Raw genomic sequence first — 43146 nt, 5'->3', positions numbered from 1 at the left:
GTGGGCTCGGAGGAGATCTACCCCAAGATCGGTGACCTGACGACGCTCGCGCGCGTGCTCGGGATGCCGTACTTCCCGGTCACCCCGCTGTTCCCGCACTTCGGTCCGCTGGGTCTGATCCCGCTGCCGTCGAAGTGGTACATCGAGTTCGGGGAGCCTATCGAGACGACCTCCTACGATCCGAGTGCCGCGGACGATCCGATGGAACTGTTCGAGGTCACCGACCGGGTGCGCGAAACCATCCAGCAGACGCTGTACAAGTTGCTCACGCGGCGTCGCAACGTCTTCCTGGGCTGAGAACTACTGCCCGATCAGCTGGTCGACTATCTGCGCCGACAGGGTGACCAGCGGTAGTCCGCCGCCCGGATGCGAGGAACCGCCCACGAGGTAGAGACCGGGGACGGGTGAGCGGTTCGCCGGTCGCAGGAAGGCTGCTCCCACCCCGTTCGACGAGGTGCCGTAGATCGATCCACCGGGCGTCATGGTGCGTCGCATCAGATCCGCGGGCGAGATGACGGTCTGCCGCAGCACGCGGTCGCGGACGTCGACTCCGCGTTCCGCCATGACGTCGAGGATGCGGGAGGCGTACCTCTCGCGGAGCCCGGGTTCGTCCCAGTCGACCAACGACCGCGAACCGGTGCCGTGTCGTGCGGCGTTGACCAGCACGAACCACGCTTCGGAGTCGTCGTCGGGCCGCAGCGCGGGATCGTCCGGCGCGCTGACGTAGACGGTCGGCGACGGCGCCGGATGCGCCGGACGAGCCCGTGTCCCGAACACCGCGTCGAACTCGGCGTCGTAGTCGTTGGGGAACAGCACACGGTGGTGCGGAGTGTCCGCGTCGCGTCCGCGCAGTGCCAGCAACACGACGAAGCCAGACAGGCTGGGGGTGGTCGCCGCGAGGCGTCGCCGCGCCACGGCGGTGCGCGGCGCCCGCGGCACCAATGAGCGGTACACCTGCTCCGCGTCGGCGTTCGCGACGACGATGTCCGCGGCGATCCGACCGTCGGTGGTCTCGACTCCGCGGACCCGGCCGTCCTCCACGACGACGGAGGTGACGGTGACTCCGGTGCGGATGTCGGCGCCGAGCGACGACGCCCTCTCTGCGACGGCGTCGGCGATGCGGTGCAGACCGCCGGGCACGTGCCACGATCCCCAACGCTGCTCGACGTGGGGGACGGTGGCCAGGGCAGCGGGCGCCCGGCGCGGATCGGACCCGGTGTACGTCGCGTAGCGGTCCAGCATCATCCGCAGTCGAGGGTCGGTCAGGTACTGCCGACCGAGGCTCCGCAGGCTCGACCACGGCGCGATGGTTCGGAGGTCACCGACGCGGCGCGACAGGGTCGCGAGCTCACGTGGCCCGATCGGCGACTCGAGGAAGGCCTCGTGGGTCGCGTCCCAGATCTGCTCGGCACGTGCCGAGAACCGCGACCACTGCGCACCGGCATCACCGCCGAGCGCTGCGTCGAGGGCGGCGGGAATCTCCTCCGCCCGCCCCGGCATGTCCAGCACCGTGCCGTCGGGAAAGCGGTAACGGCACGCGACGGGGAGTCGCTCGAACGTCAGGTCGGCGGGTCCGCCGGTCTGCTCGAAGAGGTCGTCGAAGACGTACGGCATCGTGACCAGGGACGGACCGGTGTCGAAGAGGAAGCCGTCGTGTTCCTCGAGGCCGAGTTTGCCGCCGAGCTGGTCCGACTGCTCGAGGACGGTGACGTCGAAGCCCCGATAGCTCAGGCGCGCGGCTGTGGCCAGACCGCCGATCCCGGCGCCGACGACGACCACCCGCGTCCCGGCCGCCTCGCTGTCGGGGGATGCGGTCACGGGTGGCGGCGGCCCAGCACGGCGGCGACGCCGCCGCCGACCGCGCCCAACGCCAACGCTGTGGGGACGCCGATCTTGGCGGCCTTGCGGCCGGTGCGGAAGTCGCGGATCTCCCATCCGCGGTTCTTGGCCAGCTCGCGGAGGTCGGCGTCGGGATTGACCGCGACGGCCGTACCGACGAGGGACAGCATCGGAACGTCGTTGTGGCTGTCCGAGTACGCGGTGCACCTGCGCAGGTCGAGGCCTTCGCGGACGGCCAGAGTTCGAACGGCGTGAGCCTTGCCACGTCCGTGCAGGATGTCGCCGACGAGCCGACCGGTGAAGACACCGTCCTTGCTCTCCGCGACGGTGCCGAGGGCTCCGGTCAGACCGAGCCGCTTGGCGATGATCGACGCGAGTTCCACCGGAGTCGCCGTCACCAGCCACACCTGCTGACCGGCGTCGAGGTGCATCTGTGCGAGTGAACGGGTGCCGGCCCAGATGCGGTCGGCGATGATCTCGTCGAAGATCTCCTCGCCCAGCCGGACGATCTCGGCGGTCGAGCGGCCCTCGACGAAGGACAGAGCCTTCTCGCGGCCGGTGCTGACGTCGCCCAGGTTCTCCTTGCCGCTCACGCGGAACTTGATCTGCTGCCAGGCGAACTCGGAGACGTCCTTGGTGGTGAAGTACTTGCGGGCGGCGAGGCCGCGGGCGAAGTGAATGATCGACGCGCCCTGCACCATCGTGTTGTCGACGTCGAAGAACGCGGCCGCCGTGAGGTCGCGGGGGACGGTGCCGACGTGGTCGTCCTCGGAGAGGGCACTCTCGGCCTGCAGCGCGATGGCGGCGTCGGCGCTCGCTTCGCCGGCCAGCTTCGCGCGGATCTGCGCGGCGGTGGGTCCGAGCGGGTTACGGATGCGGCGTCGGACCTGCTTCTCGGCCTGCTCGGGCTCCACGTCGCGCCGGGCACGGGAGGCGTCCATCACCTCGGGGGAGTCGCTGATCGTCGAGTCGGGTGTGTTCGCGCCCCGTACGACGTCGTCCGGATCCTGTCGATCGGGCACGTGCACCTCCCCCACCTCGAACGGCGAACCCGCGGGCGCGGGCCGAACGGTCCTGCGGCAGCCAGCCTAACCGCGTGCCCGAGGGCGCGGGGCACCCGTGCCGCCGGTGAGATACTGGACTCATGACGACCCCCGGCAGGACCGTGACGTTGCTGACCCGAGCCGGGTGCGGGGCGTGCGACGGGGCATGGCGGATCCTGGTCCCGCTGTGCGCGGAGTACGGGGTGACATGCGAGGCGATCGACGTCGACGTCGCCGCCGCGCAGGACCCTGACCTGCGCGCGGAGTACGGCGACAGGCTTCCGGTGGTGCTTCTGGACGGACGCGAACACAGCTACTGGGATGTGGACGAGCCCCGGCTGAGACGTGATCTGAGCGCCTGACGCGCTGCCGTCAAGCGACGGGGTCGCGGGATCCTACTACACGGTTCGGCGACTTTGTTCATACCTCCACGAGAGGTTACCGTGGAGACAAGATATGGGGCCGGTGACGAACCCACCTGCCGCGCATGCCGGGTAACCGACGTGCGCCTCACGGAGCTGTGATCCGCCGTCGGCCCTGACGATGATCGTGGAGATCGCGTGCCCTGTCACGGGCGCCGGTCGGACGAGGAGCCTTGGACGTGACCTCTCAACGTCGCCTGCCCGGCGTCGGCGGCGCGCGCTCAGGCGCGGTGGCCGACTCGGGTCGCGACGGCGATGTCGCGTCTCGTGTCGTCCCTCAGGCTACGGTCACTCGTTTCGCCGGGTATCTCCGGGTACTGGGTTCGCTGTCCGACAGCCGAGTGATGATCGTCTCGAGCGAGGACTTGGCCACCGCGGCCGGGGTCGGTTCTGCCACGTTGCGCAAGGACCTGTCGTTCCTCGGACCCATGGGAGTCCGGGGAGTCGGATACGACGTCGCCCGCCTGCGCGCCCGCATCGAACTGGCTCTCGGCCTCGACCGCGGCCATCGCGTCGTCCTGGTCGGCATGGGACATCTCGGAACGGCTCTGGTCGGCTATCACGGCTTCAGTCGTCGCGGCTTCACCATGGTCGCTCTGTTCGACAACGACCCGGCCGTCGTGGGTCGCGAGGTCACGGTGGGCAACGACGAGGACGGTTTCTCGCAGCTCGTCGTCCGACACGTCGACGCGTTGGTCGACGTCGCGACGACCGTCGGTGCCACCGTCGGTGTTGTCGCCACTCCCGATGCAGCGGCCCAGGAGGCCGTGGACGCGTTGGTTGAGGCCGACATCGACTGCATCCTCAGCTTCGCGTCCACCGATCCGGTCACGCCGGCGCACGTCGATCTGCGCCGCGTGGACCTCGCGGTCGAGCTCCAGGTTCTCTCGTTCGCCAACGCCCACAAGGCGCCGCGCAACCGTCCCAACCGCCAGGTCTGCCGGGACACCCGGCAATCCGGTGCGAAGAATTTCGCAGGACCCGGTAATCGGGCCGCAGCCGCTAGCAGAAACGGATCGGTGACAGCACCGTGAGTGTCCTTCTCCTCGGGATTTCGCATCGAAGCGCTCCCGTCTCGGTACTCGAACGTGTCGCCGTCAGCGACACCGAACGCCCCAAGCTGACCGACGAGATCATGACGTCCCCGCACGTGTCGGAGGTCATGATCGTCTCGACGTGCAATCGCGTCGAGGTCTACGCCGTCGTCGACGCGTTCCACGGTGCCCTGACCGACCTCGGTGCGCTGCTCTCCGAGCACTCCGGGCTCGATCTCGCGGAACTGACGAAGTACGCCTACGTCCGCTACAGCGAGGCCGCCGCCGAGCACCTGTTCGCCGTGGCCGGTGGACTGGACTCGATGGTGATCGGCGAGCAGCAGATCCTCGGCCAGATCCGCGCCGCGTACGCCGCGTCGGACGCCCAGCAGGCGTCGGGACGTGCGCTGCACGAACTCGCGCAGCAGGCTCTGCGCGTCGGCAAGAAGGTCCACTCCGAGACGAACATCGACAAGGCCGGGGCGTCCGTCGTCTCCGTCGCACTCGACCGTGCCGGGGACATCCTCGGTGGACTGCAGGGCCGCAAGGCCGTCGTGCTCGGCGCCGGCGCCATGGGCGGACTGTCCGTCGCGCACCTCACCCGCACCGGGATCGGCAGCATCGCCGTCGCGAACCGCACCCAGTCGCGTGCCCAGCACCTGTCCGAGACGGCCGCTGCCGGCGGAGTCACCTCGTTCGCGATCACGCTGGACCAGCTGTCCGCGACCGTCGCCGATGCCGACATCCTGGTCACCTGTACCGGCGCGGTGGGTGCCGTCGTCACCATCGCCGACGCCCATCGCGCACTCGCGCAACGCGACGCCGCCGCTCGTCCCCTCGTCATCTGCGACCTCGGGCTCCCGCGCGACGTCGAGAGCGCCGTCGCCGGACTTCCGGGCGTCACCGTGCTGGACATGGAGTCGCTGCAGCACGACCCCGCCGCCGGCGCCGCAGCGTCCGACGAGCGCGCAGCGCGCGACATCGTCGCCGCGGAACTGGCGTCCTACCTCTCCGGGCAGCGTCTCGCCGAGGTCACCCCCACCGTGACGGCTCTGCGTCAGCGCGCCGCGGAGGTCGTCGAGGCGGAGCTCATGCGGCTCGACTCGCGTCTTCCCGACCTGGCCGATCCCCAGCGCGACGAGGTGGCCCGCACGGTCCGCCGCGTCGTCGACAAGCTTCTTCATGCGCCCACCGTGCGCGTGAAGCAACTGGCCACCACACCCGGTGGCGATTCCTACGCCGAAGCGCTCCGCGAGCTCTTCGAGCTGTCGCCGGCAACGGTGCAAGCCGTCGCGTCTCCGATGGAGGTCGCGTCGGCCTTCGACACCGACAGCCCGACAGCTGCTCTCGCCGACGACTTCACGGCATTTCACGATCGGAGTGACGAATGAGCGCGAACGCAGGCGCCCTCGGCGATCGAGTCGTGCGCATCGGAACGCGCGGTAGCCTCCTCGCGACGACGCAGGCCGAGACGGTCCGTGCCGCCATCACGGCCACGGGCGTGCGCACCGAACTGGTCGTCGTCGCCACCGCGGGTGACAAGTCCGCCGCACCGGTCCAGGAGATCGGTGTCGGAGTGTTCACGGCAGCACTGCGGGAAGCGTTGGCGGACAAGACCATCGACGTCGCCGTGCACTCGTACAAGGATCTGCCCACGGCCGAGGACCCGCGGTTCCGCATCGCCGCTATCCCGGAGCGCGAGGATTCTCGCGACGCCCTGGTGGCTCGCGACGGACTGGTGCTCGGTGAGTTGCCCGCCGGATCGACGGTCGGTACCTCCGCGCCCCGACGCATCGCGCAGTTGCGCGCTCTGGGCCTCGGACTTGACGTGCAACCGCTGCGCGGCAACCTCGACACCCGCATCGGCAAGGTCACCAAGGGCGAGCTCGACGCCGTCGTCGTGGCCCGCGCCGGCCTCGCCCGCATCGGCCGGCTCGACGTCGTCACCGAAGCGCTCGAACCGGTGCAGTTCCTGCCCGCTCCGGCGCAGGGCGCTCTCGCGGTCGAGTGCCGGTCCGACGACCACGACCTCGCCGGCGTGCTCGGCACACTCGACGACGTCGCCTCCCGTGCATCGGTCACGGCCGAGCGCGCGCTGCTCGCCGAACTGGAAGCCGGATGCACCGCGCCGGTCGGCGCCATCGCGGAGGTGGTCGAGTCGATCGACGAGGACGGACGGATCTTCGAGGAACTGTCGGTCCGCGGGTGCGCCGCGGCCGTCGACGGTTCCGACGTCATCCGTGCCTCGACCGTCGGGTCGGTGGACGACGCCGACGAACTCGGTCGCCGCGTCGCCCGTGAACTTCTCGACCTCGGTGCCCGCGAACTGGTCGCCATCACCGAACCTTCTTCATCCTCCACCGCCGCCTCCACAACCCAGCGGACGAGCGGCACTCAGAAAGGCGAATCGATCGATGCGTGAGCAGAGGGCACTGGACCTCGTGGGCGGGCACAGACACGGCCGCGCCAGACGCGGCGCGGCGCCACGCCCCGGGCGATACGAACGCATTGCCACCTCCCGGCTGATCCCCAAGCGGGGTCCCGCCACCGAGATCGAGATCCGCTTCCGCGACAAGCACGCGGACCAGACTGCACTGGAGAACGAATCATGAGCCGAGTCCGCAAGAACACTCCGGGACGGATCCTGTTCGTGGGATCGGGCCCGGGCGATCCGGCCCTGCTCACCGTCCGGGCACGTGACGCGCTGGCTGTCGCCGAGATGGCCTTCACCGATCCCGACGTCGACAAGGGCGTCATCGCCCTGGTCGGCACGGCGGTACCCGCCGACGCCGAGACCGGCGAGAACGGTGTCGACGTGCGTCCCGCGCTCGGCGAGCCCGCCGAGGTCGCGAAGACACTGGTCGCCGAGGCGAAGAACGGGCACGACGTGGTCCGCCTCGTCTCCGGTGACCCGCTGACCACCGACTCGGTCATCGCGGAGGTCACCGCCGTGGCCCGCACCCAGGTGCAGTTCGAGGTCGTCCCCGGCCTGCCCGCCGGATCGGCCGTTCCCAGCTACGCCGGTATGGCGCTGGGTTCCGAGCACACCGAGGCCGACGTGCGCGGCGACGTCAACTGGGCGTCACTCGCCGCGGCACCCGGACCGCTGGTCCTGCACGCGACGTCCGGGCACCTCGCCGAGACGGCCAGCGCGCTGGTCGAGCACGGCCTGGCTCCGCAGACGCCCGTCGCGATCACCGTCCGCGGCACGACGCGTCAGCAGCGCACCGTCGAGGCCACCCTCGCCACACTCAACGACGCCGGATCCGAACTGGTCGGCTCGCTGATCGTCACCGTCGGCAAGGTCGTCGCGCAGCGCTCCAAGATGTCCTGGTGGGAGAGCCGCGCTCTGTACGGCTGGACCGTCCTGGTGCCGCGCACCAAGGACCAGGCCGGCGAGATGAGCGAGCGCCTGGTCACCCACGGTGCCATCCCCATCGAGGTCCCCACCATCGCCGTCGAGCCGCCGCGCAGCCCCGCGCAGATGGAACGGTCGGTCAAGGGACTCGTCGACGGGCGCTACCAGTGGGTCGTGTTCACCTCGACCAACGCGGTGCGCGCCGTCTGGGAGAAGTTCGAGGAGTTCGGCCTGGACGCTCGCGCGTTCTCCGGCGTGAAGATCGCCTGTGTCGGCGAAGCGACGGCGGACAAGGTGCGCTCGTTCGGCATCAACCCCGAGCTGGTGCCGTCCGGTGAGCAGTCCTCCACCGGTCTGCTCGACGACTTCCCGCCGTACGACGAGGTGTTCGACCCCGTCAACCGGGTGCTGCTGCCGCGCGCCGACATCGCGACCGAGACCCTCGCCGAGGGCCTCCGCGAGCGCGGCTGGGAGATCGACGACGTCACCGCGTACCGCACGGTGCGCGCTGCGCCGCCGGCCGCCGAGACCCGCGAGATGATCAAGACCGGCGGATTCGACGCCGTGTGCTTCACGTCGAGTTCGACCGTGCGCAACCTGGTCGGCATCGCCGGGAAGCCGCACGCGCGCACCCTGGTCGCATGCATCGGACCGAAGACCGCCGAGACGGCCGTCGAATTCGGTCTGCGCGTCGACGTGCAGCCCGAGACGGCCCAGGTCGGACCGCTGGTCGAGGCGCTGGCCGAGCATGCCGCTCGTCTGCGCGCCGAAGGTGCACTCCCGCCTCCGCGCAAGAAGTCGCGCAGGCGCTGACCGAAGTGAGGGTTTCTTGTTCCCCGTAGACCGTCCCCGGCGACTGCGTCGTACCCCCGCGATCCGCCGGTTGGTGGCGGAGACGTCGCTCGAACCGCGGCATCTCGTGCTGCCGATGTTCGTGGCCGACGGCCTCGACTCCCCGCGGGAGATCAGCTCCATGCCCGGCGTCGTCCAACACACGCTGGACTCGCTGTCCGCCGCGGCGGACGAGGCCGTGCGTGCGGGCGTCGGCGGGCTGATGCTCTTCGGCGTTCCGCGTCCGGAGGTCAAGGACGGGCAGGGGTCGATGGCCTCGGATCCCGACGGCATCCTGAACAAGGGGCTACGTCGACTCCGGGACGACCTCGGCGACACGACCGTGCTGATGGCCGACACGTGTCTCGACGAGTTCACCGACCACGGTCACTGCGGGGTGTTGGCGAGCGACGGCAGCGTCGACAACGACGCGACCCTGGTGCGCTACGTGGACATGGCTGTGGCGCAAGCGGAATCGGGTGCTCACCTCCTCGGCCCCAGCGGCATGATGGACGGGCAGATCGGCGCGATCCGCGAGGGACTGGACACCGCCGGATTCGCCGACGTGGGTCAGCTGGCCTACACGGCGAAGTACGCGTCGGCTTTCTACGGCCCGTTCCGTGAGGCCGTCGGATCGACCCTGCGCGGTGATCGCCGTACCTATCAACAGGATTCGGCCAATCGGCGCGAGTCGATGCGCGAACTCGACCTCGACATCGCCGAGGGCGCGGACATGGTGATGGTCAAACCCGCGATGAGTTATCTAGACATCCTGCGCGAGGTCGCCGACGCGTCGCCCGTGCCCGTCGCCGCCTATCAGATCTCGGGGGAGTACGCGATGATCACCGCCGCCGCGCAGAACGGATGGATCGATCGCGACGCGGCGATCATGGAGTCCGTCACCAGCATTCGCCGAGCGGGTGCCGACATCGTGTTGACCTACTGGGCCACCGAGATCGCGACGCGGCTGTGAACGACAGCGCACCGGGCGGAAACCCGGAAGATCCCCGCTACGACAGTCCACAGGGAAACTGGCAACAGCCGCAGGGAAACTGGCAGCAGCCGCAGGGCAATTGGCATCCGGAAGGTCTGCCGCCCAGTGCGATGAAGCCCGTCCTGCCCCCGGAGGGCGGAGACGCGCCGGTCGACATCGAGACCTCGAGGCACCTCTGGTTCGCCGTGATCGCCCTCGGCGTCGTGTCGATGCTGATCGGCTTGTCGGCGCTGTACTCGGATCGGGACGCATTCCTCGACTCGTTCCTCGCCGACCTCGAGGCGCAGGATCCGTCGCTCGCGCTGCCGCCCGACACCGCGAACACCGTGCTGATCGTGGCGATGGTGATGTCGCTGGTCTTCGCGCTACTCATCGCCGGCGCCGTACTGCTGGTGGTCCGCAAGATGCGCGCCGGCAAGCTGTGGGCTCGTGCGGTTCTGACTGTCATCGGTGTCGTCATCGTCGTGACGACGATTCCGACGTTGTTCGGCCTCGGGTCCGTCACCGGGCCGATGGCGGTGTTCACGGCGGTACTCGGAATCCTGCAGGCAGTCGCCGCCGCCGGAGCCGTCTACCTGATGCACCGACGTGAGTCGACGGAGTACTTCCTGTCCAAGCGCGCGCCACGCTGAGCGTCGACACGCCGTAACGGGTGTGACGCAAGTTACAGCTGAGGTATTACTCTGAGAACCGGTCGGATGGTCGGTGATCGGAGAATCAAATGACTCAACGCCCTATCGTCGGGAGTGACCCCGGCGAACGTCGCAACGGTCTCGCAGAGGCCTTCGCACTCCTCCTTCTGACGTCGGCGGTCGTGGTCGTCGTCCTGGTCGTCGCGAGCGGATTCGCGGGCGCCTGAGAAGGCCATCGCCGCAGTTGGCGCCGTGTTTTTGCGCTAAACCGACTGGCGTGTATCGTGACCACTGTCACAAGCGTTCGAACAGGTCGGAGACCGCGTTGCCCGCCGATTCCACCCCCGCGTCCTCTGCGGTCGCTTCTCGCACACACGTCGTGCAGTGCAGCAGCAGCCGTCGGGAACTGTGGCTCCTCGCCATCGTCTTCATCACCGGTGTGTTGATGGCCGCCGTCGTTCTGCTCCCGGCCGTCCTCAGCTGACAGGCGTCCAGGCAGGATGGTCCTCGTGACCTTCGACAAGGCGGAGAACGCTCCGCTCGCACGACCCCGTGTCATCACGTATGCGTTCCTCGCCTGGGTGCTCGGCGCCGTTCTCGTCGTACTGCTCGGGTTGATCTCGCTGACGTTCCCGGCCGACTCGCTCCGCACTCAGTTGACCGACACGGGCGGGTCCGCCGACGCCGTCGACAGCGTCATCACGGTGCTCCGGACCATCGGCATCCTCGAGATCGTCGTCGGTCTCGCTGTCGGATTCCTCGCCGGCCCCACGTGTCGACGCGGTGATCCGCGGTTCCGACGAGCGCTCACCGTGCTGTCCGTGATCTTCGGCGTCGTGCTGCTCGGATCGGTGACGGTCGGATTCGCCATCGTCCCGCTGCTGGCCACCCTCGGCTCGATCTTCCTGTTCGTCGCCTGCGTGCTCGCGTATCGACGCTCCGCTGCCGAGTGGTTCGCCGCGTGAGCGAGACGTCGGAGGATACTGTGCTCTTCGCGGAGTACGGCGCCAAGTGGCGAGCGCTGGGCTACGGGCCGGCCTTCTGCCTGCTGGCGCTGGGTATCGAGATCTACACCGGACCCGTCGTGCACTACGTCGCCCTCGTGGTGATCGCCGCGGTCCTCATGGCGTTCACGTACGTCCAGATCGTCGCCGCGCGTCGTCACGCCACCGTCATCCTGACGCCCACCACGCTGAGTCAGGGAACCGAGGACGTCGCCGTCGCCGACATCCTCGAGGTCTACCCGGAGCCCGACTACGAGGCCACGGGGAACAAGCTCGAGCGGTGGCAGACCGCCCGAGTGCTGGGGGAGCTGTCCGGCATCCCGCGTAAGCGCACCGGCGTCGGCCTCAAGCTCGCGGGCAACGGCATCGTCCAGGCCTGGGCCAAGGACGAGGAGACGCTGCGCGAGGAACTGCTCGCGCTGGTCGAGGCGGAACGATGATCAGGCGGGCACTGCCGGGCGTCGTCGCACTGGTGCTGCTCGGCGTGGCCGCCGTGCTGTGGTCGTACTCGCGCGTGACCGATACCGTCACCGAGTCCTTCCCCACGACGGGCGACGTCGAAGGGTTCACCATCACCTACGACTCGATGCACGTGGCGGGTCCGTGGATGGGCTTGTCGGTCGTCGCTGCCGCGGTGGCGGTGTACCTGCTGATGCGACTGACGATCCGGCGACCGCGAGACTGATCCTTCTTACCCCCGGGGGGTACATTGGATGCATGAGCAGTTTCGACCAGGACGACCTTCTCAAGCGTCTACGCCGCATCGAGGGTCAGGTGGCGGGGATCTCCCGCATGGTGGCAGACGATCGCTATTGCATCGACGTGCTGACGCAGGTGTCCGCGGTGACCAAGGCGCTGCAGTCCGTGTCGCTCAAGCTTCTCGACGCCCACCTCGCGGGCTGCGTCGTGGACGCGGCGCGCGAGGGTGGACCCGAGGCCGACGCGAAGGTCAGGGAGGCGTCCGAGGCTATCGCTCGTCTCGTCCGTTCCTGACCCCGCGAGGCCGGAAAGTGGCCTAGTCGGCGGTGACGGATTCCTTCACTTCACCGGGCTCGTCGTCGGCGAGCATCGCGGCGCCGAGCAGGGCCTCCGGCACACCGAACGCGTCGATCAGCGTGTGGGCGTGCGGGCGGAGGCTGCGGCAGCGTTCGTTGATGCCGCGCGTCACGGCCTTGGACCGCTCGGTGGAGATGTAGCGGTGCTCGATGAACCACGCCTTGTCCGCGTCGATCGTGGACAGGGCGTAGAGGTCGCACACCTCGCCCAGAAGTTCCTTGGCGTCGTCGTCCTCGCAGTTGTCGATGCCGGCGACGAACGCCTCGAGCACGACGCGATCCACGTGCGCGGTGGCGGCGTGCAGGATGTGGTCCTGCACCGAGTTGAACGCGTCGAACTGGCTCATCTTCTTCGACAAGCCGTTGAGCCGCTTGGCCGCCGTGGAGATCAGGTACTCCTCCCGGTCCTCGAACATCGAGATCTGGGTGCCGCGGTTGAAGAGGCTGCCTTCCTCCTCGTTGTCCTGACGGGAGTCGACGAGCGTCTGGATGATCGGCGCGGCGGCGGTGCGCTTCTTGACCACGTCACCGACCGTGCCGGCGGCGAACTTGACCCAGTCGGCGGCACCGAAGGACCGCACCTCGTGCGCGTACGCCGTCAGCAGCTCCTTCGCGACGAGCTGTGTGAGCACCACGTTGTCGCCCTCGAAGGTGGTGAAGACGTCGGAGTCCGCTTTGAGTGCGATGAGCCTGTTCTCGGCGAGGTAGCCGGCGCCACCGCAGGCTTCGCGCGACTCCTGGATGGCCTTGGTCGCATGCCAGGTGTTGGCGGCCTTGAGTCCTGCCGCGCGCGATTCGAGTTCGCGCTGCTCGGTGGGATCGGGATCCTCGGCGCTCTGGATGTCGTGCATCTTCGACACCAACTCGTTCTGCGCGAACTGCAGCGCGAACGACTTGGCGATCAGTGGGAACAGTCGACGCTGATGGACCAGGTAGTCCATGATCGTCACTTCGTCGTCGGTGCCGGGCGCGCTGAACTGCTTGCGCTGCAACGCATATTTGGTCGCGATGGTCAGGGCGACACGTGCTGCGGCGCCGGCGGAACCGCCGACGGTGATGCGGCCGCGGATCAAGGTTCCGAGCATGGTGAAGAAGCGCCGGTTGGCGTTGTCGATGTCCGAGGAGTACGAGCCGTCCTCCGCCACGTCGGCAATCTTGTTCAGCATGTTCTCGCGAGGAACTCGCACGTGGTCGAACATGATGCGGCCGTTGTCGACGCCCGGCAGTCCGCCCTTGTAGCCGATGTCGAACGTCGTGACGCCGGGCAGGTCGCTGCCGAAGTTCTCGTCACGGATCTGGACGACGAAACAGTGGACGCCCTTGCTCTCCGGCTCCTCGCCGGGCCCGGCGGTGATCAGCTGCGCGAACACGGCCGCGTACTTCGCCGATTCCGCGGCGCCGCCGATGTAGTCCTTGCGGGAGGACTTGTCGGGGGTGTGGATGACGAATTCCTGCGTGTCGCGGTCGTACGTCGCCGTGGTGCCGATGGACTGCACGTCGCTGCCGTGACCGGTCTCCGACATGGCGAAGCAGCCGAGGGTCTCCAGGTCGATCAGCGGCTTGATGAACTGCTTGTGGTGCTTCTCGGTGCCGAGGTTCTCGATCGCACCGCCGAACAGCCCCCACTGGACGCCGGCCTTGACCATCAGCGACAGGTCCGACATGGCGAGCATCTCGATCATGGTCACCGCGGCGCCGATGTCGCCGGTGCCGCCGACCTCCTTGGCGAAGCCCGACTCCGCGGCGCCTGCCGCGGCCAACACACGCAGCTGCTCGAACGCCTTCGTCCGAGCGATGGCGGTGTTCGGCGTGTAGTGCGGAGCGAACTCGTGCCGCTCGAGCTGCTCGCGAGTCTGGTTGCGAACGTCACGCCAGCGCCCGTCGAGCGTGTTACGCAGATGCTTCGCGAGTGCGGTGGCGGAGTCGCTGGTGCCGGTCTCGGTAGTGGTCATACTCGACGGTAACCAAAAGCGGGACCACGTGTGGGCCAGTTGTCAGCGGGGCCACAAATATTCACGCGCGAACTCGCGGATCTTGCGAAACATCACACCGGTCGCGTCCATCGACGCACCCTGAGGGCCGGTTTTCGCGTACGGGCCGTCGCCGAAGAGCGAGGCGCCGTTGTCGGAGATCGCCCGCGACATCAGCGAGCTGAACCCGTCGCACTGCTCGACGAGGTGCTCGCGGAAACCGTCCGGCCATGGGTACCGAGCCGGTTCGTGTGGTGCTGACATAGTTCGAGGATATGCCCGATGTAACGCAGATTTAACACTTTCGATCAGCCGATTCTCGAACCCGAGCCGGCCGGGCACATCGACGGCACGGGAACTACCGTGACGCTGTGCTGATCCGCGACACCGTCCCCGACGACCTTCCCGCCATCCTCACCGTGCACAACGCGGCGATCGCCGAGACGACAGCCATCTGGGACGAAGAGCAGGTGGAACTGGCGGACAGGCAGGCGTGGTTCGATCAGCGCACCGGGGCCGGGCTGCCGATCCTGACGGCGGACATCGACGGGCAGATGGCCGGCTACGCCTCCTACGGTCCGTTCCGACCGAAGACGGGCTACCGTCATACCGTCGAGAACTCGGTGTACGTCGCCGACGGCTTCCACCGCCGGGGTGTGGCGACGGCGTTGATGGCCGAACTGATCGAGCGCGCTCGCCTCGGCGACGTCCACGCGATGGTCGCCGGGATCGAGTCGTCCAACACCACCTCCATGGCCCTGCATGCCAAGTTCGGATTCGAGGTCGTCGGGGTCATGCCGCAGGTCGGCGTCAAGTTCGGGCGGTGGCTGGACCTGACCTGGATGCAACTACTACTCGCGCCGTAGACCAGGAAGAGCACTCTCCGTCCTGTGAAACACTGGAGAGGTGACTCCTTCCAGCGGAACCGACACCGGTGTTCCCACCGCCCGATCCGCAGAACTCTTCGCGCGCGCATCGGCCGTCATCCCCGGCGGTGTGAACTCGCCCGTGCGTGCCTTCCACTCGGTCGGCGGCACCCCCCGGTTCATGGCCGAGGCCAGCGGTTACACGCTGCGCGACGCCGACGGGAACAGCTACGTCGACCTGATCTCGTCGTGGGGACCGATGATCCTCGGACACGCGCATCCCGCGGTCGTCGAGGCCGTGCAGAAGGCCGCCACGACGGGCCTGTCCTTCGGCGCTCCGACCCTCGGTGAGATCGAGCTCGCCGAGGAGATCGTGCGCCGAGTGGACCCCGTCGACGAGGTCCGCCTGGTGAATTCGGGCACAGAGGCGACCATGAGTGCCGTACGGCTGGCCCGCGGTTTCACCGGTCGCTCCAAGATCGTGAAGTTCTCGGGGTGCTACCACGGCCACGTGGACGCCCTGCTCGCCGACGCCGGATCCGGTGTCGCCACGCTCGGATTGCCGACGTCCCCCGGCGTCACCGGGGCGCAGGCCGCCGACACCATCGTCGTTCCGTACAACGACCTCGACGCCGTCGCGAAGGCCTTCGCCGACAACCCGGGGCAGATCGCGTGCGTCATCACCGAAGCTGCCGCCGGCAACATGGGCGCCGTCGCCCCCCAGCCCGGATTCAACGAGGGCCTGCAGCGTCTGACCCGCGCGCACGATGCGCTGCTGATCATGGACGAGGTCATGACGGGCTTCCGCGTCAGCGCCTCCGGCTGGTACGGACTCGACGGAATCGCCGGCGACCTCTACACCTTCGGCAAGGTCATGAGCGGCGGTCTTCCCGCCGCCGCGTTCGGCGGACGCTCCGACATCATGAGCTACCTCGCACCGGCCGGCCCCGTCTACCAGGCAGGAACGCTGTCGGGTAACCCCGTGGCCGTCGCCGCAGGTCTGGCCACGCTGCGCCACGCGGACGCCGACGTCTACGCCGCCCTCGAGCGTAACTCCCACCGTCTGGGCACAATCCTCGGCGACGCCCTGACCGCGCAGGGCGTGACCCATCGCGTGCAGTACGCCGGCAGCATGGTCAGCGTCTTCTTCTCCGAGGATCCGGTGATCGACTACGCCGGCGCCAAGGCCGCGGACACCTGGCGGTTCCCCGCGTTCTTCCACGCCCTGCTCAGCCGCGGCGTCTACCCGCCGCCCAGTGCCTTCGAGGCCTGGTTCGTCTCCGCCGCCCTCGACGACCGCGCCTTCGAGATCATCGAGGCTGCCGCTCCCCACGCTGCGGCAGCCGCCGCCTCAGCCGAGCAGAAAGCACCGTCATGACCGACGCCACGTCAGCCGAGACCCAGCTCGGCGACCATCCCCACGCCGATACGCGCACGATCGTGCACGTGCTGCGCCACGGGGAGGTGCACAACCCCAAGGGCATCCTCTACGGACGACTGCCCAACTTCCGACTCTCCGTCAACGGTCAGGCACAGGCGCGCACGGTTGCGGACGCCCTCGCCGGACACGACGTGACGCACGTCGTCGCATCCCCGTTGCAGCGTGCGCAGGAAACCGCGGCGCCCATCGCGTCGGCGTTCGGACTGACCATCGAGACCGACGAGAATCTCATCGAGGCCGGGAACGACTTCGAGGGCCTCAAGGTCGCCGTCGGCGACGGTGCGTTGCGACGCCCCCGTCACTGGCTCAAGCTGCGCGACCCCTTCACGCCGTCCTGGGGCGAGCCCTACCTGCAGATCGCGCATCGGATGTTGGCAGCCGTCAACACCGCGCGCGTCGCCGCCGTCGGGCACGAGGCCGTCTGTGTCAGCCATCAGCTCCCCGTCTGGACGCTGCGCCGCTTCCTGCAGGGTGACCGCTTGTGGCACGACCCGCGTCACCGTCAGTGCGGTCTCGCCTCGCTCACGTCGCTGATCTACGAGGGCGACACCCTCGTCGACATCGTCTACTCCGAGCCCGCGGGGGCGTCGGACCCTCTCCAGACCGGCGCATGAGACCCGCCCGCCTGCTCGCGCCTCTGCTCGTGGTCGCCGCTGCCCTCACGGGCTGCGCCACGGGCAACGACGCGGTGGCTCAGGGCGGCACGTTCGAGTTCGTCTCCCCCGGTGGAAAGACGTCCATCTTCTACGACCCTCCGGCCGACCGCGGAACCGTCGGGAACCTGTCGGGCCCCGACCTGATGACCGAGGGCGCCACGACGTCGCTGTCGGACTACGACGGTCAGGTCGTCGTCCTGAATATCTGGGGACAGTGGTGCGGGCCGTGCCGCGGTGAGGCCGACGACCTCGAGCAGGTCTTCGAGGCGACGAAGGATCAGGGCGTCCAGTTCCTCGGGATCAACGTCCGCGACAACCAGCAGGACAAGGCGCAGGACTTCGTCGTCGACAACAAGGTGACGTACCCGTCGATCTACGACCCGCCGCTGCGCACACTGCTCGCCCTCGGATCGAACTATCCGACGACGGTCATCCCGACGACCATCGTGCTCGATCGTGAGCATCGGGTCGCCGCGGTGTTCCTGACGGAACTGCTGGCGAGCGATCTGCAGCCGGTGGTGGAGCGCATCGCCGCCGAGACACCCGAGGCATCCGATGGGTAGAACTTCCGATGGGTGAGGCGTTCCAGTCCGCGGCGGCGTCGGGACCTCTGTTCCTGGCGTTGGGCGCGTGCGTGCTGGCCGGGCTCGTGTCCTTCGCGTCGCCGTGCGTCGTACCTCTCGTCCCCGGCTACCTGTCGTACCTGGCGGGTGTCGTCGGTGCCGACGCCCCGTCCGTGACGGCCGACGAGGCAGCGACCAAGACGCTGGTCCGTGGGCGCAGTCGCGTCGCGGCGGCCGCGGCACTGTTCGTGCTCGGATTCACGGTCGTGTTCGTCCTGGCGACGGCATCCGTCTTCGGGGCCATCTCCGTGCTGGCAGTCAACCGCGAGGTGCTGCAGCGTGTGGGCGGTGTAGTCACCATCGCGATGGGACTGGTGTTCCTCGGCCTGATCCCCGCGCTGCAGCGGGACACGCGCTTCGAGCCGAAGCGCATCGGGAGCATCCTCGGCGCGCCGCTCCTGGGAGGTGTCTTCGCGCTCGGCTGGACTCCGTGTCTCGGGCCTACGCTGGCGGGTGTCATCTCGTTGACCGCCGGTACCGAGGGGACGACCGCCGCTCGCGGTGTCGTCCTGATCATCGCCTACTGCCTGGGTCTCGGACTGCCGTTCGTGATCCTCGCGTTCGGGTCGGTGAGTGCACTCCGCGGTGTCGGATGGCTGCGCAACAATGCGCGGGCGATCCAGATATTCGGTGGCGTGATGCTCGTGGCAGTCGGAATCGCCCTGGTCACGGGGGCATGGGACATGTTCGTGAGTTGGGTTCGAGACGGCGCGGTCACCGGTGTGACCCTGCCGATCTAGCACCGGTCGCACCGAGGACGAGAAAGAGTTCATGAGTACTGATCTGTCAGCCCGCCCGGACGCGGAGGCTCGCCCCCCGAGGCAGTCTCCCGCGGGTCGCGTCGTGGCGGCCGTGCGAAACACGTGGCGTGGGCTGACGTCGATGCGCACCGCCTTGGTATTGCTGTTCCTGCTCGCCCTGGCCGCCGTTCCCGGTGCACTGTTGCCGCAACGCAGTCTCAACTCGGGCAAGGTCGACACCTACATCGCCAACCGTCCGAGTCTCGGGCCGCTGATGGACCGGCTCGAGCTGTTCGACGTGTTCGGCAGCTTCTGGTTCACCGCCATCTACGTCCTGCTGTTCGTCTCGCTGGTCGGCTGCATCCTCCCGCGCTGCCTCGATCACGCGAAGGCTCTGCGCACGCCGCCCGTGGCCACCCCGCGCAATCTCGCCCGCCTTCCGCACCACCTGAGTACCGAGGTCGACGCGGATCCCGAGACGCTGATGAACGACATCGAGTCGCGCATGGGTGGGTGGCGCAAGGTCCGGCGCACCGAGGAGTCGGGCGCGCTGACGCTGTCCGCCGAGAAGGGATACCTGCGTGAGGCGGGCAATCTCGTCTTCCACCTGTCCCTGGTCGGTCTCCTGGTGGCCATCGCCGTCGGCAAGCTCTTCAGCTACGAGGGCAACGTCGTGGTGATCGCCAACGACGGCCCCGGCATCTGCACCACCTCGCCGGCACAGTTCGACTCGTTCCGCGCCGGCAACAGCGAGGACGGCACCGGCATGACGCCATTGTGCGTGCGCGTGAAGAACTTCACGGCCGACTACCTCGAGAACGGGCAGGCGGAGCAGTTCACGTCCGACATCGAGTACCAGGCCGGCGACGACCTGGTCACGAACACCTGGCGCCCGGACACCCTGCAGGTCAACCACCCGCTGCGAGTGGCCGGAGATCGCGTCTACCTGCAGGGACACGGATACGCGCCCACATTCACGGTGACGTTCCCGAACGGCGAGACCCGCACCGAGACGGTCCAGTGGGAGCCCACGGACGGGACGACGTTCCTCTCCAGCGGCGTCCACCGCTTCGACCCGCCCGGTGGTCTGTACCCGGACCCGGACGTGCGCCGTCAGAACCAGATCGCCATCGAGGGGCTGTTCGCACCGACCGCGTTCTTCCACGGCACCCTGCTCTCGTCGAGCTTCCCCGCCCCGAACGATCCGGCGGTGGCCATCGACATCTACAAGGGCGACACCGGCCTCGACACGGGTAATCCGCAGTCGTTGTTCTCGTTGAGCAAGGTCCTGGTCGAGCAGGGTCGTCTGGTCAAGCAGGATCGCGTGAATCTCACGCCGGGGGAGTCGACCACGCTGGCCGACGGCACGCAGGTCCGCTTCGACGGAGCCGAGCAGTTCGTCAATCTGCAGGTCTCGCACGACCCCGCGCAGACGTGGGTGCTGGTGTTCGCGCTGTCCATGATGGCCGGTCTGCTGGTGTCCCTGGTGATCAAGCGGCGTCGGATCTGGGTGCGCGTGACCGCAGGCGACGACCGACGACGTACCGTAGTAGACCTGGGCGGTCTCGCACGCACCGACCAAGCGGGGTGGGGCGACGAGTTCGACCGTCTGTCGACGAGACTCCTCGACTCGCCCACACCCGACAGAGCCCGTACAGGCAAGGAGTGACCATGCCGATCGATGCCACACTCGCACAGTTCAGTGACTGGTCGTTCCGGTCCGCGTTCGGTGTCTATCTGCTCGCGGCGGTGTTCCTGATCGCGCAGTACGCGACGCTCACCGTGACCGCGTCGGAGCGCAAGGCCGAGAAGCAGCTCGTCCCGGCAGGCAAGGCGCCGCTGCGGCCCACCGGGCCCGGCCGCATCGAGGAGGCGCCCAAGCGCCCGATGTCCGAGCGGTACGGCGGCATGGGCTACGCGCTTGTCGTGCTGGGTCTGCTGCTGACCGTCACCTCCACCGTGTTGCGCGGCTTCGCCACAGACCGGTTCCCGCTGGGCAACATGTACGAGTTCGTCACCATGGCGACTGCTGCGGCGACGGCCACCTCCGTGGTCGCGTTGCGCAAGATGCGCCCGACGCTGATCTTCGTCGTCGTGCCGGTGATGATTTTAATGTTCCTGGCCGCGACGGTTCTCTACGCGGACGCGGCCCCCGTCGTGCCGGCACTGCGCTCGTACTGGCTGCCGATCCACGTGACCATCGTCAGCATCGGCAGCGGCATCTTCCTCGTCGCCGGTGTGGCGTCGCTGCTCTTCCTGCTGCGGATGCGCTTCCCGGCCACCGAGGACGGTGCCGGTACCGGTGCGCTGGCGCGCTTCGCTCAGCGACTCCCCGACGCACAGACGCTCGATCGACTCGCCTACAAGACCACGATCATCGGGTTCCCGCTGTTCGGGGCCGGTGTCATCCTCGGCGCGATCTGGGCGGAAGCCGCTTGGGGTCGCTTCTGGGGCTGGGATCCCAAGGAGACGGTGTCGTTCATCGCCTGGGTCGTCTACGCCGCATACCTGCACGCCCGCGCCACGTCGGGATGGCGGAACACCCGCGCGGCATGGATCAACGTCGCGGGCTTCGTGGCCATGCTGTTCAATCTGTTCATCATCAACATGGTGGTCTCCGGTCTGCACTCGTACGCCGGCTTGAACTGAGTTCTACAGCGGGGGCGCGACGTGACCGATGATCGTTGGGACGGATGGTCGGACCGACCGCACCTCGGGGAGCCGCACTTCGGGGAGCAGGACGCCGACACGGCGCCCGCTGCCGGCTACACCCCACCCGATAATCAGGCCGCCGATTATGCGAGCCCGGACAGTCAGTACTCGGTTCCGCCGTCGGTAGCACCCATGCCGCAGGAGCCGGTAGTGCCGCCACCGTCGGCTCACGACCTGTCCACGTCTCGGTTGCTGCGTGCTGCGCCGCCCCCGCCGACCGGCGGGTGGCGTCGGGTGCTCTTCGACGTCACGGGCGGCCGGGTGAACGTCGGCAACAGCGCGAAGGAACAGCGTCGGCTCGCTCTGATCCGGCAGGTCGACAATCCGCTGCGTGGATGCCATCGGATCGCGATCCTGAGCCTCAAGGGCGGCGTCGGCAAGACGACGATCGCGGCGGCACTCGGCTCGACGTTCTCGGCAGTGCGGGGCGATCGTGTCATCGCGGTCGATGCGAATCCGGACCGTGGAACGCTCAGCTCCCGTGTTCCGCTGGAGACGGAGAAGACCGTTCGAGACCTGTTGCGCGATGCGCGGGATTCGAACAAGTACAGCGACATCCGAGCGTTCACCTCGCAGAACCACCATCGGCTCGAGGTGCTCGCATCGGAATCGGATCCGGCGATGTCGGAGGCCTTCGACGCCTACGACTACGAGTCGGCCGTCGGCATCCTCGAACGGTTCTACAACGTCGTCCTCACCGATTGTGGAACGGGCCTGCTGCACTCGGCGATGCGCGCAATTCTTCGCAGCGCGGACAGCCTGATCATCGTCAGCTCGGGTTCGGTGGACGGCGCACGCAGCGCATCCGCCACGATGGACTGGCTGGATGCGCACGGCTATCGGAATCTGGTGGAGCAGTCGCTCACGGTGGTCAACATGGTGCGGCCCGGTACGAAGGCCATCGACGTCTCGAAGATCGTCGACCACTTCGGGCAGCGCTGCAGGGCAGTGCGCGTCATTCCGTACGACGAGCATCTCGCTCAGGGCGCAGAAGTGGATCTCGACGCGATGGCACCCGCGACGCGAACGGCGCTCCTGGAGACAGCGGCAGCGATGACCGCCGAGTTCCCGCTCTTCGTCAAGCGGTGACGGTCATGCGCTGTCCCTGCGGTGTCACTCGGTAGAGCTGGTGGTTCCCGCGTCGGGGCGGTCGGGGCCCGGTCCGCGAGACCTGTTGTTCTTGTTCATCTTCCACAGAAATTCGGGGTCGTCGTCCGGTCCTGTGACGCGTCCTCGGGGAGCTTCGGCAGCGGGGCCGAACGACTTCCAGAGGAGCACGACAACTACCGCGAGCCCGATCAGTGCCAACAGATAGATCATCTTCGTACCTCCACTACCGAGCGTAGTCGTGGTGGCGCGTCAGGGCACTCGGGTCGACATCGCAAGATCCTGAGAATCTTCCGACGATGCCCCCGGTGGTCACTCGACAGTGGTCACTCGGGAGTGGGTGTGCGGACGACGAACGTCAGCGATGAGCCTCGGTGGTCAGCGAGGTCAGAAGCTGCATGACCTCGGACTCGCGGAAGCGGCGGTGACCACCCGGGGTGCGGAGAGATCCGAGACGGCCGGCGTGGGCCCACCGCGTGACCGTCTTGGGGTCGACATGGAAGAGTGCGGCCACCTGGCCCGGGGTGAGCAGGTTCTCCTGTGTGGGTGTGTATGCCGGTGCACTCATCGCGATCCTCCAAGGGACACAGTTCTTCGTCTCGATCGGCCGCGGGCGGTTCGTCCGCGTCCTCGGTGCCCATGGTGGCATCGAGACCCCCGGGTACTCGACTCTTCTCGTGTTGGTAAAGGGGAGGTAATGGACAAATCGGATACGACATGTGGCTCCCCGAGTGCCCGTGACCGCTGTCGACGACGTGCTCGGCGCGGCCGGTAGCCTGGGGCTATGACGGAATCAGTCGCCCCAGACAGCTCTCCCGGAGCCGGCTCACCCGGTGGCTCCGCCAAGGGCAAGCTCGCCCGCGACCTCGCGCTCTACACAGCGGCCCGGCTCGGGTTGATCGCGGTCGTCGCCGCGATCATCTTCTTCGGCGCGAACGCGATCGGTGTGGAGATTCCGCTACTCGTGGCGATGGTGTTCGCTCTGGTCGTCGCGTTCCCTCTGTCGCTGGTGCTGTTCAAGACCCTGCGGCGCCGCGTGAACGAGGACATCGCCGCGGTGGACGAGAAGCGTCGCCGCGACCGCGAGGACCTGCAGTCCCGCCTGCGCGGCGAGTAGCCCTTACCCGGCGGCCCGCGCCCTGAGGGCGCGCGCCAGATGATCCCGCTGTTCGACGACGCATCGCCGGAGCGCTGCCGGAGCGGATTCATGCCCCGCGAGCCACGCGTCCGCGGCATTCGTGGACTCCGTCTGCGGGAACAGCCCGATGACGAGTCGTCGGGCGATCTCGATGCTGTTCTCGCGCCAGAACGTCTCGAGTAGATCGAAGTACTCGTCGTCGAAGCGCTCGATCGCATGCCGTGACGTGCCCGCGGTGAACCCGCGGACCATCGCGCCGACCTTCTCGTTGCTCGGACCCGCGCCGGTGCTCTTCTGCCCGGTCAGGGTCGCCCACACGTCGGCCTTGACCTCGGCGGAGGGCTGCGCCGCCACGGCCGCGGCGTACTGCACCTCGCCGGCGCCCGTGCGGTCCGACGCGAGTACCTCGTCCAACTCGGATACGTCGGCGTGACCCGTCGCCGCCAGCGCGAACCACAACGACCAGCGTTGTTCGGCGTCGAGAGCCAGTCCGTCGATCGTCGTGTCCCCGCTCAGAAGCGCACGTACGTCTGGCGCCGACGCGTCGTCGTGCGCGGCAGCTGCGGCGAAGGCGCGGAACCATTCGAGCTGCGCGTCGCTTCCCGCGGCGGCGGCGGAGAGCCGGTCGAGCGTCGTTGCCGTCCACGTCGGCCTCACCTGCTCGCGGTCGGCGCAGTAGCGCTCCACGGCGACGGCCGTGTCGGCCAGGACAGCGCCGAGGATGCCGGCGTTGCGTTCGGTCGGCGCGAACCGCGTCGCGAGCGACACGAACGTCGCGGCAGGCAGTTCTGCGTCACGCGTGGCGTTCCACAGCGACGACCAGATCAGTCCGCGACGCAGATCGTCGGGCACACGATCGAGCGATGCGGTCACGGTCTCGAGGGATGCCGGGTCGAGGCGGACCTTGGCGTAGGTGCGGTCGCCGTCGTTCGGCAGGATCACCGCCGCGTCGGGTAGATCGAGCGTGGTGTGCGCGTCGGTGATGTGCACCGAGACGGGGTCGGCGTCGACCAGGTGACCGTCGGCATCCGGCTGCAGGCAGGCGATGTCGAGTCGCTGCGGTCGCGGATCGGTCTGCGACAGGACGCCGGTAGCCCGGTCGTAGGAAATGGTCGAGACGCCGGTCGTCTCGAGCCAGGCGGCGGACCAGTCGTCCAGGGGCATGCCCGCTGCGCCGGACAGGGCGTCGAGGAGCGACGTCAACGTCGCCGTCCCGAACGCGTGGGCCCGGAAGTACGCGCGGGCACCGGCGAAGAACGCGTCGTCACCCACGAAGGCCGCCAACTGCTTGACGACGCTGGCGCCCTTCGCGTACGTGATGCCGTCGAAGTTCAACTTCGCCGCCTCGAGGTCCACGATGTCGGCGACGACAGGGTGCGTGGTGGGCAGCTGGTCCTGGGAGTACGCCCACGCCTTGCGACGATTCGCGAACGACACCCACGCGCCGGTGAACTCCGTCGCCGCCACCGATGCGTACGCGCCCAGGTAGTCGGCGAGGGACTCCTTGAGCCACAGGTCGTCCCACCACGTCATCGTCACCAGGTCGCCGAACCACATGTGCGCCATCTCGTGCAAGATCGTGTTGGCGCGTCGCTCGTACTGGGCGCGGGTCGCGGCGCTGCGGAACACGTACGACTCGGTGAACGTCACGCATCCCGGGTTCTCCATCGCGCCCAGGTTGTACTCGGGAACGAAGACCTGGTCGTACTTGCCGAACGGGTACGGATAGTCGAACTTCTCGTGGAAGAAGTCGAGACCTGCGCGGGTGACCTCGAAGATCGTGTCGTGGTCCAGATGACCGGCGAGCGACGCCCGGCAGTACGCGCCGAGGTCGATGACGAGGTCTCCTCGCTCGTACCGCGATCGAGCCCGATGGTACGGCCCCGCCACGACGGCGGTGATGTAGGTGGAGATCGGCTTCGTCGCGGCGAACACGCGGGTGGCGCCGTCCTCGGACTCGATCCGTTCGTTCGACAACACGGTCCATTCCGGCGGGGCAGTGACCCGGAAGGTGAACGGTCCCTTGAGGTCCGGCTGCTCGAAGTTCGCGAACACCCGACGCGCATCGGCCGGTTCGTACTGCGTGTAGAGGTACGTCTCGCCGTCCGCGGGATCGACGAAGCGATGAAGACCCTCGCCGGATCTGCTGTAGTTCCCCCGCGCATGCACCTCGACGACGTTGTGCGACAGAAGGTCCCGCACCGCGATGCGGGCGCCGTCGTAGTCGACGGGGATCTCGGCGCCGTTGACGACGACGCGATCGACGCCGGCTCCCAGGAAGTCCAGCCACGTCGTCGACTCGCGCGACGCGAAGGTCAGGGTGGTGACCGTAGGGAACTCGGCGGCGGTCCGGGCATCGGTGAGGTCGAGCGCGACGTCGTACCGGACGTCGGACACCAAGTCGGAGCGATGGGCGGTCTCGGATCGGGTCAGGTTGGCAGTACTCACCCGACCATTCCAACATCACTCGATCGGCCGCGCGCACCCCTGCCGTGCCTGATCGTCCACAACTCACCCGGATCGACGGGATCCCGTCGATCACCTCGACGTGTGGACGATCGGGCACGGTGACAGCCCCGAGATCGTCGACCCGCATGCGATCATGGCCGCATGATCCTGGTGCTCAGATTGATCGTCACGGCCTTCGCGATCTGGCTCGCCGCCGGCTGGGTGGACGGCATCGACATCGCCAGTTCGGGTCGGGGTCAGGGCTGGGACATCGTGGTGCTCATCGGCATCGCGGCGGTGTTTACGCTGGTCAACGCCGTCGTCAAGCCGATCGTCGCACTGTTGTCGCTGCCGCTGATCGTGGTGACGCTGGGGTTGTTCCTGCTCGTCATCAATGCCCTGATGCTGCTGCTGACCGCGGCGATCACGGACAGCACCGGGTACGGCCTGACCGTCGACGGATTCGGTGCCGCGTTCTGGGGCGCGGTGATCATCTCGCTGGTGAACTGGGTTCTCGGCGGCCTGGTCCCTGATCGGCGTCGCTGACCGGAGCTCAGGACAGCCGAGCGAGGAACGCGGTGAGGGTGGTGCGCACGCGCTCGACGCGCTCCTCCACCGGAGTGTCGTCGCGGTACTGACGGCCGAGTTTCGGCGACTTCAGCCGGCGCGCGTAGAGCGAACACGCCAGGTCGGTGCACATGTAGATGCCGACGGTGTTGCCGCGACGACCCGACTCCCCGGTCTTGCGCGCCACCATCAGGGACACGCCTCCGCCCTGATGCGCCGTGGTGCAGACGCTGCACATCTGGGACGTGCGCGATCCGGTCTCCGAGCGCAACGCGACGCTGACGAGCCCCTCCGACTGCGGGACGGCCAGGTAGCTCCGACCCGCGTAGTCCGGATCGCTCCAGCCGAGGAAGTCGAGGTCGTCCCACGGGCGGCTGTCGAGGTCGTTCGGTACGGGAAGACGCTTGGCGTCACCCTTCGAGCAGTTGACGAACGACGCCCGGATGTCCGGTTCGGTCACGGGGTCCATGCCTCGACCGTAGGGGATGGTCGTGAGCCGGAGCAACGGCTTTTCCGCTCAGGCGAGGAACAGGCCCACCGCGGTAGCAACGCCCCACACGAGCATCGCGAGTCCCGAGTCGCGCAGAGCCGGGATCAGCTCCATGCCGTGCTTGCGTGCCCGTACCGGCGCATTGGCACGCCACGCCAGCGGGAAGGCGACGATGCCGAGCACGGCCCACGGTGACGCGATGATCAGCACCAGGCTGACGACGAACGGGACGGCGAGAAGCGCGGCGTGCAGCCCACGGCTGCGCGCATCGCCCAGTCGGACGGCGAGAGTCAGCTTGCCGGACTCGGCGTCGGTGGGGATGTCGCGGATGTTGTTGGCCACGAGCACCGCACTGGAGAACGATCCCATCCCGACGGCGCATCCGAGCCCGACCAGGTCGACGCGTCCGGTGAGCACGAACTGGGTGCCCAGCACCGCGACCAAGCCGAAGAAGACGAACACGGCGACCTCGCCGAGACCGCTGTAGCCGTACGGCTTCGAGCCACCCGTGTAGTACCAGGCGCCGCCGATGCAGAGCGCGCCGATCAGGACCAACCACCACGCCGTCGTCAAGGCGAGGACGAGTCCGGCGACACCGGCGACGGCGAAACATGCGATCGCGGCGTTGCGGACCGACGACGGGGTGGCCACCTTCGAGCCGACCAGTCGCAGCGGTCCGACGCGGTCGTCGTCCGTGCCGCGGATGCCGTCGGAGTAGTCGTTGGAGTAGTTGACTCCGACGATCAGTGCCACGGCGACGATCAGCGCCACCGGCGCCTTCCACCACGTCACGTCCGCGAGTTGTGCCGCCGCTCCGGTCGCCACCACGACGGGTGCGATCGCGTTCGGCAAGGTGCGCGGCCGCGCCCCTTCGATCCACTGTGCTGCTGTCGCCATGAGGGGATCATCCCGCACCAGGAGTTCGGCGACGTGCTCGGTGCGGTTGTCGGGGGTCGGAACCGTGGCCTACACTTCCTCCAGCACCCTCGCCTCGAGGGTTACTCACAGGTCTGTCGTGGTCGACCGTGAACGTGGCACTCGCGCGGAGCTGTACGAATGGCTCCCTGTCACACCCCGGGGATGACTCGATGGAGAGCTTCAGCACCACGGTCGCCGACGCAGTATCGGCCATGACCGCCGACGAACTGGATCGTTCGATCCGCGCCTTGACCGCCCGTCAGCGCACCCTGCTCCTCGACGGGGACCTCGACACTGCCTGGGCTGTCACCGAAGACCTCGAGCGGTGCCTCTCCGCACGGGTCGGTATCCCGAGACTGTAAGCACCGCAACCGCGATCACCGCTTGCGGTCGGACGGGCGGGGCCCCCTGCCGGGGTAGCCGGTGTCGGTGACCGGTACCGGATCCGGCTCGGACGAGAACCCGACCGGTTGGAACTCGACCATCAGGAATCGCTCGTGCGGAATGCGAGTGGCGCGAAGGTCGACCACGGTCCACCCGCCGTCGACGCGTCGCAGTCGAACGCCGGGGATCTCGACCTTCCGGTCCACCCACTCGTGCATGTGTCGATAGGCCGAGACGATCCGTGCGATGTCCTCGGGGTGCGGGGTATCGCGCTGATCCACCTGGCCCTTCCACAGGATGTCGGGAACCGGTTCGGTCAGCCACCGTGTCAGACGCACTCTCTCCGCGTCGATCAGGGCGATAGCGGTCGGCGAGTCACGGGTCAGCGAGCGGAGGGCGAACGCCTCGAACGACGGTCCGGGGGAAACGAATTCATCGTCCCGCAGTGCAATCGAGAGACCGTGCGTGATCCTGTCGTCCCGGGACGCCTCGTCGTGCACGGTGCGCAGGGCGATGCGGAGCGGTCGAGGTCCCCTCGACGTCCGCAGAGTGATGGCGCCGTCCCACCGCGTTCCGGGGTCGGCGTCGAACAGAGCGACCATCAGGTACATGGCGCTCTCGGCATCCTCGTTCCTGTCGAAGAACTCGAACGCCGTCGCCGACGGCCCGCGCCCGGACTCGCGAGGAACCATCCGGTCCATCTCGGTCGTGTACTCGAACAGCCGGTCCGCGGACGTCCAGTCCCACCCGGTCACGTCGGGGGGCGAGGCATCCGCGTCGTCGCCGACGTAGAGAAGTACCCCGTGTACCGCTCTGCTGGGACCGGCGACGGGAACGGCGCGCAACGGAACGCGCATCCCGGGTACCGACACCGACGTCTCGACGCCGGTCTCGACGACCGAGGCCACGACGGCGCGTGCCGCGTCCGCGACACGTTTGTTGGGAACGGACCGTTGAAGGGCCGTCCATTCTTTCGCTCTGCCGTCCTTCGCGACGACGGTGCCCAGTGCTCCACCGTCGATCGGTTCGGCGAGAGTCTCCACGACGATCCATCCGTCGTGCGCGTCGGGAGGTGTCCCCGTCGCGCGCCCCGCCTTGTCCACGTGTGCCTCCGAACCCGACCCGGATGTACTGAACAAGCCTACCGACCGTGCTGTCCGAGGCGGGGTCCGCCTGCTCGGGCGGACAGTGCCGCTGACCTGCTGTCATTCAAATGAATGACCCCCGGTCAGGGGTTGCGTGACTCGCTGAGAAGGCGTCGGGCAGCGGTACGGTCGACCTTGCCCGGCCCGCGGAGCGGCAACGCAGCGACCAGAACCACCTGCCGGGGCGCTGCAGCGGCACCGAGGTCGGCGGCGACACTCTCCCGTATCGACTCCGCCGTCGCGCTCGACCCGGGTCGCAGTACGACCAGCGCGCCGACGCGTTCGCCCAGTCGCTCGTCCGGCACACCGACCACGACACACTCCGCGACGCCGTCGACACGCGCCGCGGACTCCTCGACCACTCGCGGCACCACGGTGAGTCCACCCGAGGTGATGGCGTCGTCGAGGCGGCCCAGGATCTGCAGCCGTCCGTCCTGGAGTCGACCCAGGTCGTCGGTCCGGAACCATCCGGAATCGGCGAATGCGGGGTGATCGGACAGGCCTCGATACCCGTTCGCCAGCGTCGGGCCGCCGAGAACTACCCGTCCGTCGTCGTCGAGGCGTACGCGGACACCGTCCAGCGGCGCACCGTCGTAGACGCAGCCGCCACAGGTTTCGGTCATGCCGTACGTCCGGACCACCGTGATTCCCGCGTCGACCGCCCGCGCCAGCACAGGAGCCGGTGTGGCGGCGCCGCCGAGCAGGACCGCATCGAGGGATGCCAGGGCCGCCACCGCGTCCGGGTGGTCGAGCGCCTTGATCAGCTGAGTGGGCACCAGCGAGGTGTATCGGCGGGAATCGGTCATCGACGCGATCGACCGCGTCAGGTCGGCGGGATCGAAACCCGCCTGCACATCGACGACGGCGGGATCGAATCCCGCGGCCAGCGAGCGCAGCACCACCTGCATGCCCGCGATGTGGTGGGCGGGCAGAGCCAGCAGCCACCGTCCGGGACCGCCCAGTCGCGCGTGGGTCGCGGCGGCACTCGCACGCAACGCGTCGGCAGTGAGCAACGCCCCCTTGGGGATTCCCGTCGATCCCGACGTGGCCAGCACCATGGCCGTCGACGGATCGATCGGCGTGCCGGGTGCGAGCGCGTCGACGAGCCGGCGTTGCTCGCGGACGTCGTCGGCGGGGACGGGAAGCGCCGGAGCCGCTGTCCCGTCGAGCACGGACCGCAGATGCGGGAGCAGTTCCAGCACTGCCTCGCCGCCGGGTACCGGCAGGACCGTCAGATCAGCCACGGCGTTGCGGGTGGCCGGGAGGAACCTCGACCACGACCAGGGAGTTGCCGTCGGGATCGGCGATCCACATCTCCGTCAGTCCCCACGGCTCGGTCGTCGGGGGCCGCACGATCTCGACGCCGGCCGCCTCCAGCTCGGCGTGTGTCGCCTCGACGTCGCGCACCTGCAACAGGATCGTCGCTCCTTGCGCAGGTTCGCCGTGCCCCGCCACCTCGATCAACGACTGCCCTGCGAAGAACACGACGCCGCCCGGGTACTCACGGAAGATGCCGAGTCCCACCTGATCCCGGTAGAAGTGCAGCGCCTCGTCGAAGTTCTTCGGGCGCAGAATGATTCGGCTCGCCAATACCTCCATGGCAGTGCGTCGCCTCTCAGTAATACCAGGGATAGGGAGACCAGTCCGGCTCACGCTTCTCGAGGAACGAGTCGCGACCCTCCACGGCCTCGTCGGTCATGTACGCCAGGCGCGTCGCCTCACCGGCGAAGAGTTGCTGCCCCACCAGGCCGTCGTCCTGAAGGTTGAACGCGTACTTGAGCATTCGCTGCGCCTGCGGGGACTTGCCGTTGATCGTGCGCCCCCACTCGATGGCGACGGTCTCGAGGTCGGCATGGTCGACCACCTTGTTGACCGCACCCATCCGGTGCATGTCCTCGGCGGTGTAGGTATCGCCGAGAAAGAAGATCTCGCGAGCGAACTTCTGGCCCACCATCTTCGCCAGGTACGCACTGCCGTACCCGCCGTCGAAGCTGCCCACGTCGGCGTCCGTCTGCTTGAACCGGGCGTGCTCACGGCTCGCGAGCGTGAGGTCGCAGACCACGTGGAGGCTGTGTCCGCCGCCCGCGGCCCAGCCGTTGACGAGGCAGATCACGACCTTCGGCATCGTGCGGATCAGGCGCTGTACCTCGAGGATGTGGAGCCGTCCGGCGCGTGCCTTGTCGACGGTCTCCGCGGTGTCACCGCTCGCGTACTGGTAGCCGCTGCGACCGCGGATGCGCTGATCGCCCCCGGAGCAGAAGGACCACACGCCGTCCTTCGGTGCGGGGCCGTTGCCGGTGAGCAGGACGGCGCCGACATCGGACGTCATCCGCGCGTGATCGAGGGTCCGGTAGAGCTCGTCGACCGTGCCGGGACGGAACGCATTGCGCACCTCGGGGCGGTCGAAGGCGATGCGCACGGTTCCATCGGTCACGTGGCGGTGGTAGGTGATGTCCACCAGGTCCTCGAAGCCGGGGACCGCGGTCCACAGGTCGGGCTGGAACGGCGAGGTCTCATCGGTCACCTTCGACAGCCTAACGACGGGAGGATTCGGACTCCGCGTTACCGTCGTGCGATGACCGAGGATTCTCCGCAAGGCGGCTTCCCGAAATTCACGCCGGCCACGCCCGGGCCGGACTACGGCCGTCTGATCGAAGCCCTCCGCACGATCCAGGACCTGGCGGTGTCCACCGATCTGCCCGACGATCAGCTGGCACTGGCCGCGGACCAGGCCGAGAAGCTGGCGGCCACCATGGCGCCGTACGTCGTGCCCGAAGGCCGATCGCCGGCAGGCCGCTCACTTCGACTCCCCGGGCGGGGCAGTCTGCTGATGCTCCCGTGGACGATCGAGAAGTACGGTCCCGACGGGGTGCGGTCCACCGGTGTCTTCCGACGGTTCCACCTCGGTGGCAACGGGGCGGCGCACGGCGGCACGCTTCCCCTGCTGTTCGACGACCTGTTCGGGCTCGTCCAACGCGCCTACGGCCGACCGATCAGTCGCACCGCCTTCCTGCACATCGATTACCGCGCGGTGACTCCGTTGAACGTGCCGCTGGTCGTCGAGGGCCACGTCACGAATGTCGAGGGTCGCAAGACGTTCATCGAGGCGACGCTGAAGAACGCGGACGGGAAACTGCTGGCGGACAGCAACGCTCTCATGGTCCAGCTCCTTCCCGGCCAGCAGTGACTCTGCCGTCGTTCGAGGAGATCGCCGCCTCCGCGCGTGTGCTCTCCCTCCCGATGCGGACGCGATTCCGCGGCATCACCACGCGAGAGGTGATGCTGTTCGAGGGCCCGGCCGGATGGGGCGAGTTCGGTGCGTTCACCGAGTACGACGACGTCGAGGCGACGTCGTGGCTGCTCGCCGGCATCGAGATGGCGTGGCAGGGGCCGCCCACCGCGCTGCGGGAGTTCGTCGACGTCAACGCGACCGTCCCCGCCGTTCCCGCCGCGGAGGTCCCCGATGTGCTGGCCCGCTACCCCGGTGCCCGCACGGCCAAGGTCAAGGTGGCGGAGAAGGGGCAGTCTCTTGCCGACGACGTGGCGCGCGTCGAGGCGGTGCGCGACCTGGTCCCCACCGTGCGTGTCGACGCCAACGGCGGCTGGACCGTCGACGAAGCCGTCACTGCGCTGCGGGCGCTGACCGAGAACGGAGACCTCGAGTACGCGGAGCAGCCGTGCGCCAGTGTCGAGGAACTCGCCGAGGTGCGCGACCGGGTGCGCGGAGTGTCGATCGCGGCCGACGAGAGTATCCGGCGCGCCGAGGACCCGATGCGGGTCGTGCGGGCCGGCGCCGCGGACGTGGCCGTGGTCAAGGTTCCGCCGCTGGGCGGAATGCGCCCCGTCCTCGCGCTCGCCGAGGAACTGGCCGAGTACGGCGTGCCGGTGGTCGTGTCCAGCGCACTCGATTCCGCTGTCGGGATGAGCGCCGGTCTCGCGGCAGCGGCGTCCCTGCAGTCCGAGATGGCCTGCGGACTGGGAACAGGCGCACTGTTCGTCGACGACGTCGCCGAACCACGGGTGCTCGTGGACGGCCGATTGCGCGCCGACGTTGCCGTCCCGGATCCGGTCCGGCTCGATGCACTGGCTGCGTCGGAGGAGCGTCGTCGGTGGTGGATCGCGCGCCTCGAACGCTGTTGTAATGTCGCGGCCGACCGGTGACATACCGACTCCGTGACCGGTTCACCTCCTTTTCCCCGACGACAGGACTGTTTCGTGGCATCTCTGAAGACGACTCTCCTCGACGACACCAACGCATCCGCCGTGCGTGCGGACGTGCGCACACTGATCGACGCGGAGGTGTCGGACAAGAAGGGCGCATCCGGCCTCGCGGTCAAGGGCGCGTACGGCGCCGTCAAGAAGATCAGCCCCAACGTGATCGACGACGCGGTGGCCAAGCTGTGGCCGAGCTTCGTCGACAAGCTCGACCCCTTCTGGGCGCAGTACTCGGCGAACCCGACGGGATCGTTCGGGGACTACCTCGTCGCCAACGGTGACGCAGCCTCCGACGCGCTGCTGTCCGTGACGGATGCGCGCATCGACGAGACCAGCAAGTCCACCATCAAGAAGGCGTACTCGTCGCTGCGTCCGTCGGCGAAGAAGAACGTCACCGAGGCCCTGCCCCGTGTCGGCGCTCTGGTGCAGAAGTACGCAGCCTGATCCGAACAGCGCCCGGTGCGCCGAACCGCGATATCCGCGGCTCGGCGCACCGTCCTGCAGTCAGCGCCCGCGGGCTCGGGTGAACAGCGGGACGACCAGCAGCATCAGGAACACCCGCAGCACCTGGGCCGCCACGACGAACGTGACATTGACGCTGCTCGCTGCGGCGAGGGCCAGCACGGCGTAGATGCCGCCCGGCGTCGTCGCGAGGTAGGCCTCGTACGGCGTGATGCCGGTGGTGCCGACCAGGATCAACCCGAGCAGAGCGCAGCCCACCGCGATCGCGACGATCAGCAGCACCGCCCACGGGATGATGCGGCCGATGGACTTCAGGCTGTCGAGGGTGAACTGCAGACCGGCCTGCCACCCGATCACGATGTAGACCAGTTGGAGCAGCAGGAAGGGGACGCCCGCACCGCCCGTCCAGCCGAGCAGGTCTGCGGCGCCCGAGATCATGAGCGGGCCGAGCAGCGCGGGTGCGGGGAGTCGAACGAGTCGCCCCAACGGGATGCCCACCAGCAGGCAGGCGGCGATGAAGAGAGCGTCGGCCCATAGAGGAGCCGACTCCGTGATCGGCGATCCGCCCTGGCCCGTGTCGGCCGAGAACACCACGGTGGCGACGAACGGCAGGGACGCGGTGACCAGCAGGACTCGCACGTACTGCACCACGGCGACCACCCGCTCGTCGCCGCCCAGATCACGGGCGATCGCGACCATGCCCGACGCCCCGCCGGCCACCAGGGCGAGTGCGCCCGTCGTCGCATCGAGGTCGCGGTGCAGTCCGAGCAGCGCACCGGCCGCGATCGACAGCAGCAGCGTGCCGAGGGACACCACCAGAACCCAGATCCAGGCCGACCCGAGCGAGGACATGGTGTCCCGGTCGAGCAGGGTGCCGATCTCGACGCCGAGTATCGCCTGCGCACCCATCGACATCGGCCGAGGAACCTTGCCGGGACCTCGGTTGCACAACGCGAACACCGTCGCGACGGCGAGCGCGACGAACAGAGCAGCCGACGGCACCCCGACGCGATCCGCCAGCACGGCCACGACGGCCGTGACAAGCGCCAGTGCTACCCAGCGGCCGGCGCGGGACCGGTCGACGGCCGGACTCAAGGCCTGTCGGGGCGCTGGATCCGTCGCACGGCCGGGGGCATGCCCCACTCGTCGCGGCCGAGTCGGCTCAGCGGTGCGAGGGCGCCGAAGTCGGGCAACCCGTCCTCCGCGAGGAATTCCGGGCGCACCGTGATCATCGTGACCGCACCCATGACGACGAAGGAGTTGCCCACCTCGATCACCTGGTGAAGCGTCGCCTCGATCGAGAGCGGGGACGCGACGACGCGCGGCGGGCGGACGGTCTCGCTGGGCTCGCTCTCGAGCTCCACGGCCGTGTACTCGCTCACGGAGGCGTCGTAGTTCGCCGACGTCTGATTGATCTGCTCGAACAACGACTCGGTGGCGAGGTTGATGACGAACTCGCCCGTCTCCTCGATGTTGCGGAGGCTGTCCTTGCGGCCGACCGACGTGAACTGCACCACGGCGGGTGCGCTCGACGAGACGGAGAAGAAGCTGTACGGCGCCAGGTTCGGCACGCCGTCCGCGGAGACTGTCGACACCCACGCGATGGGTCTGGGTACCACTGACGTGGTGAGAAGCTTGTAGTAGTCGCCGGCGTCCATGGTCTGCGGATCGAAGTGTGTGCGCACCTGTTCATCCTGCCACCGCCCGGTGGACCGCTCTTGCGCCGCTGGAGGCCGGCCGATCAGTGAGGCGGGTGGAGCATTTGTGACACTCTGAAATGGTGAACCCGTCCACGTCTCAAGCCGTCGTCGTCGTCGACGAGATGATCCGCGGCGGCGTCCAGGACGTCGTGCTGTGCCCCGGGTCGCGGAACGCGCCGCTCGCGTTCGCGCTCGAGGCCGCCGACCGCGCCGGTCGCGTCCGCCTGCACATGCGTATCGACGAGCGAACCGCCGGCTTCCTCGCCGTCGGGCTCGCCGTCTCGGGGCGTCGTCCGGTGCCCGTGGTGATGACGTCGGGAACGGCGGTAGCCAACCTCGGGCCCGCCGTGCTCGAGGCCAATTACGCCCGGGTGCCGCTCGTGGTGCTCAGCGCGAACCGCCCCTACGAGATGTTGGGGACAGGTGCGAACCAGACCGTGGAGCAGCTCGGACTGTTCGCCGGTCAGGTGCGTGCGACCATCAGCCTCGGGCTTGCCGAGGAGTCCGACCAGGTCAATAGCCAGTGGCGATCCGCCGTCTGCCGCGTCCTCGCCGCGGCCCGTGGAACTCGATCCGGCAACGCGGGCCCGGTCCACTTCGACATGCCGCTGCGCGAGCCCCTGACCCCGGACCTGTCCGACGGTCGGCCCGCGCCGGAGGGTCGCCCGGACGGCGCGCCGTGGACCACCACCCAGTACGCGACGCTCGACGTGCCGGTCGATCTGGATCTGACACCCGACACGGTCGTCATCTCGGGCCACGGTGCGGCCTACCGTCCGGAGCTCGCCGGCCTTCCCACGGTCGCCGAACCGACGGCTCCGATGCACGGTCACCCTCTCAACCCGCTGGCACTCGGTGCGTTGTCACCGCGTCAGGCGATCATCACCGGGCGTCCCACGCTGCACCGTCAGGTGTCGAAGGTGCTGGCCGACCCGGCGGTATCCGTCATCGCGCTCACCACGGGTCCGCGCTGGCCCGACGTGTCGGGCAACGTTCTCGCCACCGGTACGCGCGCACTCGTCTCGTGTGAGCCGTCCCCCGACTGGATCCGTCGGTGCGCCGAGGCGTCCTCGTCCGCCGACGCTGCCGTCCACTCCATGCTGGAGAGCGTCGGCACGTCGACCGGTCTGCACGTCGCGGCCGCGGTGTCGTCCGCGCGCCGCCCCGGTGACCTGCTCGTCCTGGGGGCGTCCAACCCGGTGCGCGACATGGCGCTGGTCGGATATCCCGCCGAGGACGTCCGAGTGCTGTCGAACCGCGGAGTGGCGGGTATCGACGGCACCGTGTCCACTGCCGTGGGTGCAGCGCTGGCCCACGACGGCCGCACCATCGCGCTCATGGGCGACCTGACGTTCCTGCACGACGCGTCCGGCCTGCTGATCGGCACCGGGGAGCCCCGCCCGAAGGACCTGACCATCGTCGTGGCCAACGACGACGGCGGCGGCATCTTCGAGTTGCTCGAGCAGGGCGATCCGCAGTACGCGGGCGTGTTCGAGCGGGTGTTCGGGACCCCGCACGGCATGGACCTCGCAGCGCTGTGTGCGGCGTATCGCATCCCGCATCGCCGCGTCGACACGGACGCTCTGGCCAAGGAACTGACCGGTCACGCCGAGGGAACACGTGTTCTCGAGGTGACGACGGATCGGTCGGGGCTGCGCGACCTGCACGCGTCGATCCGCGCGACGCTCTAGATCTCGGCGAGGTACTCGCGTGCCTGCTTGCTTTCCGAGTGCACCATCTTGCCGATCATCTCGGTGACCATGCCCTCGATCTTGCCGCCGACGAACGGGACCTTCACCTCGGCCGTTCCCTTCAGGGTCAGGCGCGATCCGGTGCCGTGCGGCACCAGTTCGAAGGTCCCGCGCACCTTGGAGGTCAAGCCGGTCGATCCGCCCTCCAGGGTGCCGGATGCCCGGTCACCCCGCAGCGGTCCCCAACTGTCCTTGCGAGTGATCACCAGATCACCGCGGATCACCTTCCGGACGAACCCGGGCAGCACCGACGCGCCGACTCCCTCCGAGATGACGACATCGAAGCCGCCGTCCGGACGGTGGGTGTACTCCACGCTCGCGTGATCGGACACCTCCTTGGTTCGCCTGTCCCACAACGCATCATCGGTCAGCGCGGCGTGAGCCCGCTCCGGTGTGACATCGAAGTCTTCGGTGAAATCGAATTTCCGCCCCATGGTGGACGAGGTTACCTGCCGCCGATCGTTAGCCTGTGCTGGTGAACCTCGCCGCCGAATCACGGGCTCCCGGCCCCTCGACCCGCACGCGGCGTCGACTGCCCACCGTGCTCGTGGTGATCGCGACCGTCGTCTCCGCTCTCGCGGTTCTGCTGGTGCTGGCGGCCTGGCGCAACGACCACACCATCTCCTCCGACGAGGGTGTCGCCACCGCCGAGGTGCTCTCCGCCGGACGACTGCGCTCCGCGGTCAGCTTCGTCACTCCCGACGGCGAGATGCACAACCCGAAACTCGGCGTGCTGTACCCGACCAACCTGATCGCCGGCCAACGCATCGACGTCGAGTACTCCCGGAGCGACCCGGATCTGGTGCGCGTCGCCGGCCGTGACGCGTCGGTCGCGGTGGTCCCGGCGCTGTCGGTGATCGTCGTGGCGTGGCTGATCGCGGGGCCGTCCGTGCTGCTGATCCGCCGACGAGAGCGCGCACAGACATAGGTTCGCTCGCGGTTCGCCCGTCCGTAACGTTCGCATCGCGTCGCGGTCGCCGCAGACCGGAACAGTGCACGGTGTGCGCATAGCCGTGATCGCCGAATCGTTCCTGCCCCAGGTCAACGGTGTCACCAATTCGATACTCCGGGTCCTCGAACACGCGGAATCCGCCGGACACGAGGCCATGATCGTGGCGCCCGACACCCCGGCCGGTGTGCCGCCCGCACCTACGTCGCACGGGTCGTTCCCCGTGCTGCGGGTGCCGTCGGTGATGGTCCCCAAGGTCAGCTCTCTCCCGGTGGGCATGCCGAGCCCGGGAATGACGGCTGCGTTGCGGTCCTTCGGTCCCGACGTCGTCCACCTGGCATCGCCGTTCTCGCTCGGCGCCGGTGGGCTCGCGGCAGCACGACGGCTCGACGTCCCGGCCGTCGCCGTCTATCAGACCGACGTCGCAGGCTTCGCCGAGAGCTACGGGCTCGGACTGACCGCGCGCGCCTGCTGGGCCTGGACCCGGCGCATCCACAAGGGCAGTGCCCGCACGCTCGCGCCGTCGACGTCGGCGATGGACGCTCTCGCGGCGCACGGCATCCCCCGGGTGCATCGATGGGGCAGAGGAGTCGACACCGTGCGATTCGTCCCGTCGGCGAGAAGTGCCGAGCTGCGGGAACGCTGGACCGGGGGAGCGGACTCCCTGGTCGTCGGGTTCGTGGGCAGGCTCGCACCGGAGAAGCACGTCGAACGTCTCGCCGTCCTCGACGGCATGCCGGGTGTGACGGTCGTGGTGGTCGGCGACGGACCGGAGCGCGCGCGCCTCGAGCGGGCGATGCCGTCGGCAGTGTTCCTCGGTCAACTCGGCGGCGACGACCTTGCACGGGCGTACGCGTCGTTCGACGTGTTCGCTCATCCGGGTGAGCACGAGACGTTCTGCCAGACCGTGCAGGAGGCTTTGTCGAGCGGTGTGCCGGTGATCGGTCCCGACGCCGGTGGCCCGCGCGATCTGGTCAGCCACTGCCGCAACGGGTACCTGCTCCCGGTCGAGCGCTACGAGGAACTTCTTCCGAGCGCGATGCGGGCTCTCGCGGATCCCACGACGCGCGCGAGATTCGCCGCGGCCGCCCGCAAGTCGGTGCTGCATCGCACCTGGCCCGTGCTGTGCAACCAGCTCATCGGGCACTACGAGGACGCCATCGGCACGTCCGCGGTGAGCCGCCGCACTACCGCGGCCTAGGTGGGCGGAGCACACGTACTGTTCAGGTGTGGCAGCACATGGCTCCAGAGCTCAACTGGACAAGAAACCGCACGACGTCGCCTCCATGTTCGATGGAGTCGCCAAGCGGTACGACGTGACCAACACGGTTCTGTCCTTCGGGCAGGACCGCGGGTGGCGCCGTGCGACTCGTGACGCGCTGCGCCTGCGCTCCGGCGAGACGGTGCTCGACCTCGCGGCCGGAACCGGTGTGTCCACCGAGGAGCTGGGACGCTCCGGTGCATGGTGCGTCGCGACCGACTTCTCGAAGGGCATGCTCCGAGCCGGCCTCTCTCGCGAGGTACCGATGGTCGCGGGCGATGCGATGCACCTGCCGTACGGCGACGACGTGTTCGACGCCGCCACCATCTCCTTCGGACTCCGCAACGTCAGCGACCACGACGCCGGCCTCCGGGAGATCCTGCGCGTCGTGAAGCCGGGTGGGCGCCTGGTCGTGTGCGAGTTCTCGACGCCGGTGTTCCCGGTGTTCCGCACCGTCTACATGGAGTACCTGATGAAGGCGCTCCCGGCCGTGGCCCGGACGGTGAGCAGCAATCCGGATGCGTACGTGTACTTGGCGGAGTCGATCCGCGCCTGGCCCGACCAGGCCGAGCTTGCCGGTCGTATGAGATCTGCCGGTTGGGGACGCGTCCAGTGGCGGAACCTCACAGGCGGCGTAGTTACGTTGCACAGCGCTGTGAAGCCGATCGACTGACAAATGCACAAAACGTCCGCATAGGTCTCGATCAAGCGTGCTGATACGGCATGATTTGGCGCATGCCTGTTCCGGATTGGCTTCCTTACGCGACCCTCGCTGCATCGGCCGTCGCTGCCGGAGGAGCGGGGTGGGCCGTCGGCACCACGCGGATGCACCTCACCCGTGAGACGCGCCGGGCACGCGAACTGCGTACTATCCGCTCCGAGTTCACCCACGACGCCGGGCGCGACAGCGTCGAGGCGTCGTTGGTCCGTGACCAGGTCACCCAGCGGTACCAGGAACTCTCCGTCGCGTTGACGACGTTCCAGACCGCCTGGATCGAGGCCGTCCGTCGCCGCACGGCGGGCGTCGGTGCCGGGTTGCACGACGAGCTTCCCGCCGGCTCCGAACCCGACGACGGCCGACAGGCCGTCGAGGACGCGTACCGCGAACTCCTCCGGGTCTCGACCATCACCGTGGTCGTCGCCCGTCAACGCGTCGCACCGCTGCTCGAGATGCTGATGTCGCTCGATCTCCGCGTCCTGGTGCCCTACTCCACCACCGGTGCCATGCCCGGTCCGGCCGTGGAACGCCTGAACCGCGAACACGGTTTCCTCATCGAGATCCAGCGCCTGCTGCGCGATGCGATGCGCGCCGACCTGGGCCTGCTCGATGCCGGTGACCTCGGCCTGCTGATCATGGACACCAAGCGCGTCGTCGACACCCTGTCACCCGATCAGCGCTCCATCGGCTTCGGCGCGACCGAGCGCCGGATGGTCGAGTACCTCGTCGAATACGGGGTGAGCGTTCTCGCCGGCGGCAACGAGCGCGACTACACGATGGAAGCCGACCGGTTCACGTTCTACCAGTCGAAGGATCCGTCCCTCGCCGGTTCGGTGGAGGCCATCCTGGCGCTCTACGGAGCCGACCTCTCGCTTGCCGTCCACGCCGATCTGCGGGACGAAGCGCGGGTGCCGCTGCTGCAGCGGGTCGTCGCGACACTCGAGTGCGGCTTCCGGGACCGCGAGGGAGTGCGCCTCGACGACGGCACCGTCGTCTACGCCTTCCGTCGCTAGTCACCTCACATGAACGGCGGGCGGTCGTCGACCTTCACGGACGCGGTGCCGGCGGCGCGCCACGCACGCGCGACGACGTCGTGATCGGCGTCGGTGATCAGGTTGCCCATCACCCGCACGGCCACGGTCATGATCGCGCGTGAGCGCATGCCCACCGGTCCGGTGGCGGGCAGGAACCGCGGCACGGTGAGCAGCCCGGCCAGGCGTCGGGCGACGGAGAAACTCTGCCCGTAGTGCTCCCGGAGAACGGCGGGCCAGACCTCCGTCAGGTCGGCGTCGCCGAGGTGCTCGGCGATCAGTCTGCCGCCCTCGAGGCCGTAGTCGATGCCCTCTCCGTTGAGAGGATTGACGCAGGCGGCCGCGTCGCCGATCAGGGCCCAGTTGCGGCCCGCCACCGTGGACACGGCGCCGCCCATCGGAAGCAGCGCGGACTGCACGCGTCGGACTCCGCCGGTGAGACCCCACTCCGACTCCCGTTGCGACGCATACAGATCCAGCAACGGACGCAGGGCTCCCGCGGCGGGTCGCTTCGACGTCGCGAGGGTGCCGACCCCGACGTTGACCTCACCCGTCGCGAGCGGGAAGACCCACCCGTACCCGGCCTGCAGCACACCGCCCGAGTCCCGCAGTTCGAGGTGCGAGGTGATCCACTCGTCGTCGCTGCGATCGCTCGTGACGTAGGCCCGCGCCGCGACGCCGAAGGCCGTGTCGCGATGCCACGTCCGGCCCAGGATCTTGCCCAGGGGTGAGCGCACGCCGTCGGCGACGATCAGTGTCCGGCACGTGACGGACGTTCGTCCCGTCGACGTCTCGAAGATCACCTGTGCCACGCGGTCACCTCTCATCACCACGTCGACAGCCTTGGCGCCCTCGACCATCGTGGCGCCGGCGTCGACGGCGACGCGGCGGATGCGGTCGTCCAGTTCGGTCCGCGGGACCGCGCTGCCGACATCGGGGAGGGAGCCGCCCGGCCAGGGCAGCGTCAGTTCCTGGCCGAAGCCGGTGAGGCGGAGTCCACGGTTGACCGCGCGGGAGCGCAACCACTCACCGAGTCCGAGGAGGTCGAGTTCGGCGACGGCTCGCGGCGTCAGACCGTCGCCGCACGTCTTGTCCCGCGGGAACACGGCGGCGTCGGCCAGCACGGTGTCGCGCCCTCCGCGGACGGCCCACGCCGCGGCTGCGCTGCCCGCCGGTCCCGCGCCGACGACGAGAACGTCCGTGACCAGGTCCGAGCCGGCGGTGTCGGGCGCGGCAGACGTGTGTGCCGTCGGCGTCACACCTTGTCGGAGTCCATCGGTCATCCTTCCATCTTGCAGGCAGGATAGGTTGGGGGCGGACAGGGCGCCGTGCGCGGCGCAGCGTGGGCAATCGGACGACGGAAATGGGTGCGGGCACGGTGACCGACACGAGTGCGGGTACGACGAGTTCGACCGTGGTGGCGGGCGTCGACCTGGGAGATGCCGATTTCGCGGCGACGGTGCGCACATCCATGGCGGAGATCGAAGACCTCCTGGTTCGTGAGTTGTCCGACGGTGAGGACTTCCTCACAGAAGCCGCACTGCACCTCGCGAAGGCCGGCGGCAAGCGATTCCGCCCCCTGTTCACGGTGCTGACCGGGCAGCTCGGACCCAACGCGTCCAGTCCCGACATCGTCACCGCG

Annotated in this window: 49 protein-coding genes and 1 pseudogene (1 of these 50 running past the window's edge); 33 read left to right on the top strand and 17 right to left on the bottom strand. The window is 68.5% G+C overall.

Features of this window, described 5'->3' with window-relative positions:
* Positions 1 to 297: pseudogene (locus tag RU01_RS08615) on the top strand (hypothetical protein); the annotation flags it as partial.
* A 3-nt stretch (positions 298 to 300) separates the two neighbouring features.
* Here the strand turns inward: RU01_RS08615 and RU01_RS08610 are convergent.
* On the bottom strand, positions 301 to 1818 hold the full coding sequence (locus tag RU01_RS08610; protein ID WP_082042980.1) for a phytoene desaturase family protein: 1518 nt from the start codon (positions 1816 to 1818) through the stop codon (positions 301 to 303).
* Positions 1815 to 2780, bottom strand: a complete 966-nt coding sequence (locus tag RU01_RS08605; protein ID WP_042574134.1) for an HAD family hydrolase — start codon at positions 2778 to 2780, stop codon at positions 1815 to 1817. The genes RU01_RS08610 and RU01_RS08605 overlap by 4 nt, the downstream gene beginning before the upstream one ends.
* 203 nt (positions 2781 to 2983) lie before the next feature.
* Between RU01_RS08605 and RU01_RS08600 the strand changes: the two genes are divergently transcribed.
* The 12 genes from RU01_RS08600 (at position 2984) to RU01_RS08540 (ending at position 12150) form a co-directional block, all read left to right on the top strand.
* On the top strand, positions 2984 to 3244 hold the full coding sequence (locus RU01_RS08600; protein WP_042574100.1) for a glutaredoxin family protein: 261 nt from the start codon (positions 2984 to 2986) through the stop codon (positions 3242 to 3244).
* 233 nt (positions 3245 to 3477) lie between these two features.
* Positions 3478 to 4338 carry a redox-sensing transcriptional repressor Rex gene (locus RU01_RS08595; RefSeq protein ID WP_082042979.1) on the top strand — a complete coding sequence of 287 codons (861 nt, stop codon included), beginning with the start codon at positions 3478 to 3480 and terminating at the stop codon, positions 4336 to 4338.
* Positions 4335 to 5729, top strand: a complete 1395-nt coding sequence (locus tag RU01_RS08590) for a glutamyl-tRNA reductase (protein WP_042574099.1) — start codon at positions 4335 to 4337, stop codon at positions 5727 to 5729. Before RU01_RS08595 ends, RU01_RS08590 begins: the two co-directional genes overlap by 4 nt.
* Complete coding sequence (gene hemC / locus RU01_RS08585) at positions 5726 to 6760, top strand: hydroxymethylbilane synthase (RefSeq protein WP_042574098.1); 1035 nt, start codon at positions 5726 to 5728, stop codon at positions 6758 to 6760. Before RU01_RS08590 ends, hemC begins: the two co-directional genes overlap by 4 nt.
* A gap of 186 nt (positions 6761 to 6946) precedes the next feature.
* Positions 6947 to 8509, top strand: coding sequence for a uroporphyrinogen-III synthase (locus tag RU01_RS08575; protein ID WP_042574096.1), 1563 nt, complete (start codon positions 6947 to 6949; stop codon positions 8507 to 8509).
* Between the two features lie 16 nt (positions 8510 to 8525).
* Positions 8526 to 9500: a porphobilinogen synthase gene (gene hemB / locus RU01_RS08570; RefSeq protein ID WP_042574095.1), complete on the top strand. Its 975-nt coding sequence runs from the start codon at positions 8526 to 8528 to the stop codon at positions 9498 to 9500.
* Positions 9497 to 10153, top strand: coding sequence for a DUF5336 domain-containing protein (locus RU01_RS08565; protein WP_156148838.1), 657 nt, complete (start codon positions 9497 to 9499; stop codon positions 10151 to 10153). The genes hemB and RU01_RS08565 overlap by 4 nt, the downstream gene beginning before the upstream one ends.
* Before the next feature lie 89 nt (positions 10154 to 10242).
* A complete protein-coding gene (locus tag RU01_RS22805; protein ID WP_156148837.1) occupies positions 10243 to 10380 on the top strand; it encodes a hypothetical protein in 138 nt (45 codons plus the stop codon).
* A 282-nt stretch (positions 10381 to 10662) separates the two neighbouring features.
* Positions 10663 to 11118 carry a hypothetical protein gene (locus tag RU01_RS08555; RefSeq protein ID WP_156148836.1) on the top strand — a complete coding sequence of 152 codons (456 nt, stop codon included), beginning with the start codon at positions 10663 to 10665 and terminating at the stop codon, positions 11116 to 11118.
* Positions 11115 to 11597 (top strand): hypothetical protein, encoded by a 483-nt coding sequence (locus tag RU01_RS08550; RefSeq protein ID WP_042574132.1) that lies wholly within the window; start codon positions 11115 to 11117, stop codon positions 11595 to 11597. The genes RU01_RS08555 and RU01_RS08550 overlap by 4 nt, the downstream gene beginning before the upstream one ends.
* The gene (locus RU01_RS08545; protein WP_042574091.1) at positions 11594 to 11842 is read left to right on the top strand and encodes a hypothetical protein; all 249 of its coding nucleotides are present in this window, start codon (positions 11594 to 11596) and stop codon (positions 11840 to 11842) included. The genes RU01_RS08550 and RU01_RS08545 overlap by 4 nt, the downstream gene beginning before the upstream one ends.
* Before the next feature lie 32 nt (positions 11843 to 11874).
* Complete coding sequence (locus RU01_RS08540; protein ID WP_027504515.1) at positions 11875 to 12150, top strand: metal-sensitive transcriptional regulator; 276 nt, start codon at positions 11875 to 11877, stop codon at positions 12148 to 12150.
* A 22-nt stretch (positions 12151 to 12172) separates the two neighbouring features.
* Here RU01_RS08540 and RU01_RS08535 read toward each other — a convergent pair whose 3' ends face one another.
* Together RU01_RS08535 and RU01_RS08530 are read right to left on the bottom strand one after the other, a co-directional pair.
* Positions 12173 to 14164 carry an acyl-CoA dehydrogenase family protein gene (locus tag RU01_RS08535; protein WP_042574090.1) on the bottom strand — a complete coding sequence of 664 codons (1992 nt, stop codon included), beginning with the start codon at positions 14162 to 14164 and terminating at the stop codon, positions 12173 to 12175.
* A gap of 42 nt (positions 14165 to 14206) precedes the next feature.
* Positions 14207 to 14446 (bottom strand): hypothetical protein, encoded by a 240-nt coding sequence (locus RU01_RS08530; RefSeq protein ID WP_042574089.1) that lies wholly within the window; start codon positions 14444 to 14446, stop codon positions 14207 to 14209.
* 107 nt (positions 14447 to 14553) lie between these two features.
* Between RU01_RS08530 and RU01_RS08525 the strand changes: the two genes are divergently transcribed.
* The 8 genes from RU01_RS08525 to RU01_RS08490 are packed head-to-tail and all read left to right on the top strand — an operon-like array spanning position 14554 to position 22309.
* Complete coding sequence (locus RU01_RS08525; RefSeq protein ID WP_042574088.1) at positions 14554 to 15048, top strand: GNAT family N-acetyltransferase; 495 nt, start codon at positions 14554 to 14556, stop codon at positions 15046 to 15048.
* Positions 15049 to 15088: 40 nt separating this feature from the next.
* Positions 15089 to 16426, top strand: coding sequence for a glutamate-1-semialdehyde 2,1-aminomutase (gene hemL / locus RU01_RS08520; RefSeq protein WP_042574087.1), 1338 nt, complete (start codon positions 15089 to 15091; stop codon positions 16424 to 16426).
* Complete coding sequence (locus RU01_RS08515; protein ID WP_042574086.1) at positions 16423 to 17103, top strand: histidine phosphatase family protein; 681 nt, start codon at positions 16423 to 16425, stop codon at positions 17101 to 17103. The genes hemL and RU01_RS08515 overlap by 4 nt, the downstream gene beginning before the upstream one ends.
* Positions 17100 to 17708, top strand: a complete 609-nt coding sequence (locus tag RU01_RS08510; protein WP_042574085.1) for a TlpA disulfide reductase family protein — start codon at positions 17100 to 17102, stop codon at positions 17706 to 17708. The genes RU01_RS08515 and RU01_RS08510 overlap by 4 nt, the downstream gene beginning before the upstream one ends.
* Before the next feature lie 8 nt (positions 17709 to 17716).
* Entirely contained in the window at positions 17717 to 18508 is a 792-nt protein-coding gene (locus RU01_RS08505; RefSeq protein WP_042574084.1) for a cytochrome c biogenesis CcdA family protein, read from the top strand.
* Between the two features lie 31 nt (positions 18509 to 18539).
* On the top strand, positions 18540 to 20177 hold the full coding sequence (resB, locus tag RU01_RS08500; RefSeq protein WP_042574083.1) for a cytochrome c biogenesis protein ResB: 1638 nt from the start codon (positions 18540 to 18542) through the stop codon (positions 20175 to 20177).
* A 2-nt stretch (positions 20178 to 20179) separates the two neighbouring features.
* Entirely contained in the window at positions 20180 to 21157 is a 978-nt protein-coding gene (gene ccsB, locus RU01_RS08495) for a c-type cytochrome biogenesis protein CcsB (protein WP_042574131.1), read from the top strand.
* Between the two features lie 21 nt (positions 21158 to 21178).
* The gene (locus RU01_RS08490) at positions 21179 to 22309 is read left to right on the top strand and encodes a MinD/ParA family ATP-binding protein (RefSeq protein WP_231568643.1); all 1131 of its coding nucleotides are present in this window, start codon (positions 21179 to 21181) and stop codon (positions 22307 to 22309) included.
* A gap of 24 nt (positions 22310 to 22333) precedes the next feature.
* Here RU01_RS08490 and RU01_RS08485 read toward each other — a convergent pair whose 3' ends face one another.
* Positions 22334 to 22540 (bottom strand): hypothetical protein, encoded by a 207-nt coding sequence (locus RU01_RS08485; RefSeq protein ID WP_042574082.1) that lies wholly within the window; start codon positions 22538 to 22540, stop codon positions 22334 to 22336.
* Between the two features lie 145 nt (positions 22541 to 22685).
* Positions 22686 to 22895, bottom strand: coding sequence for a BldC family transcriptional regulator (locus RU01_RS08480; RefSeq protein ID WP_042574081.1), 210 nt, complete (start codon positions 22893 to 22895; stop codon positions 22686 to 22688).
* Between the two features lie 216 nt (positions 22896 to 23111).
* Here RU01_RS08480 and RU01_RS08475 point away from each other — a divergent pair, with 216 nt between their 5' ends.
* Positions 23112 to 23444 carry a DUF4229 domain-containing protein gene (locus tag RU01_RS08475; RefSeq protein WP_042574080.1) on the top strand — a complete coding sequence of 111 codons (333 nt, stop codon included), beginning with the start codon at positions 23112 to 23114 and terminating at the stop codon, positions 23442 to 23444.
* A gap of 3 nt (positions 23445 to 23447) precedes the next feature.
* Here the strand turns inward: RU01_RS08475 and pepN are convergent, their stop codons facing one another.
* Complete coding sequence (gene pepN / locus RU01_RS08470; RefSeq protein WP_042574079.1) at positions 23448 to 25913, bottom strand: aminopeptidase N; 2466 nt, start codon at positions 25911 to 25913, stop codon at positions 23448 to 23450.
* Between the two features lie 162 nt (positions 25914 to 26075).
* Between pepN and RU01_RS08465 the strand changes: the two genes are divergently transcribed.
* The gene (locus RU01_RS08465) at positions 26076 to 26459 is read left to right on the top strand and encodes a phage holin family protein (protein ID WP_042574078.1); all 384 of its coding nucleotides are present in this window, start codon (positions 26076 to 26078) and stop codon (positions 26457 to 26459) included.
* A 7-nt stretch (positions 26460 to 26466) separates the two neighbouring features.
* On the opposite strand, the gene RU01_RS08460 is transcribed toward RU01_RS08465, so the two are convergent.
* Together RU01_RS08460 and RU01_RS08455 are read right to left on the bottom strand one after the other, a co-directional pair.
* A complete protein-coding gene (locus RU01_RS08460) occupies positions 26467 to 26949 on the bottom strand; it encodes an FBP domain-containing protein (protein ID WP_042574077.1) in 483 nt (160 codons plus the stop codon).
* 48 nt (positions 26950 to 26997) lie between these two features.
* Positions 26998 to 27867 carry a 1,4-dihydroxy-2-naphthoate polyprenyltransferase gene (locus RU01_RS08455; RefSeq protein ID WP_042574076.1) on the bottom strand — a complete coding sequence of 290 codons (870 nt, stop codon included), beginning with the start codon at positions 27865 to 27867 and terminating at the stop codon, positions 26998 to 27000.
* Between the two features lie 191 nt (positions 27868 to 28058).
* Between RU01_RS08455 and RU01_RS08450 the strand changes: the two genes are divergently transcribed.
* On the top strand, positions 28059 to 28250 hold the full coding sequence (locus RU01_RS08450) for a hypothetical protein (RefSeq protein ID WP_042574075.1): 192 nt from the start codon (positions 28059 to 28061) through the stop codon (positions 28248 to 28250).
* 15 nt (positions 28251 to 28265) lie between these two features.
* Here RU01_RS08450 and RU01_RS08445 read toward each other — a convergent pair whose 3' ends face one another.
* From RU01_RS08445 to RU01_RS08430, 4 genes are all read right to left on the bottom strand, one after another.
* Entirely contained in the window at positions 28266 to 29411 is a 1146-nt protein-coding gene (locus RU01_RS08445) for a GAF domain-containing protein (RefSeq protein WP_156148835.1), read from the bottom strand.
* A gap of 89 nt (positions 29412 to 29500) precedes the next feature.
* On the bottom strand, positions 29501 to 30661 hold the full coding sequence (gene menE / locus RU01_RS08440; protein WP_042574073.1) for an o-succinylbenzoate--CoA ligase: 1161 nt from the start codon (positions 30659 to 30661) through the stop codon (positions 29501 to 29503).
* The gene (locus RU01_RS08435; RefSeq protein ID WP_042574072.1) at positions 30654 to 31016 is read right to left on the bottom strand and encodes a VOC family protein; all 363 of its coding nucleotides are present in this window, start codon (positions 31014 to 31016) and stop codon (positions 30654 to 30656) included. The genes menE and RU01_RS08435 overlap by 8 nt, the downstream gene beginning before the upstream one ends.
* A gap of 16 nt (positions 31017 to 31032) precedes the next feature.
* Positions 31033 to 31941, bottom strand: a complete 909-nt coding sequence (locus RU01_RS08430; RefSeq protein ID WP_442970478.1) for a 1,4-dihydroxy-2-naphthoyl-CoA synthase — start codon at positions 31939 to 31941, stop codon at positions 31033 to 31035.
* 51 nt (positions 31942 to 31992) lie between these two features.
* Here RU01_RS08430 and RU01_RS08425 point away from each other — a divergent pair, with 51 nt between their 5' ends.
* From RU01_RS08425 to RU01_RS08415, 3 genes are read left to right on the top strand one after another with little or no spacing between them, the layout of a single operon-like run.
* Complete coding sequence (locus RU01_RS08425; protein WP_042574071.1) at positions 31993 to 32604, top strand: hotdog domain-containing protein; 612 nt, start codon at positions 31993 to 31995, stop codon at positions 32602 to 32604.
* Positions 32601 to 33578: an o-succinylbenzoate synthase gene (locus tag RU01_RS08420; RefSeq protein WP_082042978.1), complete on the top strand. Its 978-nt coding sequence runs from the start codon at positions 32601 to 32603 to the stop codon at positions 33576 to 33578. The genes RU01_RS08425 and RU01_RS08420 overlap by 4 nt, the downstream gene beginning before the upstream one ends.
* A gap of 54 nt (positions 33579 to 33632) precedes the next feature.
* Positions 33633 to 34076 carry a DUF6918 family protein gene (locus RU01_RS08415; RefSeq protein ID WP_042574070.1) on the top strand — a complete coding sequence of 148 codons (444 nt, stop codon included), beginning with the start codon at positions 33633 to 33635 and terminating at the stop codon, positions 34074 to 34076.
* 60 nt (positions 34077 to 34136) lie between these two features.
* Here the strand turns inward: RU01_RS08415 and RU01_RS08410 are convergent, their stop codons facing one another.
* Together RU01_RS08410 and RU01_RS08405 are read right to left on the bottom strand one after the other, a co-directional pair.
* Positions 34137 to 35189 carry an AbrB family transcriptional regulator gene (locus RU01_RS08410; RefSeq protein ID WP_042574069.1) on the bottom strand — a complete coding sequence of 351 codons (1053 nt, stop codon included), beginning with the start codon at positions 35187 to 35189 and terminating at the stop codon, positions 34137 to 34139.
* Positions 35186 to 35779, bottom strand: a complete 594-nt coding sequence (locus tag RU01_RS08405) for a flavin reductase family protein (protein ID WP_042574068.1) — start codon at positions 35777 to 35779, stop codon at positions 35186 to 35188. The genes RU01_RS08410 and RU01_RS08405 overlap by 4 nt, the downstream gene beginning before the upstream one ends.
* A 95-nt stretch (positions 35780 to 35874) precedes the next feature.
* On the opposite strand from RU01_RS08405, the gene menD reads away from it, so the two are divergent.
* Positions 35875 to 37485 carry a 2-succinyl-5-enolpyruvyl-6-hydroxy-3-cyclohexene-1-carboxylic-acid synthase gene (gene menD, locus RU01_RS08400; protein ID WP_042574127.1) on the top strand — a complete coding sequence of 537 codons (1611 nt, stop codon included), beginning with the start codon at positions 35875 to 35877 and terminating at the stop codon, positions 37483 to 37485.
* Here the strand turns inward: menD and RU01_RS08395 are convergent.
* A complete protein-coding gene (locus RU01_RS08395; protein ID WP_042574067.1) occupies positions 37482 to 37979 on the bottom strand; it encodes a DUF2505 domain-containing protein in 498 nt (165 codons plus the stop codon). The two genes, menD and RU01_RS08395, sit on opposite strands and share 4 nt — an antisense overlap.
* Positions 37980 to 38020: 41 nt before the next feature.
* Here RU01_RS08395 and RU01_RS08390 point away from each other — a divergent pair, with 41 nt between their 5' ends.
* The 4 genes from RU01_RS08390 to RU01_RS08375 all read left to right on the top strand — a co-directional run bounded on the left by RU01_RS08390 (position 38021) and on the right by RU01_RS08375 (position 41486).
* Positions 38021 to 38473, top strand: coding sequence for a DUF3592 domain-containing protein (locus RU01_RS08390; RefSeq protein WP_042574126.1), 453 nt, complete (start codon positions 38021 to 38023; stop codon positions 38471 to 38473).
* A 73-nt stretch (positions 38474 to 38546) separates the two neighbouring features.
* The gene (locus tag RU01_RS08385) at positions 38547 to 39695 is read left to right on the top strand and encodes a glycosyltransferase family 4 protein (RefSeq protein WP_042574125.1); all 1149 of its coding nucleotides are present in this window, start codon (positions 38547 to 38549) and stop codon (positions 39693 to 39695) included.
* A 28-nt stretch (positions 39696 to 39723) separates the two neighbouring features.
* On the top strand, positions 39724 to 40428 hold the full coding sequence (locus tag RU01_RS08380; protein WP_082042977.1) for a demethylmenaquinone methyltransferase: 705 nt from the start codon (positions 39724 to 39726) through the stop codon (positions 40426 to 40428).
* A 62-nt stretch (positions 40429 to 40490) separates the two neighbouring features.
* Complete coding sequence (locus tag RU01_RS08375; RefSeq protein WP_042574065.1) at positions 40491 to 41486, top strand: hypothetical protein; 996 nt, start codon at positions 40491 to 40493, stop codon at positions 41484 to 41486.
* A gap of 5 nt (positions 41487 to 41491) precedes the next feature.
* On the opposite strand, the gene RU01_RS08370 is transcribed toward RU01_RS08375, so the two are convergent.
* Positions 41492 to 42787 carry a geranylgeranyl reductase family protein gene (locus RU01_RS08370; RefSeq protein WP_082042976.1) on the bottom strand — a complete coding sequence of 432 codons (1296 nt, stop codon included), beginning with the start codon at positions 42785 to 42787 and terminating at the stop codon, positions 41492 to 41494.
* A gap of 80 nt (positions 42788 to 42867) precedes the next feature.
* On the opposite strand from RU01_RS08370, the gene RU01_RS08365 reads away from it, so the two are divergent.
* On the top strand, positions 42868 to 43146 hold the beginning of the coding sequence (locus RU01_RS08365; RefSeq protein WP_042574063.1) for a polyprenyl synthetase family protein. 762 nt of this gene lie beyond the right edge of the window; the window shows 279 of its 1041 coding nt (coding positions 1–279); it begins with the start codon at positions 42868 to 42870; its stop codon lies off the right edge, out of view.

This window comes from Rhodococcus sp. MEB064 (assembly GCF_000834565.1).
Taxonomy (GTDB): Bacteria; Actinomycetota; Actinomycetes; order Mycobacteriales; family Mycobacteriaceae; genus Rhodococcoides.
This window is presented reverse-complemented; position numbering and strand designations above follow the sequence as displayed.

Bases quoted from the DNA above. Each gene is read 5' to 3' on its own strand.
- RU01_RS08605 (WP_042574134.1), bottom strand. From the start codon at position 2,780: ATGGACGCCTCCCGTGCCCGGCGCGACGTGGAGCCCGAGCAGGCCGAG.
- RU01_RS08600 (WP_042574100.1), top strand. From the start codon at position 2,984: ATGACGACCCCCGGCAGGACCGTGACGTTGCTGACCCGAGCCGGGTGC.
- hemC (WP_042574098.1), top strand. From the start codon at position 5,726: ATGAGCGCGAACGCAGGCGCCCTCGGCGATCGAGTCGTGCGCATCGGA.
- RU01_RS08575 (WP_042574096.1), top strand. From the start codon at position 6,947: ATGAGCCGAGTCCGCAAGAACACTCCGGGACGGATCCTGTTCGTGGGA.
- RU01_RS22805 (WP_156148837.1), top strand. From the start codon at position 10,243: ATGACTCAACGCCCTATCGTCGGGAGTGACCCCGGCGAACGTCGCAAC.
- RU01_RS08545 (WP_042574091.1), top strand. From the start codon at position 11,594: ATGATCAGGCGGGCACTGCCGGGCGTCGTCGCACTGGTGCTGCTCGGC.
- RU01_RS08540 (WP_027504515.1), top strand. From the start codon at position 11,875: ATGAGCAGTTTCGACCAGGACGACCTTCTCAAGCGTCTACGCCGCATC.
- RU01_RS08535 (WP_042574090.1), bottom strand. From the start codon at position 14,164: ATGACCACTACCGAGACCGGCACCAGCGACTCCGCCACCGCACTCGCG.
- RU01_RS08530 (WP_042574089.1), bottom strand. From the start codon at position 14,446: ATGTCAGCACCACACGAACCGGCTCGGTACCCATGGCCGGACGGTTTC.
- RU01_RS08515 (WP_042574086.1), top strand. From the start codon at position 16,423: ATGACCGACGCCACGTCAGCCGAGACCCAGCTCGGCGACCATCCCCAC.
- RU01_RS08510 (WP_042574085.1), top strand. From the start codon at position 17,100: ATGAGACCCGCCCGCCTGCTCGCGCCTCTGCTCGTGGTCGCCGCTGCC.
- RU01_RS08505 (WP_042574084.1), top strand. From the start codon at position 17,717: ATGGGTGAGGCGTTCCAGTCCGCGGCGGCGTCGGGACCTCTGTTCCTG.
- resB (WP_042574083.1), top strand. From the start codon at position 18,540: ATGAGTACTGATCTGTCAGCCCGCCCGGACGCGGAGGCTCGCCCCCCG.
- ccsB (WP_042574131.1), top strand. From the start codon at position 20,180: ATGCCGATCGATGCCACACTCGCACAGTTCAGTGACTGGTCGTTCCGG.
- RU01_RS08485 (WP_042574082.1), bottom strand. From the start codon at position 22,540: ATGATCTATCTGTTGGCACTGATCGGGCTCGCGGTAGTTGTCGTGCTC.
- RU01_RS08480 (WP_042574081.1), bottom strand. From the start codon at position 22,895: ATGAGTGCACCGGCATACACACCCACACAGGAGAACCTGCTCACCCCG.
- RU01_RS08475 (WP_042574080.1), top strand. From the start codon at position 23,112: ATGACGGAATCAGTCGCCCCAGACAGCTCTCCCGGAGCCGGCTCACCC.
- RU01_RS08465 (WP_042574078.1), top strand. From the start codon at position 26,076: ATGATCCTGGTGCTCAGATTGATCGTCACGGCCTTCGCGATCTGGCTC.
- RU01_RS08460 (WP_042574077.1), bottom strand. From the start codon at position 26,949: ATGGACCCCGTGACCGAACCGGACATCCGGGCGTCGTTCGTCAACTGC.
- RU01_RS08455 (WP_042574076.1), bottom strand. From the start codon at position 27,867: ATGGCGACAGCAGCACAGTGGATCGAAGGGGCGCGGCCGCGCACCTTG.
- RU01_RS08450 (WP_042574075.1), top strand. From the start codon at position 28,059: ATGGAGAGCTTCAGCACCACGGTCGCCGACGCAGTATCGGCCATGACC.
- RU01_RS08435 (WP_042574072.1), bottom strand. From the start codon at position 31,016: ATGGAGGTATTGGCGAGCCGAATCATTCTGCGCCCGAAGAACTTCGAC.
- RU01_RS08425 (WP_042574071.1), top strand. From the start codon at position 31,993: ATGACCGAGGATTCTCCGCAAGGCGGCTTCCCGAAATTCACGCCGGCC.
- RU01_RS08395 (WP_042574067.1), bottom strand. From the start codon at position 37,979: ATGGGGCGGAAATTCGATTTCACCGAAGACTTCGATGTCACACCGGAG.
- RU01_RS08375 (WP_042574065.1), top strand. From the start codon at position 40,491: ATGCCTGTTCCGGATTGGCTTCCTTACGCGACCCTCGCTGCATCGGCC.
- RU01_RS08370 (WP_082042976.1), bottom strand. From the start codon at position 42,787: ATGACCGATGGACTCCGACAAGGTGTGACGCCGACGGCACACACGTCT.